Source organism: Verrucomicrobiia bacterium, from assembly GCA_036268055.1.
Taxonomy (GTDB): domain Bacteria; phylum Verrucomicrobiota; class Verrucomicrobiia; order Limisphaerales; family Pedosphaeraceae; genus DATAUW01.
Genome location: DATAUW010000034.1, coordinates 1 through 57,671, shown reverse-complemented (window position 1 = coordinate 57,671; position 57,671 = coordinate 1). Strand labels below are relative to the sequence as shown.

Genomic DNA, 57,671 nt, shown 5'->3' with positions numbered 1-57,671 from the left:
TGCGATGCTGCACGTCGCGGAGCATGCGGCGGATGATGCGGACATCAGTGAATTTCACGCAGCGTTTGGTCGAGCCATCGCCTTCGTAAATGGGATTCATCGCCTCGATGTAAAGGCGGAATTGCGCGCTGGGATCAATGCCCTCGGTGATGGGCGGGTAGAGGCCGTGAAGGCAATCGAGCAACAGGATTTGGCCAGGTTCGAGCTTCACTTGCTTGGCTGTGGTGCGGCGACCTTCCTTGAAACTGTAGGTGGGCTTGTCAATGGTTTTGCCGTCGAGCAACTGCTGAAGGTGTTGATTCAATAATTGGATGTCGAGAGCCTCGGGCGTTTCAAAATTACGGTCGTTGATCCAATCGGTGGGATGCTCCACGAGCGACCAAAAATAATCGTCGAGGTTGAGCATGAGAAAGCGCAGGCCCTGTTTCTCAAGGCGCTGGGTGAGCTTGACGGTGGTGGTGGTCTTGCCGGAGGAACTTGGGCCGCTCACCCACATCATGCGGATGTTATCGCCGCCACGGATGCGGGACATGACTTTCGCGGCGGCTTCGTCGAGGGAGGATTCGTAGCGGGCGATGGAGTCGTCAATGACCGGTTTGAGTTGGCCGCGCGCGACGAGTTCGTTGAGGCCGGCGATGGTATCGCAGCCATGCTGGCGGTTCCATTCGAGAGTTTGCGTCATGCGTTCGCGCGGAAAACCGTTGCCGACAAATTTATCGGCAGAGATCGCGCCTTCGCGGAACCAGTGGCGGCCCCAGCGATAGCATGCGTAGGCATCGGCGGTGTTTTGAAAACCGTAACTGCGCAAAATGTGAAGCACGCGGTCCTGGATGTCCTCGATGGTCGGCGGAAAATTCGTGATAAGATGATGTTCCTCGGCATTGAGGCAGACGATGACCATGTCGCTCAGGAAGGCGGCAATTTGTTCGTCGGTGTCGCATGCGTCGAAAATTGTGCCGTTGATGTCGGGAAGAAGATCCTGTTGGAATCCGCCGATGGATTCGGCGGCGCGGAGAATGGCGCGGCCGATGCGGTCGGGGTCGAAAGTGACGAGGGCGCGATTTCGCTTCTGGATCTTGATGATGCGGTTCTGGACGGGCATGGAGATTTGTAGCACGCAAATGCGGTGAAATAAAGGATGAATCGAATGTGGGCGAGGCGGCGATTTTGGGTTGGATTTTTTTGACGCAGAGGCGCAGAGCGGAAGAGAGAGAAATAAATTCTGGAAAGAGGGAATCTGTAATTAATTGCTGGAAGGTGCGGAGGCGTTCGTTAAAAAATTAAAGCGGTCGCGGGTGAGGGTGGTGATGGGGGAGTGGTTGGTGAGGAGGTCGAGGGTTTCGATATGTGGGGACGGGCGGGTGGCGAGGCCTTGAGCGAAGGCGGCGAGGGCGGGTTTTTGCCAGAGGGCGTCGGCTTGGGTGTCGGGGGCGAGCAGTTGTTCGAGGAGGGAGGTCAACGCGGCGGGCGTGAGGTGCATCGCGGACATGCGGGTGAGTTCGGTGATCAAGGCGGAAGCGCCGGGTGTGGAAAGGGGTTGGGTGTTCAAAAGAATTTCGAGCAGGTCGGCGGCGTGGTTGCGAACGGAGGACAGAATGGCGGCGCGAGTCCAGTGGTCGGTGGAATCGCGGGCGGCGATTTGGGCGAGGGCGGTCAGGGCGCGTGAATTATCGAGTTCGCCGAGGGTGAGGGCGCATTGAAAACGAACGCGAGGATCGGGATCGTTGGCGAGAACGAGAATGGCGGCGGAGAGGCGCGGTGAATTTTTAAGGCGCGGTTCGGCGAGTTGCAGGGCGTTTTCGCGGACGCCGGGATTTTTGTCGGCAAGCGCGAATTCGATTTGGGCGTCGCGGAGATTGTCGAGGTTGTCGAGAATTCGTAATGCGAGAACGCGTGTTTCGGGATCGGGTGCATTTTTGCAAAGGGAGGCGAGTGGAGAAAAGGAAGCGACATCGTTGCGTTCCAACAGGAGGCGTTGGGCGGTGGTGCGCTGCCAGGCGTTTGGATGATTTAATAATTCACAGAGATCAACGGTGCTGGCGTGGGAGAGATCGGCTTGCGAAAAATTCGTGAAGTCCTTGCCGGTGATGCGGTAGATGCGGCCTTTGTCTTTCCCGGCGTTGAAATCGGTGGCGGCGCGTTTTTCGTTTGTAAGAAAATTGGGATGCTCAATGGCGCCGCGATACATGTCGCAGACGTAGAGCGCGCCGTCGGGACCGCAGGCGAGATTGACGGGGCGAAACCAGTTGTCGGTGGAGGCGAGGAATTCCCGGTTCACGCTCGCGCGGCTGGCGACGAAGGTGGAATTGGTTGGGCGAATGAGGTCGCGGTGGATGAGATTGCCGGCGGGTTCGCAGGTGAAGGAGTTGTCACGATAATCGGCGGGCAGGGCGGAGCCGCGATAATAGAGGATGCCACAAGCCGAAGTGAAATGTCCGGCTTCGGCTGGAACGGTGGTGATATTCGCGCTGAGTGGAAAAACACGCGCAGCGGCGCCGTGATCGGGGGTGTCTTCGACGAGGCGGTTGAGGGTGAGATCGGGATTCCGATTGGCATATTGGAGTTGGATCATCACGATCTGATTGTGATTGCGGTTTGAGCAAATGAATTTGCGACCGAAATTGTCGAAGGTTTGGCCGAATTGCGCGATGCCGGCGGCGGCTTCAATCTCACCTGTGCCGGGTTGAAAACGGAAATCGGTCAGGTCGCAGACGACCGGCGGGCGATTGGGATGCAGCGGCAAGGTGAGGTTCGCGCTGGTAAATCCCGAGGTGAGATAAATCCAGCCGTCAATATTCAGAAGCGGATGGCTGACGCGTTGCTGGGTGGTGGATTGATCGCCGAAACCCTGGAAAATAATTTGCTTTAAATCAGCAACGCCGTCGCCATCGGTGTCTTTGAAATAATATAAATATGGCGCGCAAGTAACGAAGATGCCGCCACGCCAGCAGAGGACACCGTTCGGAAAGGTGAGGCCATCCGCGAAGACAGTGCGTTTGTCATAGTGGCCGTCGTGATGCGTGCTTTCGAGAAGGATGATTTGGCCTTGCGGTTTTTCGCCGGGCGCCGGGCCGAGTGGATAGCCGCGATCTTCCACGACATACATCCGTCCGGATTCGTCCCAATCCATCGCAACGGGACTGACGACAGTGGGTTCGGAGGCTATGCATTCGATCTTGAGCCCGGGGTCGAGTTGGAAGGTGGCGAGCGCTTTTTGGGGAGATAAGGGATTCCCGGGAGACTCCGCGGCAAAAATCGGCATGGTTAATGCGGATAAAAAAGCGCAGATAATGAAAATGTTCACGGGCGTCGCAGGTTCAAGAACGGATTTCATTGCGGTTTGCAAATTGCCGCAAGGATATTCTTGAATGCGAACTGGCGTTTCTGTGTCAAACTATAAATCCGTTATGAGTTTCAAGACGTTCTGCAGTTCTGTTTCTGAGTTGTGCCATCAGTATCCCTTTGTGATTGTGGCGATTGTGTTGGGGGTGGGGGTGGCGCTGTTTATCATGTTCGATGCACACCACAGCAAGAAGGAAGCGCGCAGCCGCCATCGCTGGAAATAACTGCAGTTGATTTTTTACCGCGCGGAGGAAGTTTTTTAGACTGCGTTTTTCAATGCTTCCAGTCGAACGCCTTTTTCTTCAGCGCGTAGATATAGCCGACGAAAAGGATGCCGAGGAAACTCATCATGGAACCGAAAATCAAACCCGCATGGGTCACGAGCATTTCCTTGTAAACAATCGCCCACGGATAAAGGAAGATGACTTCGATATCGAACAGGATGAAGAGCATCGCAACGAGGTAAAATTTCACGGACATGCGGGAGCTGGCTTCGCCGACGGGAAGCATGCCGCATTCATAGGCGCTGTCCTTGATGCGGCTGCGGCGGCCGAGCTTGCCGAGGAGCGCGGAGGCGATGAGCGTGCCGAACGCGAAAGCGATCGCGACGACCGCGAGGATGAGGATTGGAATGTATTGCTGCAACTGCGAATCAGCCATAAGGAGAATTTAGAAATGTGAATGCGAATTGGCAAGGGGAAAGCACAGGTTAAACGCGGAGACGCGGAGGCGCGGAGAAAATCAGCCACGGATGGAACACGGAATGAACACTGGTTGGGAAAGACAGAATGTTAGAGCGGTTTGATCGCGCTCGAAAATTTTTTCAAATTTTGGCCCGAGTTGTTCAGCTTAGCGGCGGAAGATTCTTAGGAGGATGGTCAGGATGACGCTGAGCAGGATGCAAGTGATGACGGGGAAGTGGAAGCTGAAGTTGCCGCGGGTGTAATGGATATCGCCGGGGAGGCGGCCGAACCAGCCGCGGCCAACGCCGGACCAGATGGCTACGCCGGTAATGATCAGCATGAAGCCGGTGATCACTAAAAGTTTTCCCAAGTCGTTCACGGATGGATTTATTAGGTGTCCGGTTTTAGGACGCAATTATGTTTCCGCCGGCTGTTCTTCGTCGGAAAGTTTTTCAAAGCTCTCCTCGATGAAGGTAGTGTTTTGGATGCGTGCGAGTTTGGCGTAGAGGCCGTTGAGGGCGAGGAGTTCGTCGTGGTTGCCGCGCTCAATGATCTGGCCTTCGCGCAACACCAGGATTTGATCGGCCTTGCGAATCGTGCTGAGACGATGGGCGATGACGAAGCTGGTGCGATTTTCCATGAGCCGTTCCAGCGCTTCCTGGATGAGGCGTTCGGTGCTGGTGTCCACGCTGGCGGTGGCTTCGTCGAGGATGAGAATGGGAGAATTTTTTAGCAGCGCGCGGGCGATGCTGACACGCTGTTTTTCACCAACGCTGAGTTTTACGCCGCGTTCGCCGACGCGGGAATCGTAACCATCTGCCAGGCGCGAAATAAATTCGTGACAGTTCGCGGCTTGCGCGGCGGCGATGAGTTGGGCTTCGGTGGCGTCGAGATTTCCGTAAAGAATATTTTCGCGAATGGTGCCGTTGAAAAGAAACGCCTCCTGGCTGACGACGCTGATTTGGCGCCGCAACGATTCGAGCGCGACGCCCTCGATGTCCTGGCCGTCAATGGTGATATGACCGGAAGTTAGTTCGTAAAACGCGGGCAGCATATTGACGAGCGTGGATTTGCCCGCGCCGGTGGGGCCGACGAGCGCGATCATTTCGCCGGGTGTCGCGCGGAGCGAGATGTCGCGCAAAACGGTTTTGTCGGTGGAATAACTGAAGCCGACGTGGTCGTAAATCACTTCGCCGCGAACCGGCGTGGCGAGGGCATGGCGGCGTTTGTTGTCGGTGCGTTCGATGGCGGAATCGAGAATATCGAACATGCGTTCCCCGGCGGCGCGCGCCGCCTGGAGAAGCTGGTTGAGGCCGTGCAGTTGACGGATGGGATCGTAGAACAAACCGAGATAAAAAAGGAAGGCGATCAGTCTGCCCGCAGTGAGTTCGTTGTGGGCGACTTGCCAGCCGCCGACCCAAAGAATCAAGACGGTGCCGAGCGCGGCGGCGAAACTCATGGCGGGCGAATAGAGCGCCCACACGCGCATGATGCCGAGCGTGGAACTGCGCAGGTCATCGGCGCGCGTGGCGAAGCGGGCATCCTCGTGAGACTCGCGGCTGAAAGATTTTATCTGGCGGACGCCCTGAAGATTGTCCATGAGCAGGGCGTTCATGGCGCTGGCAGCCTGGCGCTGGAAGCGGTAGCGGCGATGCGCGGTGAAGGTGTACCACATGGCGCCGCCGACGAGCAGCGGCAACGGGATCATGGCGATGAACGCGAGCGAAGGGCTTTTGTGAAATAAAACGATGGGCACGATGATCAGACTGAGAATGGCAACGCTGCCCTGTTCGATGCCGTCAATGAGAATGCGTTCGACGGAATTAACGTCTTCGATGACGCGCGTCATGAGATCGCCGGAAGCGCGCTGATCGAAGTAATGAACGGGGAGCCGTTGGAGTCGTGCATACACATCGCGGCGCATGTCGAAGATGACGTTTTGTTCGAGGGTGTTGTTGATGCGGATGCGGATGCTGTTGAAGACATCGCGCAAAAGAAAAGTTGCCAGCAGCGCGAGCATGACCGGCGTGAGCTTGTCCAACTGATGCTTGCCGATGACGTCGTCAATGATCATGCCGATGAATTGCGGATACGCGAGCGAGAAGGCGAGCGAGAGCAGGGCGCACGTCATCGTGCCGAAGGCGGCGAATTTGTAGGGCTTCAGGTAAACCGAAACGCGGCGGAGGATTTCCCACGTGGAGCGCGACTTGGCGCTGAAGGTTGGGTCGGTGGAAGTGAGGATGTGGGAGTTGCGGGACATTTCGGATTAAAGTTTATAGACGGTGCATGGCAGCTTTTGACCTGCGCTAATAAACCACACATTTCATTAAATGACAGTTTTTCGATACAAGGGATTTTATCACGTACCTGGGGCCAAACGTGCAAATCGCAAAATTATTGGGGCATTTTGCAAAGCGGGTGGAACAATCAGGCGATTTTATCGTGAATTTTCGTGGCATTCGCCGTGCTGAAAAAATCAGGAACCACGGGCGAAGCGGCGAATTTTTTGAGCGGCTTCGCGAAACAGCGAAACGGACTTTCAATTATGAATTCAATCACAGATACGCGCGCGGCCCGAGAAACTTCAAACCTGCATGAACCATTACGGGCGCTTTTTTTGGAGCAACTGGCCGAAATGGAAAGCGGCGAGCATCAACTGACGCTGGCCCTGCCGGTGCTGATCAAGCTGACGCAATGTGACGATTTGAAAGCTCTGTTGCAAATCCATCTCACGGAAACGAAAGGGCATCTTGAATGCGTGCAAACGGTGGGAGATTCCCTCGGCGAAAAGTTGAAATCAAAAACCAATCACGCGATTCGGGACATGATCAAGGAGACCGTGCAGTTGGCGGCGAAAAAACTAAATTCATCAGTATTGGATATTGCCCTGATCGCCGCCGCGCAAAAAATTGAGCATTATGAAATCGCCTCGTACGGGACGCTGTGCGCGTGGGCGAAGGCGTTGGATTACAAACATGAATTGGCGTTGCTCACTTCCATCCGCGAGCAGGAAAAAATGGCGGACATGCTTTTGACGGGACTGGCAAACAAAAGGCCGCTCAAGGAACTGGTGGAAAAAACTTCGCTCAAAAAAGCGCTGGCTCATTCGAATTGACGGATTAGCAGTTTGAATGAGTAAAGAATAACGCTTATGGATCTTTCCAATCTTCATCAGCGGGTCCGAAATCGAAACAAGCAGCATCGTCAGGCGGCGTATCCGAATCGGCGTTCGGCGAGAAAAAAGCGTGCATTTTCTTCGACTATAGATAATATTGAGCCAAGCATGTATGCGCACGTGGTTACGAAGGACCCAACCGAAGTAGAGGTTGAAGTCCAAGCCGCTTACCTCGCCATGTTCCCCGACGGCGACCGGCTTTACATTCCCCAAATCTTTGGCTGGGTCATTGATTGTTTTTCCGGGCGGTATCCGGGCTATCAGGCGATTGATGCGAAATACCACGATTTTGAACACACGCTGCAAGGCGCGTTGTGCATGGCGCGGCTATTATTGGCGCGTCATCGGGCGAACGCAGAGCCGCGGATCACGCGGAAAATGTTTGAGTTGGGGATCATGGCGATCCTGTTGCACGACACCGGCTACCTGAAAAAGAATGGCGATCATGGCGGCACCGGGGCCAAATATACAGTGGTGCATGTGCGCCGGAGCGCGGATTTTGCGGCAGAAATGCTGCACGGAAAAGGTTATGCCAAGGAAGACATTCATGCGGTGCAGGACATGATTCTTTGCACGGGTGTCAACGCTGCGCTGGACAAAATTCCTTTTCGCACGGACCTGGAGAAGATGGTTGGCTTCGCATTGGGCACGGCGGATTTGCTTGGGCAGATGGCGGCGGATGATTACGTGGAAAAACTTCCGGTGCTCTATTCCGAATTTGCCGAGGCGTCACGCCACGAGGGCGGAAAAAATCCATCGGTCAACTTGTTCACCAGTGAGGATGATTTGATGAAGAAGACGCCGGCATTCTGGGAAAAATATGTCCGGCAAAAATTGGAAACGGACTTTGAGGGGTTATATCGCTACATGAATAATCCCTACCCATCAGGCTCGAATTACTACGTCGAAAAAGTGGAAGCGAACATCGCGCGGTTGCGCCGCAAGCTGGCGGATGATGCCGCGCCGGTGCCAGCTTAGCACGTCAAATCCAATTTCCTGCCCCCTCCGAATATTTTTTCCCTTTTTAGTTTGCGCGTTTGGCTTAACTTTCCTGCATGTCGCGCGACTATGTCCTGCACCCATTTCATGCGCCGGTTGAATTGCATATTGATTATGCAAAGGAACTCAATGCGCAACAGCACGCGGCGGTGACGGCGCCGCCGGGGCCATCGCTGGTGATCGCGGGCGCGGGTTCGGGCAAGACGCGGACGCTTACTTATCGCGTGGGTTTTTTGCTGGAGCAAGGGATTCCGGCCGACCGGATTCTATTGCTTACTTTCACGAATAAAGCGGCGAAAGAAATGATGCGGCGCGTGGGGGAATTGTTGTCGCAGGAATTACCGGGGCTTTGGGGCGGAACTTTTCATGGGATTGGCAACCGAGTTTTGCGGCTGCACGCGGACTTGATCGGGTATCATCGCGATTTCACGATCATGGATCGCGAGGATGCGAAAGATTTGATTGATGCGTGCCTGGGTGAAGCGAAAATTGACGTGAAGGCGACGCGTTTTCCCAAGGCGGAAGTGCTGGCGGATATTTTTTCACTCGCATTGAACACGGGCCGCACGATCGAAAAAGTGCTGGCGGACGATTACGATTATTTCGAGAGCCTTGCGCCGCAGATTGTGGATTTGGAGAAGCGTTACACGGCGCGCAAGCAGGCGACGAACGCGATGGATTTCGACGATCTGCTGGCGTTGTGGTTGAAGTTGATGCGGGAGCATCCACAGGTGTGCGAGCAATACCAGCGGCGGTTTCAATTCATCCTGGTGGACGAATATCAGGACACCAACCAGCTTCAAAGCGACCTGATAGATTTGCTGGCGGCGCGGCATCGCAATGTGATGGTGGTTGGCGACGATGCGCAGAGTATCTATGCGTGGCGCGGGGCGAACTTCAAAAATATTTTGAAATTTCCTGAGCGTTATCCCGAGGCGAAAGTTTACAAGATCGAGACGAATTATCGGAGCACGCCGGAGATTTTGAACGTGGCGAATTCGGTGATCGCGGCGAACGTGCATCAGTTCGCGAAAGAATTGACGCCGGCGCGCAAATCGGGCGCGAAGCCGGTGCTGGTGACGTGCATGAGCGCGTCCGAACAGGCGGCGTTCGTGGCGCAACGGGTTTTGGAATTGCGCGAAGAAGGCACGAGCATGAACGACATGGCGGTGTTGTACCGGTCGCATTTTCACGCGCTGGAATTGCAACTGGAACTGACGCGGCACAACATTCCCTTCAGCATCACCAGCGGGATACGGTTTTTTGAACAGGCGCACATCAAGGATGTGACGGCGTATTTGAAGCTGGTGAGCAATCCGCGCGATGAATTGGCGTTCAAGCGGATCGTGCAGTTGCAACCGGGAATCGGCGCGAAGGGCGCGGACAAATTGTGGCAGAAATTTTCCGTTGAGTTCAAGCCGTCGGAGGGACAGCGAACGCCGCTGGCGCTGGCAATGCAGGCATGCGCGGCGTCAGTGCCGAAGAAAGCGGCGGTGGCATGGGCGCAATTAGTGGCGACGATGTCGCAGCTGGAAACGGAACCGGCGCGGGGAAAGCCATCAAAGATGCTGATGCTCGTGGTGGAAGCGGGCTATGAAGATTATTTGCAGGAGAAGTATGCGAATTATCGGAACCGGCTGGATGACCTGGAGCAGTTGTCGGTGTTTGCGCAACAATTCAAAACGACGGAAGATTTTTTGGCGCAACTGGCGTTGCTAACGAACCTCGAAGCCGAAGCGAGCGAACCTGCGAGCAACGATGATGAGATGATCCGGCTTTCGACAATTCATCAGGCGAAGGGACTTGAGTTCGACGTGGTGTTTTTGATCATGCTTTGCGACGGGTTATTTCCATCGGCGCGTTCGCTGGATTCCCCGGAAGGTGAAGAAGAGGAGCGGCGGCTGCTCTATGTGGCGGTGACGCGCGCGCGGAATGAAATTTACCTCAGCTATCCGTTGATACGCATGCTGCCCGGCGGAAGCGGCGACGCGATGCAACAGCCGTCACGATTTTTGAGCGAGATACCGAAGGAACTGCTGGACGAATGGAACTTGAAAATGGCCAGCCCTTACGGTTGAGCTTCGCCGCCGTTGCCGCGGAGGCGTTTCAAATCTTCGGCGAGAAATTGGGTGACCTCCTTGAACTTGGGAACATTTCCCGGATCAATGGACATCAAGACGCGATGGGCTTCGAGGCAGTTGGTGATGACTTCCTCGCGGGTGGCCGAGGCGGGCGGAACGATGGTTTGCTCGGTGGCGTCGGCGAGGGTTTGGGGCGTGGGGCCGCTGATGATGGTGAAGAGATGCAGCACGCCGAGATTCTCGAGAAGTTCGGCGATGCGGGGATTCGGGTTCATCAGCTCGATGGTGTGCGCCTGGGTATCGAGATTTTTCGCGGCGGCCGTTTTCAGACCGAGGCCGGCGAGGACGCCCAGAAAGGTGCTGTCCATCAGCACGCAGTCGGTGAGGTCAATCACGAAGCAGGTGAAGCCGCGAGCCACGAGTTCCTCGATGACGGTTTTGAAATCAATGCTGGACGTGAAATTGGCGCGGCCCTTGATCTTGATGCAGGCCAGTTGGTCGGAAACAAAGACCAGAAGTTGAACGGGAGATGTTGTCATACATGGCGCGACGCCGGTCTAATATATATCAAAATGAATAAGGCGTGGAAAGGATGAGTTTTTTTATTTCGATTTTTCGGTTTGATATTTTTGTGCGCCGCGTGTTTGCACTTAAAGTCATATCGGATGTTTGCGGGCTTGGGTTTAACGGCTGGCGGCGGTTTTGGCGCGCGGGATTTCCACGATTTGCACAAGTGTTTGCTGGAGAATGAGTGAATCATCAAGGCCGCTGGAAACCAGGCGCTGATTGCATTTCAAAAGCAGATCCATCGCCTGGATCAATTCGGCCTGGCTGTAGCGGCGGGCTTGTGGCAAGGCTTTGTAAAGCACATACGGATTGAGCGAAAGGGGATTGTAACGCTTGTCTTCGGGCAGTTGCGCGGCGGGGACGCGTTCGAGTTGGGATTTGAAGCGATTGTAATCGGCATCGGGTTTGATCCAGCCTTCGCGCAACATTTCCTTGAGCAGGATCATGGCGCGGACTTTGCCGATGAGACCGTAGAGCAAACCGATTTCCGATTTGTCCTTGTCGAATTTCATTTCCCACAACTCCTCGTCGAGCGTCCGCAAGAGGCGGGGAAGATCACGGTCGCCAAGGGCATCGCCGAGGGCGAAGGCGCGCGCGGATTTGTTGCGGGTGCATATAGTGGTGATGTCGGCGACCTCGGCTTCGGGACGGTCAGCGAGAAAAAGGGAAAGCTTTTCGACTTCGCCGGCGAGCAGGCGGGCGTTGGGGCCGACGTTGTTGACGAGTTCGGCGAGGGCTTCATCGGAGATTTCTTTTTTGCGTTCGCGCAAGGCCTGGCGCGCCCACGTCTCGGCCTGCTGCGCCCAATCGCGGTCATCAATGCTCCAGCCGGCGAAACTTTCCACGGTGCCGAGCTTGTCGAGCGTTTTGTAAAAAACTTTTCGTTTGTCCACCTTGCCGGCGCTGATGATGAGGCGGACGCTTTGCCAGGCAAAATCTTTTAGTTCTTGCGCGAGTTCGCCGAGCGATTCGGTGACGGCGGCGGCGCTGGCAGCGCGTTCGTCGCCGAGAAAATTGCAATCGCGAAGCCAGACGGCTTTGCCGCTGCCGAAGAAGGGAAGGGTTTGCAAGGCTTCGCGCAATTTCGCGAGCGCCTTCAAGGCTTCGCCGCTGTTGGCGGCGGAGGCATCAATGATTTCATGGTCCATGCCACCGAGTTCCTCGGACCATTGGTTGAAGAGTTCCTTGGCGCGCTGTTTGACGGCGAAATCGTCATCGCCACAAACCAGCACGAGTGGCGCGGACGACTTGGCGGACGAAGGCATGGTGATAAAATTATTCCAACTCGCCGCCGTTTTCGTTGATGCGGTCAAGGACTTCGGTCATGTCCTCGACCTGCTCGAAAAGAGCGGCGGAGACGTAAATCGGACGTTTCTGGGCGGTGGCCATCGCGAGACAATCGCTGGGGCGGGCGTCAATTTCAACGATTTTGCGCGCGAGTTCATTTTGCTGGTGCAAAATCAGGCGGGCGAAGTAGGTGGAATTTTTCAGTTCGGTGATGACGACGCGTTCGACGGAAATGCTGAAGCCTTTAAGAATGTTGGCGATGAGGTCGTGGGTGAGGGGACGTTCCTTGGGAGTTTCACGGAGGAACATGCCGATGACCTGACCCATGGCCGGCTCGACGTTGATGACGAAAACTTTGGAATCGTTGCCGACGAAGAGGGCGCATCCGCTATTTGCAGGTAAAATTCCGCGAATCTGCACCGGCACGACATCATTCTTCATACCACTAGTCTATAAGGTAAAATTAAAAAAAACAAGTGTGGGAGTGATAACGGGTTGTAGGAACTTGGAGCGGAAATGGTGTAGGAATTTTGGAAAGGCGCGAAGTATAAATGCGGAGATCCCGCCACATCGAGCCGCCGAACGAATGCGGCCATCTTCGCCGGCTTTCTCCTACGCGATCGAGGGGAGAAAGAGGCGGAATGTGTTCGGTTGACGATTGCGGGTTGACGAAAGATGGTGTTTGGGTGGCGGTAAATTTCTTTCGTCCCTGCGGGACTTGATTTGCAACGGACGTGAACCCAGCAATAAATTGCTGGGCTAAGATCTGTCGTCCCTGCGGGACTTTGGACGGCGGAGCGGCAGTTCCGCCCTACAGTGACGATCTATGGTCTCGGTCGGACGGCGGCGCCGCTTTAGCCAACTTGGGGTGATGTCAAGGTGCGTCCTAAGGAATGAGGTGAGGGGAATTAAATTTGCCTATTCGGGTTACGATGCTAGTCTCCATTCAAAGGGCCTCCGCCAGTGTGATTTCCATTTTGGGCGGGTCGGCTTTTCCATCATGTCTGACCCGGTCACAGATAAAGAAGAATTGCGCAAGCCCGTTGAGGGGTTGCCGTTGCTTAATCCCGATGAGGCCGAGGAGGAATTGGGTGAGGAGATTGATAATATCGTTCCCACGCGCGGGTATCAGACTTTGCCGATGGTGGGACTGGGCGGTTCCGCGGGGAGCATCGGGCCGCTGCAACAATTTTTCAAAGCCATGGCGCCGGATTCGGGAATGGTTTTTGTGGTCATACTGCATCTCGCGCCGGAACACCAAAGCACCCTGCCGGAGTTGTTGCAGCGTTGCACGCCGATGCGAGTTTTCAGCGCGGAAGACGGGCAGAAAGTCGAAGCGAATACTGTCTATGTCATCCCACCGGGGAAATTTTTGAGTTCGGTGGACGGACGGTTGCAGTTGACGAACCTGGTGCCCGAGCGCGGACGGCGGGTGACGATTGATCTTTTTTTTCGCACGATGGCGGACACGCATGGGTCGCATTCGGCGGCGATTATTTTTTCGGGCAGCGATGGAGATGGCTCGATTGGCATCAAGCGCATCAAAGAACGCGGCGGCCTCACTATCGCGCAGGACCCGGAGGAAGCGGAGCATGGGGACATGCCGCGCGCGGCGATTGCGACCGGCATGGTGGACTGGGTGTTGCGGGTGGAAGAAATGCCCGCGCGGCTGCTGGAATACAATCGCCGCGAACAGTCCTTGAAACTACCGCCCGAGGAGGGGCCGCAGCCAGCGCAGGCCGCTCGTGAAAGCTCGGAGGAACGCGAGGTCGCGCTCCGGGATGTGCTGGCCTATTTGCAGACGCGCACCGCGCGGGATTTTTCGTATTATAAACGGGCGACCATTCTGCGGCGCATCGGACGGCGCATGCAGGTCAACGGCATCGAGGATCTGCCGGGTTATTTGACGTACCTGAGAACGCATCCGGGCGAGTCGGGCGCGCTGCTGCAGGACCTGTTGATTCCGGTCACGAATTTCTTCCGCGACCGGGAAAGTTTTCAAAAACTGGAAAAGCATATTCCCGAATTGTTTCAGGGAAAAGGCACGGGAGATATGGTGCGCGTGTGGGTGGCGGCCTGTGCGACCGGCGAGGAAGCTTATTCCATTGCGATGCTGCTGACGGAATATGCGAGCAAACTGGAAGCGCCGCCGTCCATCCAAATTTTCGCCAGCGACCTGGGAGAGGAAGCCATTCAAGCCGCCCGCGAAGGGATTTATCCCGAGGCGATTGCGGCGGATGTTTCAGAAGAACGGCTGCGCCGATTTTTTGCCAAGGAACACGGGTGCTACCGGGTGCGGCGCGAATTGCGGGAAACGGTTTTGTTCGCGCTGCATGATCTTTTGAAGGACTCGCCGTTCTCGCGGATTGATTTGATCTCCTGCCGCAATCTTTTGATTTACCTCAATCGCGGGGCGCAGCGGCGAATCTTCGAGATCTTCCATTTTTCTCTGCGGCCGGACGGACTGCTTTTTCTGGGCGCGTCCGAAACGATGGAGGGCAGCGAATTATTCGACGTGCTCGACAAGAAGGCGCGGTTGTATGCGCCGCGGAATTTGCCGCGAAAAGTGGGAAATGGCGCGCCCTCTTTTTTGATTGCGCCGTTGAAACGCTCGCGCGAACGCCCGGTCGTGCCGCAAATCGTGACGGGCGGCGCCATGGCGGAAAAGCCGGCTTCCGAATCGGAAGGGCCCGCAGGAGAAAAGCGCACGCATTCGTGGAGTGAGCTGCATTATAAACTGCTGGAAAACCTGGCGCCCCCTTCGCTGATCGTCAATCAGGAATATGAAATCAGGCATCTCTCCGAGCATGCGAACCGGTTTCTGCAATTTACGGGCGGAGAGCCGAGCCGCAATCTGCTACAAGTGATCCATCCGATGTTGCGGATTGAATTGCGGGCGGCTTTGTATCGGGCGATGCAATCCAAAGACACTGCGGAAGCGCTCGATGTTCCACTGGAGGTGGGGGGCCATTCCTGGCTGGTCACCATCCGCGTCTCAATGGCGCAGCATATCGCGCCAGAATTTTTGCTCGTGGTGTTTGAAAGCCGCGAACCGGCGCAACCGCAGACGCGGAAGGAAGCTTCGGGCTACCCGGGTGATTCCATTGCCAGTGCGCTGGAACGGGAATTGGAAGAGATGAAGACGCATTTGCGGGACACCGTCGAGCAGTACGAAGCGTCCACCGAGGAACTCAAGGCCAGCAATGAAGAACTGCAGGCGATGAACGAAGAATTGCACTCGGCGACGGAGGAATTGGAGACGAGCCGGGAAGAGCTGGAGTCCGTGAATGAAGAATTGATCACGGTGAACCAGGAAATGAAAAGCAGCGTGGAGGATCTGGCCCATGCGAACAGCGATCTCAATAACCTGATGGCCTCGACGGCGATTGCGACGATTTTTCTGGATCGCGACTTGCATATCACCCGTTTTACTCCCGCGGCGGTGGATATTTTTAAATTGATCCCGACGGATGCCGGGCGTCCGTTGACCGATCTGACGCATCGGCTGGATTATCCGGCGCTTTCCGAAGACGCGAAGCAGGTGCTGGCGCGGCTGGTGCCGATCGAGCGGGAAGTGAAAGAACAGGGGGGCAACTGGTTTCTGGCGCGGTTGCTGCCGTATCGGACGGCGGAAGATCGCATCGGGGGAATTGTGCTGACATTCGTCAATATCACCGAGCGCAAGGCGAATGAAAAAACGCTGCTGGAGACGAAAGACAAATTGGAACTGGCGAACCGGACGCTGGAGGAAAAAATTTCGGAACGCACGGTGGAATTGACGGACAGCGTGGAGGAGTTGGAGGCGTTTTCGTACACGGTAGCCCACGACATGCGGGCGCCGCTGCGGGCGATGCAGGGTTTTGCGGCGTTGATTTTGGAAGAGCATGCGGCGCAGTTGGACGAAGACGCCCGGAAGTATTTGGGCCGTATCCAGACATCGTCCGACCGGCTGGACCGCCTGATCCGCGAGGTGTTGAATTATAATCGCATGGCGAGACAGGAACTGCTGCTGGAACCGGTGGACCTGGCGGCGCTGGTTCCGGAGATTTTGAATTCGTATCCGAACCTGCAAAAGCCCGATGTGGAAGTGCAGGTGGAGCAGCCTCTCCCGGTGGTGATCGGCAACGACGTGGCGCTCACGCAAATATTTGCGAACCTGCTGGGGAACGCGGTCAAATTTGTCCGTACGGGAGTCAAGGCGAAGATTCGGATTTACGCAGAGGCGGTCAAGATTGGCGATTCCGTCCGTTTTTGGATTGAAGACAACGGCATCGGCATCGAGCCAGCGAATTACGAAAAGATTTTTAGAATGTTTCAGTATTTGAACCGTCCAGGACTTTACGAGGGGTCGGGCATTGGGCTGGCCATTGTGCGCAAAGCGGCGGAAAAAATGGGGGGGCAGGTCGGATTGGAATCCGTGCCCGGTCAGGGGAGCCGTTTTTGGATACAGCTTAAAGCTGCTAAAAAGCCTGGTGACAAACCTGTATGAGTCCCATTCTTTTGGTCGAGGACGATGAGAACGATGTTTTCTTTTTTAAACTGGCGGCAAAAAAAGCGGGCATTGAGCGTCCGATAATCATTGCGGGCGACGGCTTGCAGGCGAAAAGCTGCCTGGAGGCTGGCGAGGTGAATCAACGTCCGAGCCTGGTGTTTCTGGATTTGAAATTGCCCAAGATGAGCGGAGTGGAGGTCTTGCAATGGGTTCGTTCCCAACGCGCGCTGGCGACGATGGTTATCGTGATTCTGACTTCTTCCGAGGCGGATAAAGATATTCGGGCTTGCTACGAAGGGGGCGCGAACTCTTATTTGGTGAAGCCGAGCAAAACTGAAGAGTTGGTGCATCTGCTCAAAATGGCCGATCAATATTGGTTTAATGCCAACCGTATTCCGTCGCTGCTGGCGCGGTTGTAAAGGGTTTGGGATGAAGTGGTTGGAGTTTGAATGGGGCTCGCGAGTACGCTCGCCCTCCCGTTTGGGGGAGCATTTGTAACCTATGGAAGGGTGGACTGTACTGGGAGAACGTGGCATGGTGGGGATAGTTCTTTTCAATAGGACGGATAGGACAGATTGCAAAGTGGATAAAAAACGCCATTTGGGCGGGTTAAAAGCGGGCGGAAGCGGACGATGGTTCGGATAAGTTCGGATAAGCTCGCCTCAGCCCGGATAGGTTCGCTTAAATGAGGTAAAAATTTATTGAAAGAGGTTGCGGGCAAATCCCGCGAAAATAAAGGTTGCTACTAGTGGAGGTTTTGCTAGATTTCTCGGCCCTTCACGTGGGATTGGCGTTTAGCTGGTTTTGCGGGAGGAAACGGCCTTAAATTGCCTGTGCCTTGTGGGTGCGGGTGGCCAAAATAACACTAAAGATAATTCCGTGTTCCGCGGAATGGTTCGCCAGTTGGCGGGCTTTTAACCAAAGGAAAAATGATTAGTATCGGCGTAAAAGAATTGTTGGAATCAGGCGTCCATTTCGGACATCAGACGAAGCGTTGGAACCCCAAGATGAAGCCTTTCATCTTCGACGCGCGCAATGGCATTCACATCATTGACTTGAGCAAGACCCTCGCGGGTTTGCAGGCGGCGTGTGATTTCATGCAGAGCACGGTCAGCAAAGGCGGCCGCGTCCTGTTCGTCGGCACCAAGAAGCAGGCCCAGCAGGCGGTGAAGGAAACCGCAAAGGAATGCGGACAATTTTATGTGACGGAACGCTGGCTCGGCGGCACGCTCACGAATTTTCAGACGGTCAAGCGCTCCATCGCCCGGCTCAAGCAAATCGAGAAGATGGAGACGGACGGCTCGATCAATAATTATGTCAAGCAGGAGCAATCCATGTTGCGCCGCGAGGCCGCGCGCCAGTTCAAGTATTTTGACGGCATTCGCGCGATGGACAAGTATCCGGCGTTCATGTTCGTGGTGGACATCAAGCGCGAACACAACGCGGTCGCCGAAGCGCGCCGTTTGAACATCCCGGTCGTCGCGATCGTGGACACGAATTGTGATCCGGACTTGGTGACTTTCCCAATCGCAGGCAACGACGACGCGATCCGTTCGGTGCGCGTCATCCTGAGCACGGTTGGCCAGGTGATCACGCAGGCGCACGCGGAATACGAAGCGAAGTACGCGCGCCGCAAGACGGCTGAAGAAGTGGAAGCCCCGGCAGCGCCGGCCGCTCCCGCACCGGAAGCCGCGCCCGCGACCGCCGAGCAGATCGCCACGCTCCAGGCTTAATTTCCAACGGAACGCGGCGGGCCCGAAATGGCGCGCCGCGTTCTGCTTTTCACCCCCAATTTTCAACTCGTTAACCTACTTATAATATATGGCTGAGATTACCGCCGCTGCTGTCGGCAAGTTACGCGAAATGACGAATGCCGGTTTGATGGATTGCAAGAAGGCTTTGACCGAAGCCGCCGGCGACATGGACAAGGCCGTGGATATTCTGCGCAAAAAAGGCGCGGCATCAGCGGCGAAGAAGGCGTCGCGCGCGGCGAACGAAGGCGTGATCGCCACGACGATTCAGCCGGGCGCGAAAGCGGGCATCCTGGTCGAAGTGAATTGCGAAACGGATTTTGTGGCGCGCAATGAAGGCTTCGTCGCGTTTTGTAATGAGGTTGCGAGCACGCTGCTCGCGAATCCGAAGGCGGACCTCGAAGCGATGCGCACGGCGCAGGTCGCCAAGATCGGTGAGAACATCCAGATCTCGCGTTTCCATCGCCTCGAAGTGAGCGGCAACGGATTGGTCGCGGCTTACATTCATCCGGGCGCGAAAGTCGGCGTGCTGGTGGAAGTCGGCGCGGGCAAGGAAGCGACGACCGGCAGCGAGGATTTCAAGCAGTTGGTTCGCGACATCACTTTGCAGATCGCGGCGGGGCATCCGTACGTGGTTTCACGCGAGGAAGTGGACCCGGCGGTGATCGCGAAGGAAAAAGAAATCATCCTGGCGAGCGATGACATGAAGAAACTGGAGGGCAAGCCGGCGCAGGCGATCGCCAAGATTGTTGAAGGCAAGCTGGACAAGAAATTTTTCCAGGGTTACTGCCTGCTCGATCAGGGCTTCGTGAAACGCAATTCCGAAGTGACGGTGAAGGAACATCTCGGCTCGGTGGCCAAGCAGTTGGGTGACGAGATAACGATCCGCCGTTTCGTGCGTTTTCAAATTGGTGAATCGGAAGCGGAAGCGGTTGCTCCGGCGGCGTAAGGCGTCCGGTAATTTTTTATGAAAAGGCGTCCTGTGAGGGACGCTTTTTTATTGCGAAGGTTCTTTGATAAATTTTAGTTCGGCTTCGGCGCTGGGGTATTCCAGAATGTCGTCCCGTTTGGTGGCAAGGCATTTTTGGAATTCTTCGATAGCGGTGCTTTTTTCGCCGGCGAGTAAATGCTTTGAACCGGCGTAAAAATAAGCTTCACCGAGTCGCTCGCTTTCTATTTTTGCGTCTGCATCTTTTGTCGCGGCGAGCAGGTCATCTTCGCTCAGTTGCCCGGCCAGGAAATTGCCAACTTTCTTTTCCCATACATTGGTTTTGCCGACCAGGCCATCAGCGAGCGCCGTTTTTAGTTCTATCGTGGCTGCATCGCCTTCACCTGTGCGCGTGCGAATGAGCCACACGCGAAAGCGCGGATAGCTTGAATCGGGTTTGAGTTCGATTTCTTTTTTAAAGGCGCTTAACGCATTGGTGAAATCATGCTGATCGTAATAGACGCAGCCGAGGTAGTGCCACAAAAACGAGTTTGTGGGATTGACTTCGATCGCCTTGTTATAATCATTGATAGCGCCGATGGGATTTCCCGCAGCCTTCTTGATGGAACCGCGGATTCTATACGGTGAGCCATTGCTGGCACCGAGTTGAATGGCTTCATTCTCATCTTCGAGCGCGCCTTCAAGGTCTTTGAGCCGGTATTTGACCAATCCGCGATTGACGAAATACGTGGCTTGTTTTGGATAGAGTTCAATCGCTTTATTATAATCGGAAAGGGCGCCATCCCAATCCCGTTTATATTGTTTCGCTATTGCGCGTGAGCCGTAAGCGGTGAAATTGGTTGGCGAAAGTTCGAGCGTTTTATCCAGGTCTTTTATCGCTCCGTCCCAATCTCTTTTGCCGTACTTCGCATCCGCACGGTTATAGTAAGCAAAGTGATCTTTCGGATTGAGAGCGATGGCTTTGTTTTCGTCTTCGATAGCTCCATTCCAATCCCTTTGCTTCTTCTTTGCCACGCCGCGATTGACGTAGAGTGCAGGATTGGTTGGGTCGAGTGAAATGGCCAGGTTGAAATCTTCCATCGCGTTATTGGTGTCGTGCAAGGCAATGCGGGCATTGGCTCGATAATACAAAGCCTCTGCGCGGGCAATCAGGTTTGTTGAATTCAGTTCGATGGATTTATTAAGAGCTTCAAGTGCGCCTTGAAAATCCTGCTTGGCTAGCTTTGCCCGTCCGAGCAATTCATAAGTCCCGGATACGAAAGGGGAGGTGGGGTTGAGTTCGATTGCCTGATTGTAGTCCGTTATAGCGCTGTCCCAATCATCTTTGGCAGCTTCGGCGATGCCACGATCCACATAACCAAGTTCAGATTCGGGCTTGAGTTGGATCGCTTCGGTAAAGTCCGCAATCGCTCCGTCAAAGTCCCGCATTTTCGTTTTTGTCAGGCCCAAAAGATTATAAACATTCGGCGAGTTGGGCTGGTATTCGAGGCTTTGATTAAAATCCGAAATCGCCCCGATCAAATCGTTTTTTTTCATTTTCGCATAACCGCGCGCCGAATATGCGCCATAATAATTTGTTCGGATTTCAAGCACTTTGGTTTCGTCAGCGATGGCTCCATCGTAATCTTTCTTATCGCTTTTCAACCTGCCTCGGACGATATACGAATAATAAAAAGTTGGATCTATCTTTATAGCTTCATCAAGGTCATTCATCGCGCCCGGGTAGTCGCCATTGCGGTCTTTGAGCGACGCGCGATTGGCAAACGCATCAGCATAATTGGGTTTAAGCTCAATGGCTTTGTTGAAATCAGCCATCGCGCCGGGATAGTCATTTACCGTTTGTTTGGACAAACCGCGAAGGTTGTAGAACTGCGCTGAATTGGGTTTTAGTTCAATGGCTTTATCGTAATCGCCAATGCTCCCTTTCCAGTCGCCCGCTTTGGTTTTCAAATGAGCATCGCGCGCGTAGTCATCCGCCGAATCGCAAAGGCCGGGACGCGTCGTGGCTAGTGTGATTGCGAACACCAGATAGAGCAGGAAATGTTTCGTCATAATTTACGGCGCTTCCAGAAACTTGATTTCGGTCATGGACATAGCGCGTTCGGGATCGGGTTCCGTGGTCGCGGCGCTGGCCTTTTTGAAGTAAGTCAGCGCGAGCATTTGGTCTTTCGTATAAAGGCGTTTGCAACCGGCAAAAAAATTGGCGGAACACATTTGCCAGGATTGAGTCTTGGAATCCGGATTTTTCGCGGCTTGAAGGAAATCGGATTCACTGATGCGACCGACGAGGAAGCCGCCGATCTTGGAATTCCAATCGTTGGTGTCGCCTTTGCGATATTTGAAATAGGTATTGAGTTCGAGTTGGGCGGCTTTTCCTTCGCCGAGGCGGGTGCGCGCCATCCAGATATAAAAATGGCCGAAATCCCAGTTGGGCTGCAACTGTGCGACGATTCGGAAATCCGTGAGCGCATTTGTGAATGCATGGCCGCTGTAGTAAACGCAGCCACGGCGGGCATACGCGAGTGTGTTTCGCGGATTAATTTGAATGGCCTTGTTCAAGCAATTCAGCGCAGCTTGAAGATCGCCGACGGCGTGAAGCATGAGGCCAAGATCGCCATACGCGGGCGCGTAATCGGGTTTCAAATCAATCGCGGTTTTGAAATCTGCGATGGCGCCTTTCCAGTCGTTACGCGTTTCTTTCAAATGGCCGCGAGCAACGAAGGCGGCGGGGTTGATGGGTTCCTTTTTTATGGCCTCATCTAAATCAGCCAGCGCACCGTCAAAATCTCCTTTGATCTGTTTGGCGTTCGCGCGCAGTTGATAGGTCATCGCTGTGGGTTGCAGATTGATCGCGCGCGTGTAGTCGGCGATGGCATCGTCCATCGCGCCTTGCAATTCATAGACGGCGGCGCGGCCGTAGAAAGCCGCGGCTTCGTGGGGTTGAAGTTGGATAAGTTTTGTCTCGTCGGCGAGGGCTCCGGTCCAGTCGTGTTGTTGTGTCTCTTCCAGCGCGCGATTGCGATAGGCGTCCAGCATTTTGGGACTGAGTTCAATTACCCGGGAAAAATCGGCAATCGCTTCGTTGTGCTCGCCCGCATGCGCGTGCAACTGGCCGCGATTGAAATAGACATCGGCGTTCTTCGGTTTGAATTCAATTACCGTGGAATAGTCCGCGATAGCGCCTTTGATGTCGCCAATGTTTTGCCGAGCAATAGCGCGATCAAGATGGGCGTTGGCGTTTTTAGGCTCGAGTTTAATGGCTTCAGAAAAATCCGCGATCGCGTTTGTGAAATCGCCGTGCGCGAATTTAGCGCTTCCGTCCGCCATAAGTTTGTCTGCGTCATTGGCGAACGCGGTCGTCGTCACGAAGAGCGACAAAGCGAACGATAAAAAAATGGCGGGGGTGTGCCTCATGTTTCGTGGTCTAAATCGGTTCAATCTATAAAAATATTTCGGAATGCCGCGCCGGTTGCAATAACGAATCGAACGCGGTGGATTATAACGGTTGCTTTCGAGCGAAGCGGTTGCCGCAGTTGACGCGCCCGCCGCCGGTTGGTACAACCACGGTGAATTGTTGATGCTTCGATTTTAAAATGAAAAAAACCAGCAAAGCTCGGTATCGTCGGATCTTGCTCAAACTCAGTGGTGAAGCTTTGGGCGGCGCGTCTGGCGTGGGTATTTCTCCCGAAGCGGTGCTCGATATGGCGCAGCAAATCGGCGAGGTGCGCGAGTTGGGCGTCGAGGTGGTGGTGGTCATCGGCGGCGGAAATATTTTTCGCGGACTGGCGGGCAGCGAGCGCGGCATCGAACGCGCCACCGGTGATTACATGGGCATGCTTGCCACCGTCATCAATTCGCTCGCGCTTCAGGATGCGCTGGAAAAATTGGGCGTCGCCACGCGCGTGCAAACGGCGATCACGATGGCACAAGTCGCCGAGACATTCATTCGCCGCCGCGCCGTGCGCCATCTCGAAAAGGGACGCGTGGTTATTTTTGGCGGCGGCACCGGCAACCCATATTTTTCGACCGATACCGCCGCCGCGTTGCGCGCGAATGAAATCGGCGCCGAAGTGATTCTCAAAGCCACCAAAGTGGACGGCATTTACGACTGCGATCCGAAGAAAAATCCGAACGCCAAGCGTTACGTGCAGATCACCTATTTGCAAGCGCTCCAGGAGCAGCTCAAGGTAATGGACTCCACGGCGTTTTCGTTGTGCATGGATAATAAAATGCCCATCGTCGTTTTTGATTTCTTCCGGCCACATAACATGCGCCGCCTCGTCATGGGCGAAAAAATCGGCACGCTCGTTACGTCTTGAAATTCGAGCGCGATGTGCAAGCGGCTGTTGTAAGAAAATAATTTGCCGAGACGCCATCGTCCGCCGAGAATATTTCCATGCCAGAACTTCCTGAAGTCGAGACGTTGGTCCGCTACCTCGCTCCGCTCCTAGAGGGCAAAAAAATTCGCGGCGTGCAGGTGCGCCGTCCAAGGGTGATCGCGCCGACGACGGAAAAGGAATTGGCCCATGCATTGATCGGCGCCACATTTTTAAAACTCGCGCGGCGCGGAAAATATATTCTATTCACCCTTCGCCAGCGTGGCCACAAATCCCCGCTCACACTGGTCGGCCACTTCGGCATGACCGGACGCTTTTATCTTTTGCCCAAGGGCGTGACGCCACCCAAACACGCCGCCGTCGTGCTCGGCCTCGGGCCGCACCAATTTATTTACGAAGACACCCGTTACTTTGGCCGACTCACCCTGGATCAAAGCGGCCCGGCAAAACTTGGCCCCGAACCACTCGACCGTTATTTCACCGATAAATATTTTGCGGACGCGTTAAAAAATTCCACTCAGGCGATCAAGGTAAAATTGCTGGACCAAAGCGTCGTGGCGGGTGTCGGGAATATCTACGCGAGCGAAGCGCTTTTTCGCGCCGGCATTTCTCCGAAATTGCCCGTAAAAAAATTGACAACGGCGCAAATTAAAAAACTTCGCCAATCCATTCGCGCCGTCCTGCAAAAAGCGATTCGTTACGGTAGCACGTTGCCGTTGGATTTTTCCGGCACCGAAGGACGGGACGGTGTTTTTTATTACGGACGCGCGGCAGCCGACTCGGAATTTTCGACTGAACGGCTTTTGGTATATGACCGTCACAATCAACCGTGCGTGAAATGCGCCACTCCGATCCGGCGAATCGTACAAGCCGCGCGGAGCACGTTTTATTGTCCCGATTGCCAGCGCGGATGAGATGGGCTAAAATCTGTTGACGTTCAGGCGGGGCAAACGTAAAGTTCATGTCCGTTTGGGATCCAAAGTAGCTCAATGGTAGAGCAATCGGCTGTTAACCGATCGGTTGTAGGTTCGAGTCCTACCTTTGGAGCCATCCACTAAGCTGTTGATTTTCAACAGCGGTTCCACAAGGCAGGTGCAAAAAAGCGCTTTTTGTCAGAAGAACTGTCAGAAGAATCGCGGGCACATTCAGCATCCCGCACAATTCCGGCAGAATCTTGACAGTACGCGCCCGCAATACCCTAACGGTATTCTTCGTTCCCCTTGCATCATAAAACTATGAAGCAACGGTTCTACCTTTATTTGCGCGGGGAGGTTTATTGCATCCAAGACTCCCGCACTGGCAAACAGCAATCTTTGAAAACCAAAGACGAGCAGGTCGCATTGCGACTGCTTGAGGTCAAACGCCAGAGCACGGCGGATGTCAGTTTCAATCAGATCATGCTCAAGACCTGTCTGACGGTGCAGGACTCGTTGCTAACCGTCCGCACATGGCAAACTGTCATGGAACAAATGCAAGCACACGGCAAGGACTCAACGCGACGCCGTTGCGCTCGCGCGATGAAGTGCCAGGCATTCAATCAGCTTCGGCGCGTCAAATTGATAGACACCACCGCCGAGGATTTTCTGACCATCCTGAATGTCGGCAAAGTGTCGGTTGCTCACTATCTAAAGCGGTTGCACAATCTCGCTGTTGGCCTTGGATGGCTTTCGCATCCGATTTTGGCACCGAAGTTGTGGCCCAAGCTGCGTTTTAAATCCAAGCGCGGTATCACATTGGCAGAGCACCAGAACATTTTGAACGCCGAAAAAAATCCCGAACGGAATTTGTATTACCAATTACTTTGGGAAATTGGTTCGGCGCAAAGCGATGCCGCAGTCCTCACGGCAGAAATATTGACTGGCAGACTCGCGTTCTGACCTATTTTCGGATGAAAACGGGCGAACAGGCTCAGCTTGCAATAAGTAAAACGCTTGCAACTATCCTCAAACAGCTTCCGTCAAGTGGCCCGCTCTTCCGAAAATCTCAGTGACGAGCAACAATGACCGGTCAGCCGAATTTTACCGCCGTTGTAAGCTTGTTAAAATTGAAGGAGTGACGTTGCACTCATACCGTTATGCTTGGGCCGAACGAGCGCGGGTTGCCGGAATGCCGGAACGGTTTGCACAAGCCGCACTTGGTCATACCAAAGCAGTTCATCGCGCTTACGCTAAGAACGCGCATGTGATCGTACCAACATTGGAAGAGTATCAACAGAAAATTGTCCCGCTTACGGCAGCGGTTGCTTAAAAAAATCGGGTGACGGAGAACAGAGGGCAGGGTCAGGGATTCCCTCTGAAAAAATGTGCCTGAATTCGTAACGGATAAGAGCGCAAGAGACGATCCTCGCCTGGTGCGTCCCTAAAAAAATCGCCCGGCACGGCGGCGATTCGTGACGCATTTGATGCCAAGTGCATCGAGCAGGCGCTCAATTCACGAGGCGGTCCAGGAGTGACGGATCTCGTGCTCAATCCCGACGCGCACGCGGGTTACGGTGCGCCCGTGGGCTGCGTTTTGGTTTCGCCTAGCCATATTTATCCTGGCCCGGTCGGGGTGGACATCAAATGCTCCATGAGTCTGCTCCAACTCGATTTGCCTGTCGACGCAGTAGCGGACAAAACTGTCCGTCGCGCCCTCATCAATGCAATTGTCGAACGCACCCCAACCGGCGCCGGCAAAGGTCAACGTAACGTCAAGAAAAGCCGCAGTGTGAACGGTGAAGTGGGCCGTCGCGTGGCCGTCGAAGGCGCTTCGGAAGGCGTCTGTCGCGACCTCGGCATTCCACCGGAATGGGCGCAACGCTGCGAAGACGCTTTTCATCTCGGGCACAGCAACCAGCGCGACGACCTCGCTACGCGACTCGATTTGTTGATCAGTGCGGGCCGATTCCCAAAGTTCGAGGACAAGATCCGCCAACTCGGTTCTTATGGTGGTGGCAATCACTTCGGTGAATGTGAAGCCGTTCAGATTGGTGACAACGACCGCGCCCGCCGTGCAGCCGAAGTCTTCGGTTTGCGCGATGGTTGTGTTGCGTTTCTTTCACACTGCGGCTCGCGCGGTTTTGGTTATCAACTCGCAAATGATCAGTTCCACACGCTGCAAAACAAGTTTGCCGCATGGAGCATTCCTTTGCCGGGCGAGGACCGTGAACTCGTCTATGCACCGCTTGGCACACAGGAGGCCAACGATTATATCGATGACATGTCCCTGGGCGCGAATTTTGCGACCGTGAACCACATGCTGATCAATGCGCTGGTGTTGGAGGCGTTTCAGGAAGTGATTCCTGGTACGCGCGGCTCGCTCGTTTATTTCATCAGCCAAAACATCGCGCGTCGCGAGATCGTGAATAATCAGGAATGCTGGGTGCATCGCAAGGGGGCAACCCGCGCATTCCCGGCCAATCATTTCTCGCTCAAAGGCACGCCGTATTACGAGACAGGCCATCCGATTTTGCTGCCCGGAAATCCGACCGCTGGTTCAAGCGTGATGGTGGCCGATGTTGGAGCCGACAAAAGCTGTTACAGCGTGAACCACGGCGCGGGCCGCGCCAAAGGTCGGAAAGCTGCCATCCGTGAACTCGACCAAAAGACCGTTGATGATGAATTCGTGGCGAACGACATCCTCACCAACTGCCGCAGCTATCCCAAGGACGAGGCCCCGGCGGCCTACAAGGATTTTAACGAAGTGTTGAAATCGGTGAAGCTCGCCGGCCTGGCCAGCGAAGTCGCCCGGCTGCGCGCCCGCTTTGTCATCAAGGATTCCGATGACAGTTTGAAAGGGGCCGCATGACCAAGGATTACTGACGGTGCGCTCGGTGGCTATTGTTTGTCCCTATCGAACCATTGTCTTTCACCCGGCCCGCAAGCCGAAGGCTTAAGGTGTGCTTCGTGAAATCCTAAGCGCCGCTCCCTGCGTAGCGAGCATTGTCAAGGTGGAGCGCAGAACCCGCAGGGCGCAATGGCGCGGCGGAGCCGTTCGAGCAATACGTTGACAAGCGCAGCGGAGCGGTACAATGGCAGCGGCCATTTCACGAAGCCGACAGGCCATTTGTTCGCATTGGCGAACCGGGGCTGTCACTCGGCCCCAAGATTCGCAGCGTATAGCGAACTCGTGCGTTTGCACGGATGAAAGCGCGGACCAGCCCGAATGCAGCGAAGGACGAGGGGTGGCGGGGAGCCTGCGCGGAATTCGGGCTGGTCGGGGCGCACCGGGGGCGCGACACGAGAACGCTGAAACGCATAGTGAAGGCGTTTTGGTGTCGCGGCGGGGAAATTCTGGCAAATCGGTCGGCAGATGTAAGCAATCCAATCAGAGGGCGAGACACGCTCGTCTCAGTGACCGCAAAAACGCGTAGCTCTCTTTAAGAATATGTTCAGCGTTCCCACGCATCGAGTCTGAGCCTTGGCACGCAGTCAAAACACCGGATTTGTTAATATGGCGGGGCAAGCCGCCTAAATCCGTGAACCAGCACGACACCAAGAAAAAAAATGTTGCGGAAAATGACCGCTGGCCAGAAATAACTCACGGAGCCGGCCGGATGATCCGTAAGATTTTGCGTGGCCAACCTTGCGGCAACCTTTTCCATGAACAGCACTGATCGCGGCCATTCCCAAATATTGTCAATCCATTCAACGGGGATTCCTGATTTACCAACCGCAATGCCGGACAGTGCCCCCAAAATCGCACCAACGGTGTCTGTATCTCCGCCACAGTCTAAAGCAGAGGTCAGCGCTGCGCGGAAATTATTTGGTTGGTGTAACCACGCGTAGAGCGCGACGGGGACAACGTGCAGTGAATAACCCGTCACACCGCGTTTCAGTTTCAGACTGTCCACAAAATCTGGCACGGAATGACCAGCGGCAAGCGAATTTTTGATTGTGAGCATGATTTTCTGCCATTCCGATTCCAAGGAAAGCGCGCCAAGAGTGGTGAGAATTTGTGAGGTGTCTTGTTCAGAATTGGTAATTGCCAACGCAACGGATTCAGCGACCGCCAGTGCTGCGGTTTCCGCCTGCCAGCTTCGGTGAGTCAATCGTGATGAAGCCAGCACGAATTTCTTCCGCTTTTCCGGGTTTCCAGCGAAGTATGCCCCAATGATAGCACTGCGCATTGCCGGGCCACTGCCAGCCGAGACAACAGCGCTTCTGCTAGTTGGAAATCCAACCCATAATTTGATGCAGGCTCTTGCGGTAGCCAGGCCAACACCGCCCGGCAGACCAGCAAACCACCAACGAAGTTTCCAAGCTAGTGCGCGTTGAAATGCGGCGGAGTCATCGGAATGGGCAAGCAAAGCTTGTGCAACCGCCAATGTGTGTTCGGTGTCATCGCTGACCATTCCCTTGCCGAAAACAAAACGCATTTTCCACTCACCATTCCATCGCCTGCGTGCTTGCTCCGCAGAAAGATTTTCCGCAGGCAACCCCAAAGCATCGCCAACCGCAGTGCCCAGCAACAAGCCGGTGAAACGTTCTTGCAAATCAGAGATGCGGACGGATGTTGTCATTTTAACTCGCCGTTATTACGTCCTTCAAAGCGTGGCAAGAATGACTGTTACGTCGTCTGGCAATGCGCCGGATGCATACCGTACGAGTTCGATCAATCGAACTGCACAGGTTTCATTATCACCCTCGCGACAAACCGTGGCGATGCGTTCCGCCGAGGAGTATTTAAGGAGTCCATCCGTGGCCAGAAGCAGCTTTTCTCCTTTGACACGGTGGTGGATGTACTCCAACGGCCAAGCATTTCCAGAGCCGATAAATGGCTTTCGAGCCTGCCGGTGGGTCAGGTCAACAACAGTTGTTGAATCAATTATCCAGACTCCCGAATCGCCGACACTGGCACCAAAAATCTGATTGTTGGCGACAACCGCGAGCGCGCAAGTCGTCTCGCCCGCGTTTGCATCCCGGAAGATTTGTTGGTCCATTGCTCGCAACAAGGTTGTACAAGCGGCCGGATGGCTCAATTGTTGCACATGTTGCCGAACGACTTCAGCGGCCATATGAGATTCGGCGTCAACGTATTACGAGCCTGGGCGACACAGAGATGATCGGAGAAGCGGCGAAAATTGAAATTTTTTGAGTTAGAAATGATGAAACATTTTAATATTGGGTGCAACATAAAGACCCACCATATTGCCTGTCGAATGTCTGTCCACTCACACAACATTTTTCAGGCATTCAAAGCGGCACCGCGGAACATAATTAATCATTTCTTGTGAATGAGTACTTCTGACGCCGAAGCTTTTCATAACGATGCACAAAAGCGGAGATCGTATTTTGGATTATCAAAACATAACAAAATATCCAAGTTGGAGAGTTTTGCAGTCCGGGCAAAATCCAAAGCAATAATGAGTTGCCCAAAATCGTAGGCATCATAAAAGTTTTCTGTCCAGTCGTTCCCTGATCGAAAATAGTGCAAAGAGGTTCTATTCTGAAGAATGACTCGAAAAAGTTGTGAACTTGAGGAAATTGCGCTGTCCAACCCTCCTTGTGGTTGCAAAGAAATATTCCTTTCGATATCCCTCGCGCTCGGTTCTATTGATTTCGTGCGATCCGCTTTGGCCATCATTTGATAGATACGGGCGAGCCAACACAAATCTTTCAAATAAACTCCGAGATCAGCAGACGCCATCGGCCTGGCATTGCTGCTCGCTATTTGGTGTTGAGATGGGTTTCCGCGATTGTCAGACGTGACTGGATGCTAACATCCCCTGGTTCGTTTGAGGCCAGTCGTCGAAGGTAAAAAGCCGCTGCGGGCCATTGCCGTTTTTTTTCGCATTCTTCAGCCTGATGTTTTTGCCATGCGGTGACATTTTGGAATGGTGTTAGGAAGATCGCTGGATATTTTGCAGTAGCCTGATACCATAAACGCTCTAGCGACGGGCGAGACGAGCCCGTTTCATCTCCCAGAGGAGGACCCACGCCTGACAGGAGTTCCGCAATGTCAGTTGTGTTTGCGACAGAGTCTTTATCTTGATCTAACTCCCAGATCCAGGAGTTGGTGAAATTGTCGGTGGTCAAAATCTTCAAGCCGTGGGCCAAAAGATATGCTTTTGCCAAAAAACGAAATTGAAAGATCGGTGGGGTCAGTGGGTCGCCCGTTTTTGCGCTCCACAATCTAAAGCTTCGATCCGCACAAGTCGTGAGAATAATCCGGCCGTCTTCGCTAAAAATCACATTTTGTATGGATTTCGATTGTTTCAAGGTGGAAGCAATTTGAACGCCGGTGACCGTGTCCCAAACCTTGGCGTATCCATCTTCACCCGCCGTCGCGACTTGCCGGCTATCAGGACTAAATGCGCCGGACAAAACGCCATCGCTGTGCCATAATTCTGGCCCGTGCTTGCCTGATGCCAGATTCCAAACTTGCGCGAAGCATTTATGAATTAGACCGTCTTCGCAACAAACCAACAGCCAGTGATTATCGGGGCTAAAGGCCAGGTAATCAATTGGACTTGGAAATCTGGGAGACTGTAAAATTATTTTCCCCGATAGATTTAATACGCGGAATTCCTTGTTGGTTCGAGTTGCGATCAATTCTCCATTCGGACTTATGACCACGGAGGTCGCCAATCCTCTAAACGAGGAATATCCGGCATTTGTGCCGGTTGCATGATGCCATATTTCATAGGTTTCATTTCCGAAGAGAGCGAAAGTTTTACCGTCACTGCTTGTCGAAGCATCTTGGAAAGCGGCCGATTCGGAGGCGTGATTAAAGATTATTCTTCCGCTCGCGGGATCGTAAACCGTCACGGTCAGATTGTGATTTGTGTCGCCTTTTTCTGCGATCGCTAAAGCTAACAGCGCGGACCCATCCCGGCTTGGGATGAGTTTTTTTATGGGTAGCGAGGACGGGTTTGCTATGGTTGAAATTTGATTGGAAACCAAATTAAAGATTTGGACGTTGTTGCTTGTAACGGAAAAAAGAAATTTTCCATTCTCGCTAGGATAAAAATGTGTCTGAGGAGGCGTCGGCGCGCTACCGGCCAAATCCCACAAACGCACGGTGCCATCGGTGCAGGTCGTGAGCACATGATGTCCATCGGGGCTGAATGTCGCGTGAGTGATGCCGGCACTATGTCGCAACGTGGCGATCAGGGTAATGGATTGCAGACTGTCCATGCGCCATATACAGGCCGTGGCGTCGAGGCCTGCTGTTAACACGAGGCGGCCGTCCGGACTAAATCCTGCACATTCGACTGAATCCTGATGATTTAGATCAACGAGTATCCGCCGTCCGGTGGCTACGTCCCACAATCGGGCCTTACGATCAGAAGATGCGGTGATCAAGATGGTATCGTCCGGATTGAACGCGGCATAATTTACCCAACTGTCGTGCGGTAACGACTCGCCAAGACTTCTCCCTGTGGTAGCGTCCCACAGGTGCGCTGTGTGATCTTCACCCGCACTTACGATCAGGTGTCCGTCATGGCTAAAATTTGCGAAGCGCACAACACCTTTATGTCCAATTAGTTGGCGAATCAAACGTCCGGTATCACGCTGCCATATTCTTACGATACCGTCCTGACAAGCGGTGACGACCAGTGACCCGTCGGGACTGAAACGTACGCACATGACAGCGCCCGGGTGAACAAGCGTTTGTAACGGCTTGAGAGTATTTCGATCCCAAATGTAAGCACGTTTATCTTCACACGCCGTCGCGCCGAATTTCCCGTCCATGCTCCACGAGCTGGACGATGGCCAGTCTCCTTCATTAAATTCCTTTTCCTCCAAGGCTGCGGTGCGCAGATCATAAATCCTTAATCCCCCGGAATCATTGTCTTCATCAGCATATCTGCAAATCAGCGCCTTGGTCCCATCTTTATTGAATTCTGCGTCGCGAGTGTCGGTGCCGAGAAACCACATTTGATTGAGCTTAGGACATTGCGCCAGAGTCGTGTCGAACAACAGTCGATGATTTGCTTCATCTTCCGGGTCACCAGCACTTAAATGCAGGACTTGGGCAAAATAGGGGAGGGCTCCGAGCAAGTCGGCGGATTCTACGGCGCGATTTCCGTAAGCCATGTTTTCGCCGATTTGTTTCTGGCGCATTTCGGCTTTGATCTTTTGCGTCCGTGAGATTTGGAGCCAAAATAGACCTGCGACCGCCACGATCACGGCTAAAAAAATCCCCGTACGTTTAATTTGAGACAGCCGCTGTTCCAAAGCTTTCAGCCGTCTCACTGATTTTCCGTTTGCCAAAACCAACAGGTCGGCGTGCATGTCCCATGCGGAGTGATAACGCCTGGCGAGATCGTTTTTGCAGGCCGTTAATATGACTTCGTTAAGTTCCAGCAATTTAGCGCGATCTTCAAAACCTTCCAACAGCGTGGGCAATTCTGGAAAGTCCTGCCGATCTTTTCCGGTAGAGGCTTCATAAAGAACCTTTCCAAGGCTGAAAACGTCCGCTTGCGCCGATCCCGGGCCTTCGGGAGGAATAAAACCTTCCGTTCCAACATACGACTGGGCTTCGTTTGCATCCGCCACCAATCCGATGTCCGCCAATTTCGGAACACCGTTGACAAAAATAATGTTTGAAGGCTTTACGTCGCGGTGAACAAGTCCTCGCTTATGTAATTCGGCCAAAGCCAAGCTGAGGGCTATTCCAAGTTGAAGACATTCCTGCGCCGGTAATTTCCCTTTTTGAGAAATGACGGTTCCCAGAGTTTTTGGGGAATACAACTCGGGATTGATCACCTGATCGGACTTCTGATCGTCTCCTAATTCCATCACGTAATAAAAATACCCTTCGTCGGAATTCATTCCGACATGAAGGACATGCACGAACCCTTCATGAGAACGGGATATAGGCTCGAATTTTTTTATGCCTGCGAGTTCGCGTTTGAATGGGCGGTCGTCTTTAAAGGAATCGCGGTAAACGATTTTGACGGCTCGAAAAGTGCCCATTGTATTGCAGGCAAGCCAGACCTCCCCGTAGCTGCCTTGGCCAATGCACCGCAATAATTTGTGGTCGGGAATTTTGGGGGGAGGGTGGCTTGTTTTATGGACAGACGATTGGCCACCGCCCGACGATGTCGGTGGCCGATGCTGCGAGGCCATTTTTGTGTCCATTGGCCATCGGATACCAGACCTGTGGAGGTGAAGCAAGCCAGCACCTCCAATCAATGCAAAATTGGAGCAGGTGATACGGACGGCTAGGCCGGTCCGTGATCTGGATGTACCCAATTCGCGTCGAAATCCGGTGCTCTGTGAAAATGGTTTCCGCAAATACTTTTGGTTCCCACGTGTTGAGCCAGCGAAGGCGCATAAGAATAAACCGGTTGATTTAATCTGCGGGTCAGGTGCCAAATTTTCGTTTCAATACTTCCTTCAATACCTTTCCAACGGTTCAGGAGAAGACGAACACTCTCGCGGGAAAACAAATAGGCGCGGCTGCGAGTAAAAGCGCCGGGGTCAATGATTCTCGTGTGCCTGGCAACGTCAAATGCTAATTCGCGCGCGTGAAAATTATATAGGGTGGCGACTGTGCCCTCCCGGCGTTGAAGTGGTTCCCACGCATCCAGATTGAAGCCGATCTGCTGGTTAAACTCCAAATCATCGGCGATCAACAGAATGAAATCGGTTTTGAAATTGAGTCCTTTTTTCAATGCTAGGTAAGCGCAACGCAGGTATCGCTCGGCATCATCAAGGTCCCGTTCGGTGTCAATTTGAATATGAATTGGTCGATCGCCCCAATCGGTTTGTTGGAGATTCTTGATCGTTTGTTTCCTAAGACGTTTTCTTTCGCCAAAGGAGGTCATCACGGCGGCGATGCTCGCGGTCTTTCTTGGCTTGATGGAAAAAGATCGTCGCGGAAATATTTTACGCAGTTTCTTACAGCCGCCATCCCAAACGCGCCTTAGCTGGACAATGTAATCGTGACACTCCTGTTCCAACCAGAAGTCCTCAACTTTGCGATTCATCAGCAGGTAGTCCCATTTATCCATGTTCCGATGTTGGAAGATGCGTCGCCCGTCAAAATCATGCTGGCACATCGTTGCTTCAAGAGTGTGAATCGGGATGTGAACTAGAGAATAGGGAGTTTTTAATTTTCTAAACGCGAGATGAAACGTCTCTTTATCGCCATGAATATATTGATAATAGAAATCAGAATTGGCGTTGAACCATACGGCTAAAGACAGAGCTTCCCAGCAGCGTTTTTTGTCCACGACGATCTGTCCTGATTCAAACTCCGGTTCTTTTGGCCGTCTTATGCCACAGCTTTTCCAGACCGTTGGCTGATGGCCGGCCGGCCGGTCATAGTCTGGCCAGAATATTGCGCCCGTCTTTTGATATTCTTTTGAATCAAATAAATATTCTGGATTGGCAACTGGCACGTTATCCGCGTCGAGAAAAATCACCTCCTGAAATTTTGAATGGAGAATCGCGTAAGCCTTCGACTCCCAGCCGCCCAGCCGTCGAATCGGAAATTTCTTTCGCATTTCAAAGGCATCAACGCATTTAACATTCAAGGGCTCTATGACGGCCTTCATTTCGTCATCCAATTCCCGCTCGCCTAAATACCACAACTCGATCGGAAGGTGGCACCCGTGGCGCCGGAGCATGTTGATGCAAACCCAAGCGTTAGTGAAATACCTTGCCCCGCCTCCGCAAATCACGATGCCGCGTCCTTTGAAAATGTCAGGATAGGGTGGTATTTGTTTAATAAAAGCATCACAAGCTAACCCGGCACTTGATAAATTTAAGGATTGTTCGTCATAGGAGTTTTTGGAGCTTGCACGAACGCCGCCGTCTGCCGCACGACCCTCCGTGGCATTCAAATATCGCAGGACGCCTCCATCAAAATACGTTTTAATTCGACTGATCACATGCGCGGGAGTGATCATGGACATGCAGCGCGCGATGCCCTCCGCGACATCCACACATAAACGGTTCTTTTGATCTCTTTCGTCTCCGTCATTCAGCCGGACGGTCCTGTCTTTCCAACACCCGCCATTTTGGCAGCAGGCCAGCGCGCCATTGGTATGGATAAATTGGTGGTCAGGATAAGCCTCCCAGTGCGCGGGTTCACGACCTCCTGCGACTACGACACAAGGGCGGTTTGTAATTCCGTTTGATTTCGTTTCAACTGCAGAACATAAGTGCATCAGCCCCGTGACGGAACAAAGAATTCCTTGAGCATGATGAACCAGACGGATTAGCTGTCGGAGATCGGTTTTTCCGCGCAAATCAATCGTGCCGCTCAATTTGGGATGATGATGTCCACGGTCACCGACCTGGACGAACTGAATCTTATCCTTGAAATGGTCAACAACAGCCTGATATCGCCCCGACTCCCACCATTTGATCGTGACATCATATTTTCCGCCTGCCGCAACGATCCAAAATGGAATGTTAGCGTTGGTCAGTTCATAAACTTGCGAAAACCAGCTTTTTTCCAAGCCCGAAAGGTAAATATCACCCTTGAATACGCTGGGTCTGATTGCCAGATTCAAGCGTTCATTAAGAAACTCTATAAATCCGTGAAGGCAATGATACGGAGTATTGTTGCACCGATTTATAAGCGGGTACGAACAATCGATTATCTCTACTTCGGGATCATCGGTTGAAAGAGGCGTGATGTGAGGATTATTTTCCCAAATGGTTGGAAAAGGCGTTTTTACATCAGTTAAAAAGCTGCCGGGATAAGCGATGTGCAGATCGCGCACCGCCGCTGTCAACATCACAATATCACCCAAAGAAAGGCCGCATTTGAGAAGCAGCTTGCGCTTTTGCATGATCGAAAGAATACCTGACCCTAACGAGTTAAAGTTAGGAAGCCACCGATGACTATGACGAATTTAACGTCTTACTTGCCGCGTAATTTATTGTCGGGACTGGGGCTGGGACTGGGAGTATAAGGCATTGGGCTGTGATCGGGCGAAGGAGAGGAATCATCATCTGCTTGAGGGCCCATTTTTTTTCTGGCCGCCGGCTTTGGCCGAGGGCTAAAACCTGGAGTCAAGAGTTCAGGGCTTTTGATAGCGGGCTTTGTGAGGGTGTTCATTATTGTTTAGGCTTTATTATTGTTTGTGGAGATCCTTGGGAAAGCAAGGCTGGGCTTGTTCTTTAAATAGAAAAGAAAGCCGTTTCAGCATGTGCCGCTTCACTTCATGCAACTGCCGGGCAGTACGTTCATATCCTTGCGGCACACGGTCAGAGTCATCCAATCGGTTTCGATTTGAATTGACCCACTGATCCCGGTGCTTCAGCGGTGCTGCGACATTTTTCATAATTACTTAAATTGGACTGAATTCTAATTTTTTTATTTCAATTTTAATCGCATTACCAATTCGATGTTTGATCAGGTAAACCTTCCCTGGATTTATCTTCAGCGTCCGGGCGACCTTCAACACAGGCCATTTTTTTACAACATAAAGATCGAAAACTTGAAAATGCTCCGGATCCACCTTCTTTTTCACACGATCAATCGCCGCATCCATTAAGGTTTGTTCCCATTCTTCACTCCATACAGCTTCCAGCGTGGCGCTCGCAGGGTCCGCGATTTGATCAATTCCTGAAGCGCCCATGCCGGTGGTTCGCGTGTCGGAGTCGGTAGCCTGGATGAACCTTTGCCTCTTTCGGAGTTGGTCGGTAATCCGCCAGCGAGTCAGTTTAAGAAGCCATGCGCGAAATAAGCCTTTCTCTGGATCGTAATGAAAGTTCGGCATGCTCTTGAATACCGACAAAACAGTTTCCTGCACGACATCCTGTGCTTCGGCGTCGTTGAGTCCCGCTCGAAGTGAAGTCGTGTAAATCAATTTCCAATAAGTATCGAAAAATGCCTTCCAGCTTTCATTGTCCTGCCCCTTTCGCAGCCGGCTCAACAAGGATTTGCGCGTCGGGATGATCCTCTCGACAGCTTTCATTTTAAATTTGTCATCCGGCACATATTAAGGATACGGGCTACATTCAGGATTCTTTCAAAATAATCCCCGAGAATCAAAAGAATTTAAGCGTTTAGAGCGCAAAATGACGAAAAGTCACGTAGGCAACCATAAGGTGAACGCTGAACAGCTGGGTGGGCGACCGGTTCGGCAAATTTTTTAATTCAAATGAAAGATTTGTTTTTTTGATACGTATCATCTTTTGGGGACGGGGAAAAAGGGTGAGGGATGGTTAAACCAAGTCGGTCTTCCGGGGCCGACTTGGTTATCTTAATGGATTGCGGTGACCTTATCACATAAAAATTTCTGCGCTATGCGGGATTTGACGGACAATTTGAACTTCGCGATCCGAAAAAATATTGGATCAGGATGTTTTTTTGAAAGATGGCCACATTTCCCAGCGTAGAGAGTTATGTAATTCGAATTCCAATTTTTATACTCAAATGGAAACGAACAATTTCAATAATTTAATCAACCCCATCGTCAATGATAGTGACGTAACGAAACAATTTGGACTCGCGATTAGGAGTTTTCGAAAAACGCAGGGGGTCTCGCAGGAGGAATTGGCTTTTCGATCCGGGCTGCATCGAACATACATATCCGATGTTGAACGCGGAACGAGAAATATTTCATTACGCAGCATTCAAAATTTGGCCAAAGCATTGAAGCTTCCGTTGTACATGCTTTTCCAATCGTTAGAGAATTTGCCAGAGCCAACCGCAAGATTGAATAATGTGAATTGAATGGACGCTAAATTTGTACCGCGCTTGTTTTCAAAAATGATCCCCCTTCGCGCATTTGAAATGAATGAGCGAATTTTACTGGATCCATACTGAAAATATAAAAAACAAGAAGGATCTGCTGTTTAAATGGCAGTGCATCAAAGCGAAGGGTTTTCACCACTTCAATAATCTTATAGGAATCAGCCAGCTTGCCTGTTGTGACGACCAGGTTTCTCGGCACATAAGAACAAACTATCCATCAGGCAGCATGGCGCTCAAACGCGCGAGACTCTGCTGTCGGATTTGGCCGGGCAGCCCGGTTATGCTAAAGGGCTGGGGATCACCCCATCCGTGACGTTCACCAATGATGATTTGAGAATCCTGATTCATGATTGCAAAACCAGCCGCCACTCCTACCAAAGTAAAAAATCTTTGTGTCGTTAAACTTTCTCAGTGGGTTAGCCCGAAAATTTTCGGAAGCAAACGACCCGAAGCGAATTCCTCATAATAACATGTGAGACGGCAAATCGGCGCGCCTGACGGCGCAGCTTGGTTGTGAATGCCGCATTCGCGGCGGCGCTTTTTCAATTCACTCGACGTTTGCGGACATAATTTTCCAACGCAGGCAATCTCCAAGGCCGATGACGGTGACGCGCCCATGAAAACTTCCGCCGTCCGTACATTATTGCAACAGTGCCGCGATTTGGACGTCTTGTCCAAAAGAATAGAGGATCTATCGCCTAGAGAACAGCAGGTGTTTGATCTGTTGGCTACGGGCCTTGTTTACAGAAACATTGCCGTCAAGCTGAACATCAGTGAAGAAACTGTGCGAAGTTACGTAAAGCAAATTTGTAAGAAATTAGATGTCAGCAACCGCATCGAGGCAATTGCCAACTACTGGCAAGCGTCAAAGCTTGCCGCCATCAGTCTGCGATCGAATCAGCTGGAGAAAGACTGAATTTCACTGGCGATGTCCAGTTTTCATAGGGGCGCTTTTCACCAACTGGCTTCCGCCAATGCCCCACCGCGGCCATTGGTTGCACTAAGGCAAGAGCCTCCCATGGTGGATTTTGCCGTCGGAGGCTTGAGGGCTGGGCACGATACCTATAAGCGGGGCATGGCTTTGGCGGGATGACCGTATCGCAGAAAGGCTATAACAGAGCCAGAAAGACGAACCTTCAAAGGGGTTAATGCAGGCAACGCAATAGCCAGTTAGCTGGGACCGGAAGCCTAAATAGTATACCCGATTTCGGCAAGGGCAATACCCGCTTTCGGAAGTAGGCAAGAACGGTTGGATAGTCTAGGCTTCCAGCAAGCCCAAGAAATCATCAACGCCCAGGCAATCAGGCTGCCGATGCGCTTTATTTCTCAGCTTCCGAATTAGTGCCAGACAACACGTTTCATCAATGCCTCTAAACAAATAGCTACCAAAAAAATGAAAACTACAAAAGATCCTTGCTAATCTTATAATCTGTCCCCTTCAGATTTCTACAAAAGCGCCTCCAGCTTTGGTTTGTGTATAACAATAAAAAAGCTCGTGTCTGCGTATCACTCAAATTGCCACAAGCATTTTGTCTATCAATGTTTTTGCCGTTAAGTGCTTCAAGAAGCTAACTCTATAAGAAATAAAGCTGCAAAAATATTCCGTCTAAATCAACAATTCTAAACAAAATCGTTAGGCACGCTGCAAATCGTGCCTGTCATCATGTTACCGACAAGTTACTCGAAATAAATATGAAAACCATTAAAGCCATTATTAGCCGTTTATGTGTGTCTTCGTTGTTATCGGGAATTATCGTTTTTAATCTCTCTACCGCCAATGTTAGCGCCCAAAGCCAGCCGGCGAATACTCTCTCGATCATTACTTATGGAGCGAGCACGGGGTCGAGTGATAACACATCCGCCATTCAGAGTTGCATCAACGCCGCCCAAACTCAGGGAAAGGGGGTCTGGATTCCATCGGGGACTTATAAAGTCACCGGTTCTTTAAGTGCGACGGGAATTCTCATCGCCGGAGCGGGAATGACGTCCAGTGTCATTTATCGCCAAAAGTCCGGCTCGACCGACACCACCATTCACGTGACGCGATGCACGGTGCAAGACCTTGGAGTTGACGGCAACGGCACGGCCAGAGGTGTGAATGCTGACTACGGTTTTAGTGTGAACGGTGTCGGCTGGTTAATGCAGCGTGTTCAAATCCAACATTCCGACGCCGGGATGTGGGCCACCGGATCCAGTGGAACTATTCAGAATTGCGTGGTGACAAATACGTTTGCCGACGGCTTGAACATCAACAACAGCGACGGGCCCAATGGCTTGGGGGCCAACCTGACCATTCAGAGTTGCAAGGGGTATCATGCGGGCGACGATGAATTCGCGATCAATTCCCAGATTCCCACCGGCAGTGGCCGGGTAAACATGGTCAACGCCAAAGTCCTGAATTGCGTCTCATCCGGAGCATATGCGGCCAACGGCGTGCGCATTGCCGGCGGCACCAACTCCACCGTGCAAAACAATTTCATCACCAATGCCTATCAAAGCGACATCATCTGCGGCATTTTCGGCGGTGAAGGGAGCATTGGCGGGATCGTTCAAAACGCGGTGATCAGTGGGAACACCTGTGTGGGCGGTGGCACCAATAATGACAATGAGGCGGGCATCCGGCTTCAGGATAACTCAACTGCGACCGTCACGGGAAATACGATAAAAAGCACGTTAAAGTATGGCGTCACCATGTCTGATGGCACCTATACCTTTAACAATAATACCATTAATCATCCCGGATTGACGGGGCTTTGGATCGAATCCGGCGCCCGCGGTTCGGCAACAATCAAAACCAACACCGTCCAGAGTTTGAACAGCGGCCAGGTTGCATTCTTGAACAGCGCGACCGGCACTTTTACCACCACGCTGAGTGGGAACAGCTGGCAGACTGGAACGGGAGTCATGTTCTTCTCCGATATCAACTACGGCGGAACCGCCAGCCAGACTTTAGGAGTGGGAACGTACACGCTTTCCCAACTTGCGGCGTTGGGCTGTGCGAATGATTCGGCTTCGTCAGTGAGAGTGCCCAGCGGGCGGACTCTCATTATGTATTCCGACGACAACTTTAGTGGGACGTCGTGGACGTTGACCTCGGATACGCCGAACTTTACGACCTTGTCTCCTAATGCGAATGACACGGTGTCGTCGTGCAAAGTTCAATAAATTAACGTGAATAGCTGCCCGGCCTCTTTAAAAGGCCGGGCAGTCTGAAATGCGAAAACATGTTTTTAGATTATGAAAATAAATAAGCTTCTGCTCGCAGGCGGATTGGGTTTGTGCATCGTGCTATTTTTGTCTTTCAAGCTTTCCTCTTCGCATAAGAGAGACGTTATTTCCGCCATGACTAGCCCGGCAATGCAGGGCGAAAACAGCCAGAGTGCCTCAGCCAAACCGGCGGCCGTTTCCGGCGATTTCACCGAGCTTACCCCACAGCGGCTGCGAGACCAGATAATGGCATTGCTTTCATCCGGCAATCCCTACGATCAAAACAAGGTTTACAATGATTTAGTACCGGCACTGGTGCGCATGGACCCCAAAGCGGCGGCGGCTTTTGCGCAGTCGCTGAATGTGCCCCAATGGCGTTCCGACATGATGATGGTCGTGGCGCAGACATGGGCTACTCTGAGCCCGGATGATGCGCAATCGTGGGCTTCCCATTTGCCGCCCGCGCCCGGCGATCCGCTGGAACGTGACACCATGGTCAGTTATGTTTGTTTCTCAATCGCCACCACGGATGCGCCTCGTGCTGTTCAGGTTCTCGAGCAATGCCCCATCAACGCTCCCCGGCTTCAGATCATGGTGGAAAATTTGGCCCAGCAATGGGCGGATAGCGATTTGCAGCCACTGGAAAATTGGGTCGCAACTTTGCCCGCCGGTTCCGAACGGGATGATTACTTCGCCCGCGTGGCCAATGCCGAAGCGAGGTCGGATCCGCAAAAAGCCGCAGCCATTGTGAGCACCGAAATCGCTCCTGGAGCGGCCCAGGACGAAGCCGCGGTAAATGTGGTGAAACAATGGGCGTGGAATGACAGTTCATCTGCGACGGAGTGGGTCAATGCTTTTCCGTCGGGCGATCTGCACGATCGGGCTCAGGCAGCCTTGGCTGAAACGATTGCGCATCGAAAGGGAAGCGACTGATTTCTATTCGTTGAATTTTGTTAAGTGCAAAGCCGATATTGAGGGAAGCGTGGTTGCCCCTCGTATTGGAAACGCGTGCGCTCACCAAAACCACTTCAGTCTCACTCCCGAATGAATTAAGAACTCCATGTTTTCTCCGGAGCACTTCCGATTTACAGTTTCAATTTCTAATCGGGCGAAACGCATCTGCGATTTTTTGGCATATCGCCATCCCCGTTAACGGGGATTGAACTTTAGCGGTTGAACTCATAAATAAAGAGAGCTTTAAGCCCATGCGACGATTCGCAATTTTTTACGAATTTTCCATGTACACGATAAAACGCAATCAAAGCAAATTTGTGAATAAACCAAAAAATGATACCGCATTGCGCATTCGCAATGCTTTTTATAGAAAGCACTCTATGTCCGTGACAAACCCCCGCCAGTTAATGTTCGCCCTGGGAATTTTAGTTCTGGGCGGATTGATGGCCCAGCCCAGCCATGCGGCTGACGCGCCGGATACCAACACCACGCCGACGGTCATCAAACTGCCTTATCTTTCTGCCGTGGACGAAGCGAAGACGTTCAAGATGCAGGATGGCTATAGCATGGAATTGGTTGTCGGTGATCCCATTATCCAGGAACCAGTGGCGGCGGCATTCGACGGAAACGGGCGCATGTATGTGGCGGAGATGCGAAGCTACATGCTGGACATCAATGGCACCAATGAGCATGCGAAGAGCAGCCGGATTTCGATGCATTGGTCCAGCAAACACAACGGGGTTTACGACAAGCACACGGTCTTTGTAGATAATCTTTTGCTGCCGCGCATGGTTTTGCCATTGGACGACGGCGTTTTGGTCAACGAAACGGATTCCGAGGATATTTGGCTGTACCGCGATACTAAAGGAACTGGCGTCGCGGACAAAAAAGAACTTTTTTACGCCGGTGGAAAACGGGGCGGCAATCTGGAGCATCAACAAAGCGGCTTGATTTGGGATCGGGACAACTGGATTTACCAGACCGTCAATGCCTACCGCCTTCGCGCCAATGGAACCAATGTCCTCAAAGAAACCACCCCGGCTAATGGCGGCCAATGGGGCATTACGCAGGATGATTACGGCAAGCTGTTCGTGGTGAATGCGAGTGATGAACAGGGGCCAAAGGATTTTCAAGTGCCGGTCATCTACGGCGGGTTGAAAGTGCCGAGCGAACCCACGCAAAGTTTTATGCAAGTGTGGCCGCTGGTTGGCCTGGCGGATGTGCAAGGGGGCGTCTCGCGTTTTCGTTCAGAAGATAACACGTTGAATCATATCACCTCCTGCGCGGGAGTTGAAATCTATCGCGGAGATCGGCTGCCGGAGGATTTGAAGGGTAATATGATTTTCGGCGAACCGGTAGGCCGTCTGGTACGACGCGCGAAGATTGAAGTCAAAGATGGCATCACCCATTTAATCAACCCGTATGACAAATCGGAATTCATCCGTTCGACGGATGCCAATTTCCGTCCGGTCAACGTGGTTACGGCGCCCGATGGCACTCTTTATATCGTGGACATGTATCATGGCATCATTCAGGAGTCGGAATGGACCAAACCCGGTTCCTTCCTGCGTCCCAAGATCCAGAAATATGGGCTCGAAAATAATGTTGGACGTGGACGCATCTGGCGGTTGCGGCACAAGGATTTCAAACCCGGTCCGCAGCCGCACATGCTGGATGCTTCTCCGGCTAAATTGGTAACCTATCTGACTCATCCCAACGGCTGGTGGCGTGATACCGCTCAAAAATTACTCGTTCTGCGCGATAACAAAAGCGCCGTGCCGGCATTGGTTAGCATGGTCCAGAAGAATTCCAATCCACTCGCGCGACTGGATGCGCTTTGGACTTTGGAAGGCATGAACGCGGCCCAACCGGATTTGGTTCGCGGTGCGCTCAAGGATGCCGATGGCCACGTTCGCGCGGCGGCCATTCGCGTCAGTGAATCACTTTACAAGCGCGGCGATCAATCGCTGGTGCCGGATGTAAAATCGCTGACTAACGATCCCGATCCCAGCGTCGTCATTCAGGTCATGTTGACGGCCAATTATCTTAAATGGCCGGACTCGACCAATATGATTCAGGCCATCATCGCCTCGAATCCCTCCGAAGGCGTCAAGGAACTCGGTCCCCAAATCCATGAGCCCCGGCGTACGTTCAATCGCGTCACGTCAACGGGTGAGCGGAGAGTCCTGGAGCGCGGAGAAGTGATTTACAAGGAGCTTTGCTTCGCGTGCCACGGCCAAAATGGCGAAGGCGCTCCGTTGCAAGGCGGCAAGCCCGGCGCCACGATTGCTCCGCCTTTTGCCCGAAACAAGTTCGCCACCGACATGAGCGATGGCATCATCAGCGTGATCCTAAAAGGGTTGAAGGGACCGGTGAACGGCAAGACTTACGATGCGCTGATGGTTCCCATGGAAAATAACGACGATGAGTGGGTGGCGTCGGTCGCGTCCTATGTGCGCAATAGCTTCGGCAATTCCGCGCCGATCGTCAGGCCAAGCGATGTTTATCGCGTGCGCAACGCCATCAAAGAGCACAAGGAGCCCTGGACAGAGGAAGAATTGGATGCCTGCGTGCCCCAGGTGATAACCAGCCACACGGGTTGGAAGGCGACGGCGAGCGATCATTCCGCGAGTGCGCCGCTGGCATTGGATGGGGACATCAACACCCGATTCACCACGGATGCGCCGCAAAAGCCCGGTATGTGGTATCAAATCGAATTGCCGCAAACAACCTTGATAACCGGAATGCGTCTCACGGCGGGAAGTTCAAGCAACGATTATCCTCGCGACTACAAAGTTCAATTATCGAATGACGGAAAAAGCTGGGGCGAACCGGTTTCCGAAGGACGCGGCACTCGCGCCACGACTGAAATCGGTTTCAAACCGGCTGAAGCCAAGTTCATTCGCATCACGCAAACCGGTTCCGTGGATGGCCTTTCATGGTCTATTCACGAGTTGACGCTTTACAAACCGGGTGCGCCGATCAAAGCGGGAACAGCAACGCCCACTCCGGCGAATAAGTACGACTAGACAGAACGCGCGCTACTGAACGATTCTCGAATTCGCAGAGCGATACGCAGCCCGGCCACTTATAATGGCCGGGCTTTTTTTCCAGAATGATTTGGAAAGTTCGGGCATCGTCCTTGGGGGGAAGTTTTCACTCGGCGCAGGATTTCCTTAAGCTGCAAAACAAGGCGTGATATTTCCAAAAAATTTTCTTAAATATTTTTCACTTTTTTTAAAAAGCGCACTGTCTCACGCGCTGCTTGCGCAAGCATAAAAATTCAAAAAACCGTCAGAACACTTTACAGGACACGAGGTTTGGCAGCATTTTCCCGCGAATTTAACCCCTTGGATTGTGTTAAAAAGCTCAATTTATCATGTGATAAATTATACTTGACGCGACTTGTTGACGACCTTAGAGTCGCTCCATAGTTGCAAAATAATTAGCCAATCCTTAACCGCTACGATCCCAACCGGAAAAAATTCTATGATAAAGAAAACATTTTACGCGCTCGCGATGCTGTCCGCATTTTGCGTGTTTGGCAGCGGGGCTGTTGCCGGCACGTTCAAGCATATCACCATTGATGGCAGCTTCGGCGACTGGACTGGAGTTCCGGTGGTGGACACTGAAGTTGACCTGACCAATTCGGTGGTTTCCTTCAAGGACCTGTCCATCGCCAACGATAATGATTATCTGTATATCCGTTTCAGCCTTTATCGGGCCGCCAATCCATTCACGTCCAAGCAAAACATCTTTATTGATGCCGATGACAACGCTGCGATCGGTTACGGTGCCAACGGCATCGGTTCGGAAATGCTGATCCAAAGCGGCAATGCTTATCGCGAAACCAACAGCACTTTCAATGCGGGTGCCATCACGGGGTTGGATTGGGAAGCGGCTCCCACTGTCGCGGCAACGGAATTTGAAGTGCGGATTTCCCGCTCGGCGGTTTATGCGGCCAATGGCGCTTCGGTGTTTGTCACCAATCCCATTGCGCTGGTTTTGGAAACCGGCGAAACCTCGGGAAACCAATGGCTGCCTTCGCCGGCCGGTGGTTTCACTTATACTTTTGCCACGGAGCCGGCGGAATTGACGAATAATCTTACGCTGGTTGATTTGGAGAATACGCCGTGGCAAGTAAATGCGTCGGGAACTGATCTTGGCACGAACTGGCTGGATCAGGCTTATGACGACAGCCAATCGCCCTGGGCTGCTGGCTCGGGCCTGTTTGGCTATACTTCTTCACCGGGCTCCTATCCAGCTATTCAGACTCCGCTGACTTCCGGCCCCACCACTTATTATTTCCGCACGCATTTTAATTGGAATTATGAAACGGCAAATATTGCGCTGGTTGCTTCGAATTATATCAGTGACGGAGCGGTCTATTATGTGAATGGCGTTGAGACACGCCGGATTCGGATGCCCGCAGGGGCGGTTGCTTACGGCACGGCGGCTACGGGAACCAATTCACCCCAAGGTGGCGTGACCGTGCTGGGTTTTTCCACCGGCAATTTGCAGATTGGCGATAACATTCTCGAAGTGGAAACTCATCAGGCGCCGGGCAGCAGCGCGGACATGGTTTTTGGGTTGTCGCTCACGGCAGCTGCGCAATACGCGCCCGTGATTGTGGACAACAGTCTTCCGGCGGATCAAAGCGTGGTGGCCGGACAAATGGTGACGTTCACTTCCGACGTGCTTGGCAGTTCGTTGAGTTATCAATGGGTGAAGGACGGAGATGCGATCACCAATGCCACCAATGCGAGCTTCACTATTCCTCTGGTGCTGGGGACGGATGCGGGCGATTACGCGCTAACGGTGTCGAATGCGGAGGGCACGAATATCACGCGCGCCGCGGTGTTGACGGTCGTCAGCACGCCGGTGAGCATTACGGACACGACGCAACCTGCCGACCAATATATTGTTCAAGGCCGCCCGGTCACTTTCAGCGTGGCGGCCACCGGTTCTGCGCCGATATTGTTTCAATGGTACAATGGAGCGGGCATGATTCCCGACGCCACCAACGATAATTATTCCATTTCCAACGCCTCGCTCACGGATGCGGGCGGCTATTATGTCGCCGTAAGCAATCCCGCAAGCTCGACCAACAGCCGCACGGCAGTGCTGACGGTCTTGCGCGATACGATTGCCGCTGCCGTGACCAACGTCACCGCCGGTGGATCAGAAATCGTGCTTCAATTCTCGGAGCCGGTGGATGCCACCACGGCGGGCGTGGCTTCCAATTATGCGTTGAGCGGTGGAGTCAGTGTGACGAGCGCGGCCATCACGGGCGCAAATCAAATTACACTGACGACGAGCGCGCCCTTGACCATCGGCACCAATTATTCGCTGGCGATCAACGGGGTGAATGATCTTTTCGCCAACGCCACGCATAGCTCGATTTCGCTGTCGCCGAAAATTATCATTGACGGTAATTTCGACGATTGGTCCGGCATGACGCCCGTTTACAGTGGCCCCAGCGGCCAGGATGGCGCCGCGGATTTTCAGAACATTTACGTGTATGACGACGCGGACAATTATTACTTTCGCGTCATGCTCTATCATGACATTCCGCCCGCCAACGGATATTTCCCGGCTTACGTCAACATGTTCTTCAACACCGATAACGACCCCAGCACCGGTTATTCGGCCCTCGGTTCCGAAATGCTGATTCAAAGCGGTTTCGGTTATCAGGAAAAGAACGGCGGGTTCAATGAAGGTTCGCTGTCGGCCACGCTCAATTTCCTGAGTGCGCCAGCCGCGCCGGGAGATGACTTCGAATTCAGCTTCTCGAAGAACGTGCTCAATCCCACGGACGGCACGCCGGTCTTTCCGACCACGAACGATGTGATCACCTTTTTCTGGCAAGGCCAGACTCCCGGATTTGTGGCGCTCAACACCGCGTCCGCTGACGGCAGCGTGATCACTTACACCAATGCCACGCCCGTAGTGGTCGCGGCTTTGCCTTTGGGTCAACTGACCATCCAGACTGTGCCGGGCGGAAAATCAGCCTTGATTTGGGATACGGCGGCGACGTTGCAATCCAGCTCCTCACCCTCGGGCGGATCCTGGGCGGACGTGGTCGCCACCAGCCCGTACATCATTCCATCGTCTGGTGGCAGCCAATTCTTCCGGCTTAAACGATAAATGGTTTCTTTTCCCGGGGCCGGGAGGCGCGGATGGCGCTTTCCGGCCCGGAAATTACGGCCACTTTTTTCCGCTATGAAACAAAATAAAAAAAACCCTTTGCGGCAGCGGCGCGGTTGTGGTGTCCATGGCTTCACCTTGATTGAACTTCTCGTGGTCATCGCCATCATCGCTATTTTGGCGGGGTTGCTCTTGCCGGCGTTGGCACGCGCGAAAATGAAGGCCAAGGACATCCAGTGTATCAGCAACATCAAGCAGATGTCTCTAGCCGATATCATGTATGTCGGAGATTTTTCGAACCAATTCGATTACAGCGCTAATTATAATCTGTGGATGGCGGAATTACTGGCTTACCATTCGCAAGTGGATGCCGTCAGAACGTGCCCGGATGCCGCCACTCCCACCACGCGCACCGATTCGAGCCTGACCTATACCTACGGCACCGCGAATCAGATGTGGCACTGGGCTCCCAGCACCACCAATTATCAGGGAAGCTACGCCTTCAATGGCTGGTTATACACCGGCACTTATTCAACCGCAGATCTTTTGGGAACGCCTTCAAGCTGGAAATTCGGCGGTGGAGAATCCGGGGTGCCCGACGTGTCCAATACGCCGTTGTTTGCCGACGCCATGTGGATTGACGGCTGGCCGAAAGAAACCGAGGGGCCGTCAAAAGATCTCTACAACGGTAATGGCAGCACGGACATGGGGCGGTTCACCATTGCGCGCCATGGCGGCATTGCGCCCTTGAGCGCGCCGCGCGCCATCACGTCCAGTGTGGGTTTGCCCGGAGGCATCAACGTGGCTTTTGTAGATGGCCACGCCAGTTCCGTAAAGTTGCAGAATTTATGGACGCTGACCTGGCATGCGAACTGGGTAACTCCGGGAACCATTCCGAACCCGAAATAGCCCGTCAAAGTCTTTAGCAATAAATCGCAATGGCCAAGCCGTTCCTTTCCGCCGGTCGCGACCTGGATAAAATTCCGCGAACAAAATTAATTCCGCACTGGCGTTGGGTCTATTTCCCGTGGCCAGGGACATTATTTCAATGACACAGAACATGAAAAAATTTGCTCCCATTTTTGCCATAATGCTTATCAGCACGGGCTGGCTGCGCGGCGGCGAAGTTCATTTGGAAAACAAATCCATCGCGTGGCATGGGACGGTTGCAAACGAAAACCTGCGCCCCACGCGGCTCGACGATAAATTAAACGGAAAATCGCTCGCGCTCGGCGATCAATGTTTTGAAATTGAACTGGGGGACGGAACAATTTTGAAGTCCGCCGATTTCCGCCTGATCACGCCTCCGGTGATTGAATCGCTGAAACCAGAACCAGGATCGCCCGCCTTGGCGAAACATGAAGGCGGCCGACAACTGCTCGCAAAATTTGCCGATCCCGAAAAAAATCTTTCCGCCGAGTGGCGGGTCATTTTGCGCGATGGTTCCACGTACGTCCGCCAGGAATTATCGCTTCATGCCGTGGACAAGGACGTGCTCGTGAAAGAAATCGTGTTGTTCGATGCCACCGTTCTGGGTGCAAAAGTAACCGGCACGGTGGATGGCTCGCCGGTTGTAGCTGATAATTTCTTCTTCGGCTATGAACACCCGATGGCGCGGAACACGGTCGGGACAAATGCCTCGGTCCGTTGTGCTTTTCTGCGCAACGCCGTTTTAAAAGCAGGCGAGACTCTCACCCAAAGCTGCGTCGCGGGTGTGGTTCCAGCCGGCCAGCTTCGCCGGGGCTTCCTGCAATACGTCGAGCGGGAACGCGCTCATCCCTACCGCCCATTTCTTCATTATAATTCCTGGTACGACATTGCCTGGGACAAGCGCAAATACGACCAGGCCGAAGCCTTGGACGCAATTGATCAGTTCGGCCATCAACTCGTGCAGCAACGGCATGTGCGCATGAATTCGTTTCTGTTTGATGACGGTTGGGACGACAATAAATCGCTCTGGAAATTTCACAGCGGTTTTTCCGACGGCTTTACTCCGTTGAAGGCGGAGGCGGCAAAATACGATGCCGGCATTGGCGTTTGGATCTCTCCTTTTGGCGGTTATGACGAGGCCAAGCGGCAGCGGGTGAAATTTGCCACTCAGTTTGGATACGAAACCAACGCCAACGGTTTCTCGCTCGCCGGGCCAAAATATTATCAGCGCTTTCATGAAATCGTTTTGGAGATGGCAGAGAAGTACGGCGTCAACCAGTTCAAGTTCGACGGTTTGTCCGCAGGTGGAAAAGCCGCTGCCAATGGACTTACTCGCGACGGCGACGCAATGCTGCGACTCATCGGGGATTTGCGCGCCGCCCGGCCCGAGATTTACATCAGTCAAACCGTCGGAACCTGGCCGTCGCCTTTTTGGCTGTTGTATGTGGATTCGACGTGGCGGGCAGGTGCCGATCACAGTTTCGCCGGCAAGGGGTCGGATCGTCAACAATGGATAACGTATCGCGATACTCAAACCTATAAGAACGTCGTCCAGCGCGGGCCGTTGTATCCGCTGAATTCGATCATGCTGCACGGGATTATTTATGCGACGAACGCGAACAAATTAACCACGACCAGTGACGCGGATTTTGCCGATGAAGTCCGGGAATTTTTCGGCACCGGCACGCAGTTGCAGGAGATGTACATCACACCGCGTTTGATGAACGCGCAGAATTGGGATGATCTTGCTGAAGCCGCGAAGTGGGCACGCGCCAATGCGGATGTGCTGGTGGACACTCATTGGATCGGCGGCGATCCCGCCCAAAATGAAGTTTATGGTTGGGCTTCGTGGAACCATCGCAAGGGCATTTTGGTTCTGCGCAATCCCAGCGATCAACCCGCCAGTTTCAACGCTGATCTGAGCGCCATTTTTGAACTCCCAGCAAAAGCGCCAAAAAGCTTTCGCTTCACCCGGCCGTGGAAAAACGAGCGAAGCGAGCCCGTGATTGAAGCCGGTGCTGGTTCCGTTCACACCTTCCAGTTGAAACCGTTTGAAGTTCTGGTGTTGGAAACCAAGTGACCTTGATAGATGACTAAACGAACCTTACTTATTTTGGCGGCAGGCATGGGCAACCGTTACGGCGGCCTCAAGCAGATGGATCCCATCGGACCCGGTGGCGAGACGATCATTGACTATTCGGTGCACGACGCGATTCGTGCCGGCTTTGATCAACTGGTATTTGTGATTCGGCGCGACATTGAAAAAGCATTTCGGGAAAAGGTGGGCGGCCGTTTCGAGAAAAGCGTCGCGGTAAAATATGTTTTCCAGGAATTGAACGATTTGCCCTCGGGCATGACGGCTCCGCCCGGGCGGCAAAAACCCTGGGGCACCGGCCACGCCATTTTGACGGCCGCTTCCGCGATCCAGGAACCGTTTGGCGTGATCAATGCTGATGACTTCTATGGCGCGCAATCGTTCCGCTTGTTGGCGGAACATCTCCAGCCGGGCAACCCCGACTACGCGATGGCCGGTTTCGTTTTGCGCAACACGCTTTCCGAATTTGGCAGCGTCGCGCGCGGCGTGTGCCAGTTGGACGATGGTCACATCGAAAGTGTGCGGGAGATCACGGGCATCGAGAAACATGATTTGACCATTCGTTATAAAGATGGGAGCGGAGAATTTCAGGTTTTAACCGGCAGCGAGATGGTCTCGATGAACATGTGGGGTTTTAACCCCGATGTTTTTGAAGCATTGCGCCAACAATTTGTGGCGTTTCTGGAAGCGCGCGGCACGGATGCAGCGGCGGAATTTTATATCCCCAGTGTCATAAACCATTTGATTCGCAGCGGAGAAAAGCGGGTAAAAGTATTGCCGACCAATTCCGCGTGGTTCGGCGTGACTTACCGGGAGGATCGTCCCTTCGTAGTCGAAGGCATCCGGCGGCTGATCCGCCAGGGCGAATATCCGGAAAGAATGTGGGCATGAATTTGAAGCACAATGTTCGCGCGGTCGCCGCGCAATTTCAGATCGCCGGTGAATTTCGCGCCGCCGAACCGTACGGGAGCGGCCATATCAATGACACCTATTGCGTGACGTTTGACCAAGCGGGAACCAGCACCCGTTATATTTTCCAGCGCATCAATCACGGCATTTTTAAAAATCCGGTTTTGCTGATGGAAAACATCCAAAGAGTTACGGCGCACCTGGCCGCGAAGCTCGCCAGCCAGCGGGACTTCAGCCGGCGCGTGCTGACCTTGGTTCGTGCGCGAAACGGAGCCGCGTATTTTCACGACGAACTCGGCAATTATTGGCGCGCCTATCTTTTCATTGAGAAAGCGCGCTCGTATGACGCCGTGGAATCCCCCAAGCAAGCCTATGAAGCTGCCAAAGCCTACGGGCAATTTCAACGGCTCCTGGCGGATTTGCCCGCCCCGCGCCTGCACGATACCATTCCCGATTTTCATCACACGCCCAAGCGGTTTGCCGCACTCGTAAAGGCGATAGAAGCGGACACGATGAACCGCGCCGCATCGGCGAAGCGCGAAATTGATTTCGCATTGCAAAGGGCTGCCATCGTGGGTGGTTTGATTGAGGCGAACCTGCCGGAACGCGTCACTCATAACGACACCAAATTCAACAACATCATGCTCGATGACAAGACCGGCGAAGGTATTTGCGTGGTGGACCTGGACACCTTGATGCCCGGACTCGCGCTTTACGATTTCGGCGATATGGTGCGCACGACCACCAGCCCAACCAAAGAGGATGAACTCGATCTGATCAAGGTCAAAATGCACTTTCCCATGTTTGAAGCTCTCGTGCGCGGGTATCTAGCGTCGGCCGCGGATTTTCTCACTGCGGATGAGAAGCGTCTCCTGGCCTTTGCCGGAAAGTTGATCACCTTTGAGATTGGTATTCGCTTCCTCGTGGATTTCCTGGGTGGCGATACCTATTTCAAGATACACCATAACGGCCACAACCTGGACCGCTGCCGCACTCAATTCAAGCTGGTGGAATCCATTGAAAAGCAGGAATCGGAGATGAACAAACTGGTAGAGGATCTGCTGTGAGGGCGTTGGTCACGGGGGGCGCGGGTTTTATCGGTAGTCATATCGTCGAATGTTTGCAGGACATCGCCGAAGTGCGCGTGCTGGACAATTTACGTTCCGGTTTTAAGGACAATTTGGCCGGGCTCAAGCATGAATTCATCGAAGGTTCGATTTGCGACCGCAGCGCAGTTCGCGAAGCCATGAAGAATGTGGATTATGTTTTTCATCTGGCCGCGATGATCAGCGTTCCGGAATCCATGTTGAGTCCGATCGAATGCAACGAGATCAATACCGCCGGCACATTGATCGTTCTGGAGGAAGCGGCGCGCGCGAAAGTTGAGAAGCTGGTCTTCAGCAGTTCCGCCGCGATTTACGGAGACAATCCGGTGACTCCAAAAGTGGAGACCATGATTCCAGAACCAAAAAGTCCGTACGCAATCACCAAACTGGACGGCGAATATTATTGTAAAATGTTTACCACCGAAGGACGCCTGGCAACCGCCTGCCTCCGCTACTTCAACGTCTTCGGCCCGCGCCAGAATCCCCAAAGTGCCTACGCGGCGGCTGTGCCAATTTTCATCGAGCGTGCGCTCAAAAATAAACCCATCGTGATCCACGGCGACGGCGAACAGACCCGTGATTTTATTTATGTAAAAGACATTGCCGCCGCGAATATGTTTATGGGCACGCAATCCCGGACGAACGGAGTTTTCAATGTGGGCTGCGGCCAAAAAATCACAATCAATCTCCTGGCTTCTGCAATCTGCCGGCTGGCCGGGTCCCAATCCGTCATCCAACACGGGCCCGAGCGCCTGGGAGATGTGAAACATTCCCTGGCGGCCACGGAAAAACTTTCAGCCGCCGGCTTCACGGCCCCGGAAGATTTCGAAAATCATTTGCGGAGCACGATCGAGTTTTTTCAACGGAAAACTTAACTCGCCAAAGGGCAGGGGCGAGACCGACCGCAGATTTTATTCGCCCTGTGGTGAAGGTCTCACAAACAGATCGCTTAGGTCGTTCACCGTCGCCACGTTATTGTATCCGCCAAGAGCATTGGTTTCCGCTGCGGGAACCGCATTTGAAGTAAAAGTCAGATCGAAGATTTCCAGCATTGTTTTCAAATCGGACGAATGGCTCATCACTTTGCTGCTGGCATAGGCGTTGCCTTTGGCCAGCGGCGAGATGACGATTTCCGGAAGCGCGTAGTTGGTATCGTCTCCGCCTTCGGTTTCATCCGTCCAGATGATGATGGCGCCATTATACTTGTAAGCGCGGGACGCCATGATTTGTGGAATGAGGATGGAAAGAAAATTATCGCCTTGAGCGACCTCTGCCTGTTGCTTGGTGTAATGCGCGCCGTGATAATCGAAGCCTTCGCTCAAGGCGCTGTGCATGTCATTCCAAACATTCGGAGTAATCCAGTTATAACGTCCGACCATGTTATTGGCCAAATCCTGTGCCAAATTGGTCAGCGAATACATATTTTGATAACGTGTGTCGTTGAAGAAAGCCATTGGATTGTGTTTCACCGCGTAGGCATACCTCGCCACGTGATTGTAGAGATTTGGAATCATGGTTTTGCCGGAGACGCTGCTGGTGGGCAGGCGGGCAAATTCGAAATCTTCCTGATAACTTTTCCAGAGAATGTGCGCGGCATTCATAAGCCTCGTGAGATGCGGCACATTAAAAACATTATTGTCCACCGGATTGGGGTCGGCATCGGTATGGATGTTAAAATCAGAACCGGCCTCGCTCCATACGTAGCTGCATTCCGAGGGATGGACGCCTTTGCCCGCATTGTAATATCTCATGGCGTAGGAAACTTCCGCCGCATTGGAATTGCCCGGAGTGATGAGGCTGTTGATGTAAGGCGCGGCCGGATTGCCCCGAAGTTGTTGCGGTTCCTTAGTGGGATGAGGCTGGGTAAAGTTATGGTTTTCCAGCGCGATCACGAATACAGAGCCAATTTGTTGGACCGTTTGCGCATCCGTGGCCGGTGCTCCAATAACGCGCATTTCTCCCGCCACCACGATTAAAAAGAACAGAAGAATCAGAGACGACCACAAATAGTTTTTCATAATTACGGACCGTCCGGCAAATTTACACGGTGCCGCGGTTAAGCGCGGCCAACTGCCGTAACATAAAGAGCTTTTCCCTCATTATCAATCATGCGCACGATCAATTTGTCGGACTGCAACGTGGCGGCGATGAAGCCGGAGGAGGCCTGAGCGAATTTCGCCCGCCCGGTTTTGAAAATGGTCGGGGACACCGCCGAACCAGCGCCTGAATCAAAAAGATTCACCTCGCCAGCCATTAGATGTTGCAGGTTGTGGTCGTGCCCATTGAAGTATGCCTGGACCTTGTATTCGTGCAGAAGCGGCAGCACGCTCTCGACCAGTTCCGGCGTCTCACCAGAGCCGCTGCCGGAATAGATGGGATGATGGCCGATGACGATTTTCCATTGTGCCTGGGATGCTGAGAGCGCCTGTTTCAACCAGGCGAGTTGCGCGGGAACATCCTGTGTGAGCACATTGGCGCGAGTGTTATGCCGTGGGTCTTGATAATAGCCTTTTATCATCGGCGTCGTATCAATGTAAAAAAGGTCCGCTGTTGTGACGGCGTCAATCCGGTGAGTCTGGACAAAATATCGCGCGGGCATGTTCCAGCGCGGATTGATTTTACCGTAGGCGAGTTGTGCTTCGCAGTTGCCGTGATAATCGTGGTTGCCAAGAATGACATGCCACGGGACTTGCAGTGAAGGGGCGTGATAAACCTCTTCAAAGGTTTTGCGCCATTGCGGGTCTTCGACCGAAGCCACGCCGTTTTCGTAGAAATTATCTCCGACAGAAATGACAAATTTCGCTTTCAGTTGCTCGGCAGCGCTGGCCATTTGTGCCGCCACCTGGACTTGATCCAGCTCCGCCCCGCGCCCCCAATCGCCGAACACAAGAAAATTCAGGCCCGTTGATGCCATTTCCGGCGGAGAAACCGCCGCCAGCAAATTAACCGGTAGAAAATTGGCAGCTACGGCGGCCTGGCCCGCTACAAAAAGAACGCGAACAAATTCGCGGCGCGTATGTTTCATGTGCAAAAAGGATATTCTGACGCGGCGGGCCAGTCAAAGCAAAAAAATCATTTAGCATGAGATAAACAGGGTCTAAACGTGTATTCTGCTTTAGGGGTTTGCAGTATTGGGATAACGCAGGGCGACCCAGTTGGCGTCCACATCACCCACGGGAGGCAGGCCAGCGCCGGTGGCGTCCCCGCCGCCGCGCGCAAAGGCAACCGTTCGTCCGTCCAGCCATCTGTGATTCTCGGTATGCCCGTCGGCAAAGCTGAAGGTGGCGCTGTTCACATGGAACGCGGCGGGCGTATCCACGAAGGTAGCCCCGGCAAAAGTGGGAGCGATCCCTGGATTCATTTCCCACGAACCCACATTTTCTCCGCGGCTATCGTTTCCCTCAGCCCAGAGAATTCGCTGGCTGCCGTGCTGGAGTTCGGTTCGTTTGTATAGAGTGCTGGAATCGCCCGATTCACCATTCAAACCGTTCATGCCAGAGTAACTATCCCAGGCAAAGCCTTGGCCGAGGGGTTTCTTGTAGCGAAGGTCGCCGGGGCAATGCACGATGGCTGGGTTCGAGGCATACTTATAGAGCGGCCCGGCGACGGTGGGGGTCGGTTGTTGGAAGCCCCTCTGAATGGCGATTATCCAGTTCTGTGTAGTCGTTGGGGGAAGTGTCAATCCGGGGATGACCATTTCATTATGGTAAATATCAGTGCGCCAAGGGACGCCGTGAGGCGCTGACGAAAGACTGCCGGTTTGTGTATAGGTGCTGAAGTAAACCAACTGGTCATTATTATCATCCGCATACATGGTCCAGGCCAAAGCTAATTGCTTTTGGTTGTTCAAACAAGCCGCAGCGGTGGCCTTTGCTTTGGCGGAAGCCAGCGCCGGCAAGAGCAGAGCCGCCAAAATCGCAATGATCGCGATGACCACCAGCAGTTCAATAAGAGTAAATCCAGCCGCGACAACGGAGCGGGCGCGGCGAGAGCCTGGTCGAAGCTTTTGTTCAG

General features: G+C 53.2%; 42 protein-coding genes, 1 tRNA gene and 1 pseudogene (1 of these 44 running past the window's edge). 24 read left to right on the top strand and 20 right to left on the bottom strand.

The window, feature by feature from the left end:
• Both VH413_17740 and VH413_17735 read right to left on the bottom strand, forming a co-directional pair.
• On the bottom strand, window positions 1-1,102 hold the 5' portion of the coding sequence (locus tag VH413_17740; GenBank protein HEX3800539.1) for an ATP cone domain-containing protein. 359 nt of this gene lie to the left of the window's left edge; 1,102 of the gene's 1,461 nt are visible here — the first part of the coding sequence; it begins with the start codon at window positions 1,100-1,102; its stop codon lies off the left edge, out of view.
• Window positions 1,103-1,243: 141 nt separating this feature from the next.
• Window positions 1,244-3,262, bottom strand: coding sequence for a PVC-type heme-binding CxxCH protein (locus VH413_17735; protein HEX3800538.1), 2,019 nt, complete (start codon window positions 3,260-3,262; stop codon window positions 1,244-1,246).
• Window positions 3,263-3,407: 145 nt separating this feature from the next.
• On the opposite strand from VH413_17735, the gene VH413_17730 reads away from it, so the two are divergent.
• Window positions 3,408-3,566, top strand: coding sequence for a hypothetical protein (locus tag VH413_17730; protein ID HEX3800537.1), 159 nt, complete (start codon window positions 3,408-3,410; stop codon window positions 3,564-3,566).
• Between the two features lie 49 nt (window positions 3,567-3,615).
• Here the strand turns inward: VH413_17730 and VH413_17725 are convergent, their stop codons facing one another.
• The 3 genes from VH413_17725 to VH413_17715 all read right to left on the bottom strand — a co-directional run bounded on the left by VH413_17725 (window position 3,616) and on the right by VH413_17715 (window position 6,285).
• Window positions 3,616-4,002 carry an NADH-quinone oxidoreductase subunit A gene (locus tag VH413_17725; GenBank protein ID HEX3800536.1) on the bottom strand — a complete coding sequence of 129 codons (387 nt, stop codon included), beginning with the start codon at window positions 4,000-4,002 and terminating at the stop codon, window positions 3,616-3,618.
• 189 nt (window positions 4,003-4,191) lie between these two features.
• Window positions 4,192-4,404 carry a DUF2905 domain-containing protein gene (locus tag VH413_17720; protein HEX3800535.1) on the bottom strand — a complete coding sequence of 71 codons (213 nt, stop codon included), beginning with the start codon at window positions 4,402-4,404 and terminating at the stop codon, window positions 4,192-4,194.
• 36 nt (window positions 4,405-4,440) lie between these two features.
• A complete protein-coding gene (locus VH413_17715; protein HEX3800534.1) occupies window positions 4,441-6,285 on the bottom strand; it encodes an ABC transporter ATP-binding protein in 1,845 nt (614 codons plus the stop codon).
• Between the two features lie 285 nt (window positions 6,286-6,570).
• Here VH413_17715 and VH413_17710 point away from each other — a divergent pair, with 285 nt between their 5' ends.
• The 3 genes from VH413_17710 (at window position 6,571) to VH413_17700 (ending at window position 10,277) form a co-directional block, all read left to right on the top strand.
• Window positions 6,571-7,140 (top strand): DUF892 family protein, encoded by a 570-nt coding sequence (locus VH413_17710; GenBank protein ID HEX3800533.1) that lies wholly within the window; start codon window positions 6,571-6,573, stop codon window positions 7,138-7,140.
• A 168-nt stretch (window positions 7,141-7,308) separates the two neighbouring features.
• Complete coding sequence (locus VH413_17705; protein ID HEX3800532.1) at window positions 7,309-8,178, top strand: hypothetical protein; 870 nt, start codon at window positions 7,309-7,311, stop codon at window positions 8,176-8,178.
• 77 nt (window positions 8,179-8,255) lie between these two features.
• The gene (locus tag VH413_17700) at window positions 8,256-10,277 is read left to right on the top strand and encodes a UvrD-helicase domain-containing protein (protein HEX3800531.1); all 2,022 of its coding nucleotides are present in this window, start codon (window positions 8,256-8,258) and stop codon (window positions 10,275-10,277) included.
• Here the strand turns inward: VH413_17700 and VH413_17695 are convergent.
• The 3 genes from VH413_17695 to VH413_17685 all read right to left on the bottom strand — a co-directional run bounded on the left by VH413_17695 (window position 10,268) and on the right by VH413_17685 (window position 12,575).
• Window positions 10,268-10,819, bottom strand: coding sequence for an STAS domain-containing protein (locus VH413_17695; protein ID HEX3800530.1), 552 nt, complete (start codon window positions 10,817-10,819; stop codon window positions 10,268-10,270). The two genes, VH413_17700 and VH413_17695, sit on opposite strands and share 10 nt — an antisense overlap.
• 144 nt (window positions 10,820-10,963) lie before the next feature.
• Window positions 10,964-12,112 carry a DNA polymerase III subunit delta gene (gene holA, locus VH413_17690; GenBank protein ID HEX3800529.1) on the bottom strand — a complete coding sequence of 383 codons (1,149 nt, stop codon included), beginning with the start codon at window positions 12,110-12,112 and terminating at the stop codon, window positions 10,964-10,966.
• Window positions 12,113-12,122: 10 nt separating this feature from the next.
• A complete protein-coding gene (locus tag VH413_17685) occupies window positions 12,123-12,575 on the bottom strand; it encodes a bifunctional nuclease domain-containing protein (protein HEX3800528.1) in 453 nt (150 codons plus the stop codon).
• Between the two features lie 559 nt (window positions 12,576-13,134).
• Between VH413_17685 and VH413_17680 the strand changes: the two genes are divergently transcribed.
• The 4 genes from VH413_17680 (at window position 13,135) to tsf (ending at window position 19,326) form a co-directional block, all read left to right on the top strand.
• Window positions 13,135-16,623 (top strand): CheR family methyltransferase, encoded by a 3,489-nt coding sequence (locus tag VH413_17680; GenBank protein ID HEX3800527.1) that lies wholly within the window; start codon window positions 13,135-13,137, stop codon window positions 16,621-16,623.
• Window positions 16,620-17,045: a response regulator gene (locus VH413_17675; GenBank protein ID HEX3800526.1), complete on the top strand. Its 426-nt coding sequence runs from the start codon at window positions 16,620-16,622 to the stop codon at window positions 17,043-17,045. The genes VH413_17680 and VH413_17675 overlap by 4 nt, the downstream gene beginning before the upstream one ends.
• 510 nt (window positions 17,046-17,555) lie before the next feature.
• Window positions 17,556-18,359, top strand: a complete 804-nt coding sequence (gene rpsB / locus VH413_17670) for a 30S ribosomal protein S2 (GenBank protein ID HEX3800525.1) — start codon at window positions 17,556-17,558, stop codon at window positions 18,357-18,359.
• 88 nt (window positions 18,360-18,447) lie between these two features.
• The gene (gene tsf, locus VH413_17665; GenBank protein ID HEX3800524.1) at window positions 18,448-19,326 is read left to right on the top strand and encodes a translation elongation factor Ts; all 879 of its coding nucleotides are present in this window, start codon (window positions 18,448-18,450) and stop codon (window positions 19,324-19,326) included.
• Between the two features lie 48 nt (window positions 19,327-19,374).
• On the opposite strand, the gene VH413_17660 is transcribed toward tsf, so the two are convergent.
• Both VH413_17660 and VH413_17655 read right to left on the bottom strand, forming a co-directional pair.
• On the bottom strand, window positions 19,375-21,378 hold the full coding sequence (locus VH413_17660; protein HEX3800523.1) for a tetratricopeptide repeat protein: 2,004 nt from the start codon (window positions 21,376-21,378) through the stop codon (window positions 19,375-19,377).
• A 3-nt stretch (window positions 21,379-21,381) separates the two neighbouring features.
• Window positions 21,382-22,740 (bottom strand): tetratricopeptide repeat protein, encoded by a 1,359-nt coding sequence (locus VH413_17655; protein HEX3800522.1) that lies wholly within the window; start codon window positions 22,738-22,740, stop codon window positions 21,382-21,384.
• 179 nt (window positions 22,741-22,919) lie between these two features.
• Between VH413_17655 and pyrH the strand changes: the two genes are divergently transcribed.
• The 5 genes and pseudogenes from pyrH (at window position 22,920) to VH413_17630 (ending at window position 27,449) form a co-directional block, all read left to right on the top strand.
• Window positions 22,920-23,645 (top strand): UMP kinase, encoded by a 726-nt coding sequence (gene pyrH / locus VH413_17650; protein ID HEX3800521.1) that lies wholly within the window; start codon window positions 22,920-22,922, stop codon window positions 23,643-23,645.
• 77 nt (window positions 23,646-23,722) lie between these two features.
• Window positions 23,723-24,577, top strand: coding sequence for a bifunctional DNA-formamidopyrimidine glycosylase/DNA-(apurinic or apyrimidinic site) lyase (mutM, locus tag VH413_17645; GenBank protein ID HEX3800520.1), 855 nt, complete (start codon window positions 23,723-23,725; stop codon window positions 24,575-24,577).
• Between the two features lie 61 nt (window positions 24,578-24,638).
• Window positions 24,639-24,713 (top strand) — tRNA-Asn (locus VH413_17640).
• 185 nt (window positions 24,714-24,898) lie between these two features.
• On the top strand, window positions 24,899-25,540 hold the full coding sequence (locus VH413_17635) for a hypothetical protein (GenBank protein HEX3800519.1): 642 nt from the start codon (window positions 24,899-24,901) through the stop codon (window positions 25,538-25,540).
• A gap of 496 nt (window positions 25,541-26,036) precedes the next feature.
• Window positions 26,037-27,449: pseudogene (locus tag VH413_17630) on the top strand (RtcB family protein).
• Window positions 27,450-28,089: 640 nt separating this feature from the next.
• Here VH413_17630 and VH413_17625 read toward each other — a convergent pair.
• The 6 genes from VH413_17625 to VH413_17600 all read right to left on the bottom strand — a co-directional run bounded on the left by VH413_17625 (window position 28,090) and on the right by VH413_17600 (window position 37,527).
• Window positions 28,090-29,163 (bottom strand): ADP-ribosylglycohydrolase family protein, encoded by a 1,074-nt coding sequence (locus VH413_17625; GenBank protein HEX3800518.1) that lies wholly within the window; start codon window positions 29,161-29,163, stop codon window positions 28,090-28,092.
• A gap of 24 nt (window positions 29,164-29,187) precedes the next feature.
• Window positions 29,188-29,658 (bottom strand): protein phosphatase 2C domain-containing protein, encoded by a 471-nt coding sequence (locus VH413_17620; protein ID HEX3800517.1) that lies wholly within the window; start codon window positions 29,656-29,658, stop codon window positions 29,188-29,190.
• 652 nt (window positions 29,659-30,310) lie between these two features.
• Entirely contained in the window at window positions 30,311-33,718 is a 3,408-nt protein-coding gene (locus tag VH413_17615; GenBank protein ID HEX3800516.1) for a protein kinase, read from the bottom strand.
• 95 nt (window positions 33,719-33,813) lie between these two features.
• Window positions 33,814-36,396 (bottom strand): glycosyltransferase family 9 protein, encoded by a 2,583-nt coding sequence (locus VH413_17610; protein ID HEX3800515.1) that lies wholly within the window; start codon window positions 36,394-36,396, stop codon window positions 33,814-33,816.
• Window positions 36,397-36,681: 285 nt separating this feature from the next.
• Entirely contained in the window at window positions 36,682-36,891 is a 210-nt protein-coding gene (locus tag VH413_17605) for a hypothetical protein (GenBank protein HEX3800514.1), read from the bottom strand.
• Between the two features lie 6 nt (window positions 36,892-36,897).
• Complete coding sequence (locus VH413_17600) at window positions 36,898-37,527, bottom strand: sigma-70 family RNA polymerase sigma factor (GenBank protein HEX3800513.1); 630 nt, start codon at window positions 37,525-37,527, stop codon at window positions 36,898-36,900.
• A gap of 461 nt (window positions 37,528-37,988) precedes the next feature.
• On the opposite strand from VH413_17600, the gene VH413_17595 reads away from it, so the two are divergent.
• Window positions 37,989-38,288 (top strand): helix-turn-helix transcriptional regulator, encoded by a 300-nt coding sequence (locus VH413_17595; GenBank protein ID HEX3800512.1) that lies wholly within the window; start codon window positions 37,989-37,991, stop codon window positions 38,286-38,288.
• A gap of 7 nt (window positions 38,289-38,295) precedes the next feature.
• On the opposite strand, the gene VH413_17590 is transcribed toward VH413_17595, so the two are convergent.
• Window positions 38,296-38,508: a hypothetical protein gene (locus VH413_17590; GenBank protein HEX3800511.1), complete on the bottom strand. Its 213-nt coding sequence runs from the start codon at window positions 38,506-38,508 to the stop codon at window positions 38,296-38,298.
• 318 nt (window positions 38,509-38,826) lie between these two features.
• Between VH413_17590 and VH413_17585 the strand changes: the two genes are divergently transcribed.
• The 10 genes from VH413_17585 (at window position 38,827) to VH413_17540 (ending at window position 54,532) form a co-directional block, all read left to right on the top strand.
• Window positions 38,827-39,225 carry a LuxR C-terminal-related transcriptional regulator gene (locus tag VH413_17585; protein HEX3800510.1) on the top strand — a complete coding sequence of 133 codons (399 nt, stop codon included), beginning with the start codon at window positions 38,827-38,829 and terminating at the stop codon, window positions 39,223-39,225.
• A 776-nt stretch (window positions 39,226-40,001) separates the two neighbouring features.
• The gene (locus tag VH413_17580) at window positions 40,002-41,474 is read left to right on the top strand and encodes a right-handed parallel beta-helix repeat-containing protein (GenBank protein ID HEX3800509.1); all 1,473 of its coding nucleotides are present in this window, start codon (window positions 40,002-40,004) and stop codon (window positions 41,472-41,474) included.
• 72 nt (window positions 41,475-41,546) lie between these two features.
• Window positions 41,547-42,449, top strand: coding sequence for a hypothetical protein (locus tag VH413_17575; protein HEX3800508.1), 903 nt, complete (start codon window positions 41,547-41,549; stop codon window positions 42,447-42,449).
• 338 nt (window positions 42,450-42,787) lie between these two features.
• Window positions 42,788-45,499, top strand: coding sequence for a discoidin domain-containing protein (locus VH413_17570; protein ID HEX3800507.1), 2,712 nt, complete (start codon window positions 42,788-42,790; stop codon window positions 45,497-45,499).
• Window positions 45,500-45,959: 460 nt separating this feature from the next.
• Window positions 45,960-48,617 (top strand): Ig-like domain-containing protein, encoded by a 2,658-nt coding sequence (locus tag VH413_17565; protein ID HEX3800506.1) that lies wholly within the window; start codon window positions 45,960-45,962, stop codon window positions 48,615-48,617.
• Between the two features lie 75 nt (window positions 48,618-48,692).
• Window positions 48,693-49,526: a prepilin-type N-terminal cleavage/methylation domain-containing protein gene (locus tag VH413_17560; GenBank protein HEX3800505.1), complete on the top strand. Its 834-nt coding sequence runs from the start codon at window positions 48,693-48,695 to the stop codon at window positions 49,524-49,526.
• Between the two features lie 151 nt (window positions 49,527-49,677).
• Window positions 49,678-51,627 carry an enterotoxin gene (locus tag VH413_17555; protein HEX3800504.1) on the top strand — a complete coding sequence of 650 codons (1,950 nt, stop codon included), beginning with the start codon at window positions 49,678-49,680 and terminating at the stop codon, window positions 51,625-51,627.
• A 9-nt stretch (window positions 51,628-51,636) separates the two neighbouring features.
• A complete protein-coding gene (locus tag VH413_17550; protein HEX3800503.1) occupies window positions 51,637-52,533 on the top strand; it encodes a sugar phosphate nucleotidyltransferase in 897 nt (298 codons plus the stop codon).
• On the top strand, window positions 52,530-53,618 hold the full coding sequence (locus VH413_17545) for an aminoglycoside phosphotransferase family protein (protein HEX3800502.1): 1,089 nt from the start codon (window positions 52,530-52,532) through the stop codon (window positions 53,616-53,618). Before VH413_17550 ends, VH413_17545 begins: the two co-directional genes overlap by 4 nt.
• A complete protein-coding gene (locus VH413_17540; GenBank protein HEX3800501.1) occupies window positions 53,615-54,532 on the top strand; it encodes an NAD-dependent epimerase/dehydratase family protein in 918 nt (305 codons plus the stop codon). The genes VH413_17545 and VH413_17540 overlap by 4 nt, the downstream gene beginning before the upstream one ends.
• A gap of 36 nt (window positions 54,533-54,568) precedes the next feature.
• Here VH413_17540 and VH413_17535 read toward each other — a convergent pair whose 3' ends face one another.
• The 3 genes from VH413_17535 to VH413_17525 form a co-directional block, all read right to left on the bottom strand.
• A complete protein-coding gene (locus tag VH413_17535) occupies window positions 54,569-55,675 on the bottom strand; it encodes an alkaline phosphatase family protein (GenBank protein ID HEX3800500.1) in 1,107 nt (368 codons plus the stop codon).
• A 38-nt stretch (window positions 55,676-55,713) separates the two neighbouring features.
• Window positions 55,714-56,682, bottom strand: coding sequence for a tartrate-resistant acid phosphatase type 5 family protein (locus VH413_17530; protein HEX3800499.1), 969 nt, complete (start codon window positions 56,680-56,682; stop codon window positions 55,714-55,716).
• A 90-nt stretch (window positions 56,683-56,772) separates the two neighbouring features.
• Complete coding sequence (locus VH413_17525) at window positions 56,773-57,594, bottom strand: hypothetical protein (GenBank protein ID HEX3800498.1); 822 nt, start codon at window positions 57,592-57,594, stop codon at window positions 56,773-56,775.
• Between the last annotated feature and the right edge of the window lie 77 nt (window positions 57,595-57,671).

Excerpts from the sequence above, each read along its gene's own strand:
- VH413_17735 (HEX3800538.1), bottom strand. The coding sequence starts at position 3,262 with ATGCCGATTTTTGCCGCGGAGTCTCCCGGGAATCCCTTATCTCCCCAA.
- VH413_17730 (HEX3800537.1), top strand. The coding sequence starts at position 3,408 with ATGAGTTTCAAGACGTTCTGCAGTTCTGTTTCTGAGTTGTGCCATCAG.
- VH413_17725 (HEX3800536.1), bottom strand. The coding sequence starts at position 4,002 with ATGGCTGATTCGCAGTTGCAGCAATACATTCCAATCCTCATCCTCGCG.
- VH413_17715 (HEX3800534.1), bottom strand. The coding sequence starts at position 6,285 with ATGTCCCGCAACTCCCACATCCTCACTTCCACCGACCCAACCTTCAGC.
- VH413_17710 (HEX3800533.1), top strand. The coding sequence starts at position 6,571 with ATGAATTCAATCACAGATACGCGCGCGGCCCGAGAAACTTCAAACCTG.
- VH413_17705 (HEX3800532.1), top strand. The coding sequence starts at position 7,309 with ATGTATGCGCACGTGGTTACGAAGGACCCAACCGAAGTAGAGGTTGAA.
- VH413_17700 (HEX3800531.1), top strand. The coding sequence starts at position 8,256 with ATGTCGCGCGACTATGTCCTGCACCCATTTCATGCGCCGGTTGAATTG.
- VH413_17695 (HEX3800530.1), bottom strand. The coding sequence starts at position 10,819 with ATGACAACATCTCCCGTTCAACTTCTGGTCTTTGTTTCCGACCAACTG.
- holA (HEX3800529.1), bottom strand. The coding sequence starts at position 12,112 with ATGCCTTCGTCCGCCAAGTCGTCCGCGCCACTCGTGCTGGTTTGTGGC.
- VH413_17685 (HEX3800528.1), bottom strand. The coding sequence starts at position 12,575 with ATGAAGAATGATGTCGTGCCGGTGCAGATTCGCGGAATTTTACCTGCA.
- VH413_17680 (HEX3800527.1), top strand. The coding sequence starts at position 13,135 with ATGTCTGACCCGGTCACAGATAAAGAAGAATTGCGCAAGCCCGTTGAG.
- VH413_17675 (HEX3800526.1), top strand. The coding sequence starts at position 16,620 with ATGAGTCCCATTCTTTTGGTCGAGGACGATGAGAACGATGTTTTCTTT.
- rpsB (HEX3800525.1), top strand. The coding sequence starts at position 17,556 with ATGATTAGTATCGGCGTAAAAGAATTGTTGGAATCAGGCGTCCATTTC.
- tsf (HEX3800524.1), top strand. The coding sequence starts at position 18,448 with ATGGCTGAGATTACCGCCGCTGCTGTCGGCAAGTTACGCGAAATGACG.
- VH413_17660 (HEX3800523.1), bottom strand. The coding sequence starts at position 21,378 with ATGACGAAACATTTCCTGCTCTATCTGGTGTTCGCAATCACACTAGCC.
- VH413_17655 (HEX3800522.1), bottom strand. The coding sequence starts at position 22,740 with ATGAGGCACACCCCCGCCATTTTTTTATCGTTCGCTTTGTCGCTCTTC.
- pyrH (HEX3800521.1), top strand. The coding sequence starts at position 22,920 with ATGAAAAAAACCAGCAAAGCTCGGTATCGTCGGATCTTGCTCAAACTC.
- mutM (HEX3800520.1), top strand. The coding sequence starts at position 23,723 with ATGCCAGAACTTCCTGAAGTCGAGACGTTGGTCCGCTACCTCGCTCCG.
- VH413_17635 (HEX3800519.1), top strand. The coding sequence starts at position 24,899 with ATGAAGCAACGGTTCTACCTTTATTTGCGCGGGGAGGTTTATTGCATC.
- VH413_17625 (HEX3800518.1), bottom strand. The coding sequence starts at position 29,163 with ATGACAACATCCGTCCGCATCTCTGATTTGCAAGAACGTTTCACCGGC.
- VH413_17620 (HEX3800517.1), bottom strand. The coding sequence starts at position 29,658 with ATGGCCGCTGAAGTCGTTCGGCAACATGTGCAACAATTGAGCCATCCG.
- VH413_17615 (HEX3800516.1), bottom strand. The coding sequence starts at position 33,718 with ATGGCCTCGCAGCATCGGCCACCGACATCGTCGGGCGGTGGCCAATCG.
- VH413_17610 (HEX3800515.1), bottom strand. The coding sequence starts at position 36,396 with ATGCAAAAGCGCAAGCTGCTTCTCAAATGCGGCCTTTCTTTGGGTGAT.
- VH413_17605 (HEX3800514.1), bottom strand. The coding sequence starts at position 36,891 with ATGAAAAATGTCGCAGCACCGCTGAAGCACCGGGATCAGTGGGTCAAT.
- VH413_17600 (HEX3800513.1), bottom strand. The coding sequence starts at position 37,527 with ATGAAAGCTGTCGAGAGGATCATCCCGACGCGCAAATCCTTGTTGAGC.
- VH413_17595 (HEX3800512.1), top strand. The coding sequence starts at position 37,989 with ATGGAAACGAACAATTTCAATAATTTAATCAACCCCATCGTCAATGAT.
- VH413_17585 (HEX3800510.1), top strand. The coding sequence starts at position 38,827 with ATGCCGCATTCGCGGCGGCGCTTTTTCAATTCACTCGACGTTTGCGGA.
- VH413_17580 (HEX3800509.1), top strand. The coding sequence starts at position 40,002 with ATGAAAACCATTAAAGCCATTATTAGCCGTTTATGTGTGTCTTCGTTG.
- VH413_17575 (HEX3800508.1), top strand. The coding sequence starts at position 41,547 with ATGAAAATAAATAAGCTTCTGCTCGCAGGCGGATTGGGTTTGTGCATC.
- VH413_17565 (HEX3800506.1), top strand. The coding sequence starts at position 45,960 with ATGATAAAGAAAACATTTTACGCGCTCGCGATGCTGTCCGCATTTTGC.
- VH413_17560 (HEX3800505.1), top strand. The coding sequence starts at position 48,693 with ATGAAACAAAATAAAAAAAACCCTTTGCGGCAGCGGCGCGGTTGTGGT.
- VH413_17555 (HEX3800504.1), top strand. The coding sequence starts at position 49,678 with ATGAAAAAATTTGCTCCCATTTTTGCCATAATGCTTATCAGCACGGGC.
- VH413_17550 (HEX3800503.1), top strand. The coding sequence starts at position 51,637 with ATGACTAAACGAACCTTACTTATTTTGGCGGCAGGCATGGGCAACCGT.
- VH413_17545 (HEX3800502.1), top strand. The coding sequence starts at position 52,530 with ATGAATTTGAAGCACAATGTTCGCGCGGTCGCCGCGCAATTTCAGATC.
- VH413_17535 (HEX3800500.1), bottom strand. The coding sequence starts at position 55,675 with ATGAAAAACTATTTGTGGTCGTCTCTGATTCTTCTGTTCTTTTTAATC.
- VH413_17530 (HEX3800499.1), bottom strand. The coding sequence starts at position 56,682 with ATGAAACATACGCGCCGCGAATTTGTTCGCGTTCTTTTTGTAGCGGGC.